This window comes from Streptomyces cucumeris (genome assembly GCF_024295805.1).
GTDB classification, from domain to species: Bacteria; Actinomycetota; Actinomycetes; order Streptomycetales; family Streptomycetaceae; genus Streptomyces; species Streptomyces cucumeris.
Genome location: NZ_JANCLX010000001.1, coordinates 531,983 through 572,471, shown reverse-complemented (window position 1 = coordinate 572,471; position 40,489 = coordinate 531,983). Strand labels below are relative to the sequence as shown.

32 protein-coding genes (1 of these 32 only partly in view) are annotated in these 40,489 nt (G+C 69.9%); 13 read left to right on the top strand and 19 right to left on the bottom strand.

Annotation, left to right across the window (positions count from 1 at the left end; translation table 11 throughout):
* Window positions 1-78: 78 nt before the first annotated feature.
* A complete protein-coding gene (locus NMK44_RS02625; protein ID WP_254737681.1) occupies window positions 79-759 on the top strand; it encodes a snapalysin family zinc-dependent metalloprotease in 681 nt (226 codons plus the stop codon).
* 188 nt (window positions 760-947) lie between these two features.
* Here NMK44_RS02625 and NMK44_RS02620 read toward each other — a convergent pair whose 3' ends face one another.
* Both NMK44_RS02620 and NMK44_RS02615 read right to left on the bottom strand, forming a co-directional pair.
* The gene (locus NMK44_RS02620; protein ID WP_254737679.1) at window positions 948-1,406 is read right to left on the bottom strand and encodes a hypothetical protein; all 459 of its coding nucleotides are present in this window, start codon (window positions 1,404-1,406) and stop codon (window positions 948-950) included.
* A 59-nt stretch (window positions 1,407-1,465) separates the two neighbouring features.
* Window positions 1,466-1,879, bottom strand: a complete 414-nt coding sequence (locus NMK44_RS02615) for an ATP-binding protein (protein WP_254737677.1) — start codon at window positions 1,877-1,879, stop codon at window positions 1,466-1,468.
* A gap of 120 nt (window positions 1,880-1,999) precedes the next feature.
* On the opposite strand from NMK44_RS02615, the gene NMK44_RS02610 reads away from it, so the two are divergent.
* Together NMK44_RS02610 and NMK44_RS02605 are read left to right on the top strand one after the other, a co-directional pair.
* Complete coding sequence (locus tag NMK44_RS02610; protein WP_254737675.1) at window positions 2,000-2,821, top strand: helix-turn-helix domain-containing protein; 822 nt, start codon at window positions 2,000-2,002, stop codon at window positions 2,819-2,821.
* Window positions 2,818-3,057, top strand: a complete 240-nt coding sequence (locus NMK44_RS02605) for a DUF397 domain-containing protein (RefSeq protein ID WP_254737673.1) — start codon at window positions 2,818-2,820, stop codon at window positions 3,055-3,057. Before NMK44_RS02610 ends, NMK44_RS02605 begins: the two co-directional genes overlap by 4 nt.
* Window positions 3,058-3,096: 39 nt before the next feature.
* Here NMK44_RS02605 and NMK44_RS02600 read toward each other — a convergent pair whose 3' ends face one another.
* From NMK44_RS02600 to NMK44_RS02585, 4 genes are all read right to left on the bottom strand, one after another.
* A complete protein-coding gene (locus tag NMK44_RS02600; RefSeq protein ID WP_374215216.1) occupies window positions 3,097-4,383 on the bottom strand; it encodes a sugar ABC transporter permease in 1,287 nt (428 codons plus the stop codon).
* Window positions 4,380-5,162 (bottom strand): ATP-binding cassette domain-containing protein, encoded by a 783-nt coding sequence (locus NMK44_RS02595; protein ID WP_254737672.1) that lies wholly within the window; start codon window positions 5,160-5,162, stop codon window positions 4,380-4,382. The genes NMK44_RS02600 and NMK44_RS02595 overlap by 4 nt, the downstream gene beginning before the upstream one ends.
* A 71-nt stretch (window positions 5,163-5,233) precedes the next feature.
* Window positions 5,234-6,355, bottom strand: a complete 1,122-nt coding sequence (locus tag NMK44_RS02590) for a substrate-binding domain-containing protein (protein WP_254737670.1) — start codon at window positions 6,353-6,355, stop codon at window positions 5,234-5,236.
* A complete protein-coding gene (locus NMK44_RS02585) occupies window positions 6,352-8,895 on the bottom strand; it encodes a SpoIIE family protein phosphatase (RefSeq protein ID WP_254737669.1) in 2,544 nt (847 codons plus the stop codon). Before NMK44_RS02585 ends, NMK44_RS02590 begins: the two co-directional genes overlap by 4 nt.
* A 351-nt stretch (window positions 8,896-9,246) precedes the next feature.
* On the opposite strand from NMK44_RS02585, the gene NMK44_RS02580 reads away from it, so the two are divergent.
* Window positions 9,247-11,718, top strand: a complete 2,472-nt coding sequence (locus NMK44_RS02580) for a SpoIIE family protein phosphatase (RefSeq protein ID WP_254737667.1) — start codon at window positions 9,247-9,249, stop codon at window positions 11,716-11,718.
* 37 nt (window positions 11,719-11,755) lie between these two features.
* Here NMK44_RS02580 and NMK44_RS02575 read toward each other — a convergent pair whose 3' ends face one another.
* Both NMK44_RS02575 and NMK44_RS02570 read right to left on the bottom strand, forming a co-directional pair.
* Window positions 11,756-12,172, bottom strand: a complete 417-nt coding sequence (locus NMK44_RS02575) for a hypothetical protein (protein WP_254737665.1) — start codon at window positions 12,170-12,172, stop codon at window positions 11,756-11,758.
* 395 nt (window positions 12,173-12,567) lie between these two features.
* Window positions 12,568-13,503, bottom strand: coding sequence for a MurR/RpiR family transcriptional regulator (locus NMK44_RS02570; protein WP_254737664.1), 936 nt, complete (start codon window positions 13,501-13,503; stop codon window positions 12,568-12,570).
* Window positions 13,504-13,719: 216 nt separating this feature from the next.
* On the opposite strand from NMK44_RS02570, the gene NMK44_RS02565 reads away from it, so the two are divergent.
* From NMK44_RS02565 to NMK44_RS02555, 3 genes are all read left to right on the top strand, one after another.
* A complete protein-coding gene (locus NMK44_RS02565) occupies window positions 13,720-16,092 on the top strand; it encodes a collagenase (RefSeq protein ID WP_254737663.1) in 2,373 nt (790 codons plus the stop codon).
* A 142-nt stretch (window positions 16,093-16,234) separates the two neighbouring features.
* Window positions 16,235-17,386, top strand: coding sequence for a DUF3103 family protein (locus NMK44_RS02560; RefSeq protein WP_254737661.1), 1,152 nt, complete (start codon window positions 16,235-16,237; stop codon window positions 17,384-17,386).
* A 150-nt stretch (window positions 17,387-17,536) separates the two neighbouring features.
* Window positions 17,537-18,343 carry a thioesterase family protein gene (locus NMK44_RS02555; protein WP_254737858.1) on the top strand — a complete coding sequence of 269 codons (807 nt, stop codon included), beginning with the start codon at window positions 17,537-17,539 and terminating at the stop codon, window positions 18,341-18,343.
* Between the two features lie 36 nt (window positions 18,344-18,379).
* Here the strand turns inward: NMK44_RS02555 and NMK44_RS02550 are convergent, their stop codons facing one another.
* The 11 genes from NMK44_RS02550 to NMK44_RS02505 form a co-directional block, all read right to left on the bottom strand.
* On the bottom strand, window positions 18,380-18,709 hold the full coding sequence (locus NMK44_RS02550) for a hypothetical protein (RefSeq protein ID WP_254737659.1): 330 nt from the start codon (window positions 18,707-18,709) through the stop codon (window positions 18,380-18,382).
* A 188-nt stretch (window positions 18,710-18,897) separates the two neighbouring features.
* The gene (locus tag NMK44_RS02545; RefSeq protein WP_254737658.1) at window positions 18,898-19,644 is read right to left on the bottom strand and encodes a hypothetical protein; all 747 of its coding nucleotides are present in this window, start codon (window positions 19,642-19,644) and stop codon (window positions 18,898-18,900) included.
* 4 nt (window positions 19,645-19,648) lie between these two features.
* Entirely contained in the window at window positions 19,649-19,945 is a 297-nt protein-coding gene (locus NMK44_RS42620; RefSeq protein ID WP_374215215.1) for a toxin C-terminal domain-containing protein, read from the bottom strand.
* A gap of 150 nt (window positions 19,946-20,095) precedes the next feature.
* Complete coding sequence (locus NMK44_RS02540; protein WP_254737656.1) at window positions 20,096-20,371, bottom strand: DUF7848 domain-containing protein; 276 nt, start codon at window positions 20,369-20,371, stop codon at window positions 20,096-20,098.
* A complete protein-coding gene (locus NMK44_RS02535; RefSeq protein WP_254737654.1) occupies window positions 20,364-20,705 on the bottom strand; it encodes a hypothetical protein in 342 nt (113 codons plus the stop codon). The genes NMK44_RS02540 and NMK44_RS02535 overlap by 8 nt, the downstream gene beginning before the upstream one ends.
* 552 nt (window positions 20,706-21,257) lie before the next feature.
* Window positions 21,258-21,926, bottom strand: coding sequence for a hypothetical protein (locus tag NMK44_RS02530; protein ID WP_254737653.1), 669 nt, complete (start codon window positions 21,924-21,926; stop codon window positions 21,258-21,260).
* A gap of 6 nt (window positions 21,927-21,932) precedes the next feature.
* The gene (locus NMK44_RS02525; protein ID WP_254737856.1) at window positions 21,933-28,727 is read right to left on the bottom strand and encodes a polymorphic toxin-type HINT domain-containing protein; all 6,795 of its coding nucleotides are present in this window, start codon (window positions 28,725-28,727) and stop codon (window positions 21,933-21,935) included.
* Window positions 28,728-28,792: 65 nt separating this feature from the next.
* Complete coding sequence (locus tag NMK44_RS02520) at window positions 28,793-32,377, bottom strand: laminin G domain-containing protein (RefSeq protein WP_254737652.1); 3,585 nt, start codon at window positions 32,375-32,377, stop codon at window positions 28,793-28,795.
* 346 nt (window positions 32,378-32,723) lie between these two features.
* Entirely contained in the window at window positions 32,724-33,149 is a 426-nt protein-coding gene (locus NMK44_RS02515; RefSeq protein WP_254737650.1) for an ATP-binding protein, read from the bottom strand.
* Between the two features lie 6 nt (window positions 33,150-33,155).
* Window positions 33,156-34,148, bottom strand: a complete 993-nt coding sequence (locus NMK44_RS02510) for a YihY/virulence factor BrkB family protein (RefSeq protein WP_254737648.1) — start codon at window positions 34,146-34,148, stop codon at window positions 33,156-33,158.
* Between the two features lie 92 nt (window positions 34,149-34,240).
* Complete coding sequence (locus NMK44_RS02505; RefSeq protein ID WP_374215214.1) at window positions 34,241-35,272, bottom strand: dipeptidase; 1,032 nt, start codon at window positions 35,270-35,272, stop codon at window positions 34,241-34,243.
* 245 nt (window positions 35,273-35,517) lie between these two features.
* On the opposite strand from NMK44_RS02505, the gene NMK44_RS02500 reads away from it, so the two are divergent.
* The 6 genes from NMK44_RS02500 to NMK44_RS02475 form a co-directional block, all read left to right on the top strand.
* Window positions 35,518-36,012 (top strand): GNAT family N-acetyltransferase, encoded by a 495-nt coding sequence (locus NMK44_RS02500; protein ID WP_254737644.1) that lies wholly within the window; start codon window positions 35,518-35,520, stop codon window positions 36,010-36,012.
* A gap of 61 nt (window positions 36,013-36,073) precedes the next feature.
* Window positions 36,074-36,856, top strand: a complete 783-nt coding sequence (locus NMK44_RS02495; RefSeq protein WP_254737642.1) for an MBL fold metallo-hydrolase — start codon at window positions 36,074-36,076, stop codon at window positions 36,854-36,856.
* Between the two features lie 29 nt (window positions 36,857-36,885).
* The gene (locus tag NMK44_RS02490) at window positions 36,886-37,521 is read left to right on the top strand and encodes a DedA family protein (RefSeq protein ID WP_254737854.1); all 636 of its coding nucleotides are present in this window, start codon (window positions 36,886-36,888) and stop codon (window positions 37,519-37,521) included.
* 535 nt (window positions 37,522-38,056) lie between these two features.
* Window positions 38,057-39,241, top strand: a complete 1,185-nt coding sequence (locus NMK44_RS02485; RefSeq protein WP_254737640.1) for a SchA/CurD-like domain-containing protein — start codon at window positions 38,057-38,059, stop codon at window positions 39,239-39,241.
* A 71-nt stretch (window positions 39,242-39,312) separates the two neighbouring features.
* Window positions 39,313-39,720, top strand: coding sequence for a cupin domain-containing protein (locus NMK44_RS02480; protein WP_254737638.1), 408 nt, complete (start codon window positions 39,313-39,315; stop codon window positions 39,718-39,720).
* A protein-coding gene (locus tag NMK44_RS02475) for a beta-ketoacyl-[acyl-carrier-protein] synthase family protein (protein WP_308358126.1) crosses the window boundary here: on the top strand, window positions 39,717-40,489 show its 5' portion. It continues 487 nt past the right edge of the window; the window shows 773 of its 1,260 coding nt (coding positions 1-773); the start codon lies at window positions 39,717-39,719; its stop codon lies off the right edge, out of view. Before NMK44_RS02480 ends, NMK44_RS02475 begins: the two co-directional genes overlap by 4 nt.

Sequence of the window (40,489 nt, the reverse complement as noted above, 5' to 3'; positions counted from 1 at the left end):
GGGGTGGTACTTCCATTCCCCCCCACCCCTTCCCGCCATGGTGGGCGGGGGGGCCCCCCCCCCCCCCCCCCCCCGCATATGAAGATCACCAAGCTGGCGCTCACCACCGCTCTGGGCATCGGACTCGCCGCGTCCGGCCTGACCATCGCGTCCGCCTCTCCCGACGCGTCGAGCGCTCCCGCCGGCCAGTCCGACACGCTCTACGCCACGGGCAAGGACGACCGGGTCAACACCGACGAGTTCATCAAGTCGGTGCTGGAGTCGGCCCTGGGAAAGCAGGAGAACCTGGAAAAGAAGGGGAACACGAAGAACGCGGCCGCTGTCACCGTCACCTACAGCGCCAAGTCCGCCCCCCCCCACTTCCGCGCCCAGATCAAGCGCAGCGCCTCCATATGGAACTCGTCGGTGCGCAACGTGAAGCTGAGGGAGGGCAGCAACCCCGACTTCACCTACCGCAAGGGCAATGACGAAAGGGGCTCATGGGCAGACGTCCAGGGCAACGGGCGAGGCATGGTGTTCCTGGACTTCAAGCAGAACAAGGAGTTCGACTCCACCCGGGTCACCGCGCACGAGACCGGCCACATCCTCGGACTGCCGGACAACCGCACGGGCCAGTGCTCGGACCTGATGTCCGGTGGCTCCGCGCCGGCCTCGTGCAAGAACGCGAAGCCCAGTGCGGCGGAGGCCCGGGAGGTCGACCAGCAGTGGGCGAAGGGCCTGGAAGCCGTGAGCGAGGAGCTCGCCGCGGCTGACCGCTGATCCCTGGGCGATCGGTCACCCCGATCGCCCTCATCACTCCCGGTCCTGTCTCGCGGTCTCGCGACGCACCCGGCCGGGACAGGCCACCGCGTGGTCATCGGGTTCCCTGGGGGGGTTAGCCCGAGGACCGCGCGGTGGCCGCCCGCCAGCGGGGGTCCTCACCGGCCGAACGCTCTCCACCGGCCGTTCTAGCCGCCTATGACGTCCTTGAACGTCTCGATCGTCCGCCGCCGCATCGTCAGGAACGCGAGCCAGGAGCCGTCCGCGTAGTGCAGACGGAAGCGGGCCATCAACTGGAGACGCGGGCGGCGTTCCACGCGGGCGGCCCAGGAGCGGGGTGTTTCCCAGACGGGGGTACCGTCCAGGGGGCGTACGAGCCCGATGCGCTGGTCGGTGACGCGCAGCAGCAGCCCGCCCGATGTCTCCGGCATCCCCGACGCGATACTGCCGGCACCGGCGGCCTCGGCTCCGACGGATTGCACCAGGTGGTCGCCGAGCTTCCCACCGAGCTTTCCGTGCCCGTGGTAATTCATCTTCACGCCCTGGGCACTCTTGGCCGGCACCACGAGACCGAAGGTGAGGAGCTGCTCTCCCGGCGCCAACTGGCTGAGCGCGGACCGCTGGTGCGTGGACATCTGTTCGGGCATGAGCGCGACCCTACGACATCAGTGATCGGCCCCTACCGGCGGCCGCCACTCCGCCCCCTCTATAGACGTAGCCGCGCCCACACGGTCTTGCCGACGACGCGCTCCCTGACGCCCCATGCCTCGGCGCACGCGTCCACGATCGCGAGCCCGCGCCCGGATTCGTCGTCGGGCTCGGCAGCCGTGATCACGGGGAAGCCGTCACGCGGATCGGACACCTCAAGCCCGACCAATTTTTCTGCGTCATATGCGATACACACTTCGAAGTACCGCCCTGGTACACGGCCATGCCGTACCGCGTTGGTCGCCAGCTCGGACAGAACGAGCTGCACGGTAGCCGCCTGACCTGCGTCAACGCCCCACGCGAGGAGAGCGGTACCAGCCGCGTGCCGCGCGTGGTGTACAGACGGCGGGACGGGAGTAAACCTCTGGTTCCAGCCAAGGAGCGGGTTGACGTTGTGACTTTCCGCGTTCATGGACCCACTGTCGGTGCAGGCGGCTAGCTTCACCAGTGACAGAGCGTCGACGGCGGCGACCGGCAACCGCCGTCGAACGCCCGTTGATTGCTGTTGAGCCACGTTGAGGGGTGGACCGGGATGTCACAGTCGAAGAAGAAGGACTCCGCACCGCCGACCGTGCAGTATTTCGCCGCTGTGCTGCGGCTTCTGCGCGAACGGGCGTGTCTGACGCAGGACGAGCTGGGTGCGCTGATGAGCTACACCGGATCGGCCGTGAGTGCGGTGGAGACGTGCGCGAAGCCGCCGACGGACGAGTTCATCGACGCGGCCGAGAAGGCACTGGACGCGGGCGGGTTACTGAGGTCGGCGATCAAGTACCTGCGGCTTGAGCGCTACCCGGTGTACTTCCAAGGCTTCGTTCAGTTGGAACAGGAAGCGGTGAGTGTCTCGTCGTACTGCGCGCAGGTCATCGATGGGCTTCTCCAGACTGAGCAGTACGCCCGCGCTCTGCTCAGGAGCAACTACCCCCCGTTCGAAGCAGAGGAAGTCGATCAGCTACTCGAAGGCCGAATGGACCGCAAGCTATTGCTTAATCGCAAGCCGATGGCACTGGTCCATGTAGTCCTCGAAGAGGCCGTCCTACGAAGGAAGATCGGCGGAGCCGAGGTCATGCGCCAGCAGCACGAGCAACTGCTCCGGTACGCAAAAAGCTCGAACGTGACCCTCCAAGTCATGCCCGCCAACCGTGCGGAACACGCTGGGCTGCGCGGTCCCATGAAGCTGATCGAGACCGCCGACGACACCATCCTGGCCTACATGGAGAGCCACGGAGAGAGCAGTCTGGTGTCCAAGCCGGACAAGGTCAGTGTCCTCGTTCGGCGCTATGCCATGATGCGCACGCAGGCCCTGGGGCCGGAGGAATCCGAAAACTTCATCAAGCAGCTGATGGGTGACACATGAGCGACCACTTGGCGTGGTTCAAGAGCAGCTACAGCGACTCCGGCGGCGGCGACTGCATAGAAGTCGCCTACGACTGGCGCAAGTCGAGCTACAGCGACTCCAGCGGTGGCGAGTGCGTCGAGGTCGCCACCGCCCCCGCCGCCGTCCATGTCCGGGACTCCAAGAACCCCGACGGGCCCCAGCTCTGCGTACCCGCCACCGCCTGGGCCGCCTTCCTCGACTACGCCACCCGCTGACGCCGGGCGCCACCGCGTCGTGACTCAGACGGCCCAGGACTACACCCGTCCGTGGGCCTTCTGTGCCTTCCGCGACAGCGAGTCGATCACGACCGCGATCAGCAGCACCCCACCGGTGATCATGAACTGGACCGCGGCCTGGATGCCCATGAGGGCGACGCCGGAGGCGATGGACTGGATGACCAGGACACCCAGCAGGGCGGACCAGGTGCTGCCGCGGCCGCCGAAGAGGCTGGTGCCGCCGATGACGGCGGCGGCGATGGCGTTCATGAGGAGGTTGTTGGAGACGGAGGTCTGGCTGACGGAGCTGATGCGCGAGGCCAGGAAGAGACCGCCGATGGCGGCCATGGTGCCGGACATCATGAAGGCGGAGATGCGCACGAGCTCGACGTTGAGACCGGCGCGGCGGGCCGCTTCGACACCGCCGCCGAGGGCGAAGATCATGCGTCCGTAGGCGGTGCGGCGCAGTACGTAGTCGAGGCCGACCAGGACGATGAGGAAGATCAGCAGGGCCAGCGGCAGCCCCTGGAACTGGTTGAGCAGGGCGGCGGCGACGAAGCCGACGACGACGAGGACACCGGTGCGCAGCCCGGTCTCGCTCAGCGAGCGGAACGGCACTCCGGCGCGGCGGCGGCGCCGGGTGTCCAGCCAGGAGGCGAGGAAGTACCCGGCCGCGCCGAGCGCGGCCAGCCCGTAGGCGGCGGCGACGTCGTTGAAGTAGAAGTTGGTCAGCTTGGCGACCAGGCCCCGGTCATCGATGTTGATCGTGCCGTAGGTGCCCATGATGTAGAGCATCAGGCCGTACCAGCCCAGCAGTCCGGCGAGGGTGACCACGAAGGCGTGCACCCCGACCTTGGCGAAGAAGAACCCCTGCACCGCGCCGACCCCGGTCCCGCAGAGCACGGCGAGGAGGACGGCGGGCAGTTCGGGCATGCCCTGGTTGACGCTGAGCACGGCGAAGGTCGCGGCGGAAAGGCCGCTGACCGAGGCCACCGACAGATCGATCTCGCCGACCAGCAGGACGAAGATCACGCCCACCGCGATCATTCCGGTGCCGACGATGTCCACGCTGAGGTTGGAGAGGTTGCGCGGGGAGAGGAAGTGCGGGTTCACCGTCTGGAAGATGGCCCAGATGAGGAAGAGGCCGAGCACGACGGGGACGGAACCGAGTTCGCCCCGGTGGTAGCGGCGTTTGAACAGGGCGACCGCGCGCCGCACCGGTGTGGTCTGCTCCGCGGCGGCGGCGCGGGTGCGCCGGTCCGGCTCCGCGGGCCCGCCCTTGCGGGACGCGCCGGACTTCCCCGCGGTGGTCCGAGTTCTGTTCACAACTCCCCTTCCCGCGCCGTACGGCGTGTCACGGCGTTGTCGGAGGCACCCGTGATGGACGAGACGATCTGCTCCTGGGAGGTGGTGGTGACGTCGAAGAACCCGTTGTTGCGGCCGAGCCGCAGCACCGCCACCCAGTCCGCGACGGCCTTGACGTCGCCCAGGTTGTGGCTGATCAGCAGGACACCGAGGCCCCGGTCGCGCAGCCGCTCGACGAGGTCGAGGACCTGGGCGGTCTGCTCGATGCCCAGGGCGGCGGTGGGCTCGTCGAGGAGGACCAGCTTCGGTTCGCCGAGCATCGAGCGGGAGATGGCGACGGTCTGGCGCTGGCCGCCGGAGAGCGAGGCGACCGGGCGGCGGACCCCGGGGATGCTGATGGAGAGGGTGTTCAGCAGTTCCAGGGTGCGGCGTTCCATCTCCACCTCGTTGAGCACGCCGAAGCGGCGGATCTCACGGCCGAGGAAGAGGTTGCCGACGACGTCGAGGTTGTCGCAGAGCGCGAGGTCCTGGTAGACGGTGGCGATACCGAGGTGCTGGGCGTCGTGGGGCCGGTGGATCTGCACGGCGTGGCCGTCCCATTCCACGACGCCCTCGTCGGCCGGGTCCACCCCCGCGATCACCTTGATCAGGGTGGACTTCCCGGCGCCGTTGTCGCCGACGAGGGCGATGACCTGGCCCGCGCGGACCTCCAGGTCGACATCGGCGAGCGCCTGGACCGCGCCGAACCGTTTGAAGACGCCGCGCAGCGCCAGCAGGGGCGGGGCCGAGGTGTGGATCATCTGCTCCTCCTCTCGCCACCAGGGGCGTTCGGACCGCCGGGCGATGGACCCGGCGCTCGGGCGACCGGCACTCAGGTGATGAGTCCGGCCTTACGGCAGGCGGCCGCGTACTTCTCCGTGCAGATCTGGTCGGTGGTGTACATCCCGTCGCGGATGAGGATCTTGAGGTTGTGCACGTCGAGCGCGATGGGATGCAGCAGGACGGCCGGGATGGACTGGCTGGAGCCGCTGTTGACCCGCTCCTCGGCGATCCCGGCGAGCGATTTGCCGCGGCCGAGCGCGACGGCCATCTCGGCGGCGGCGTCGGCCTCGGGCTTGAACGGTTTGTAGACGGTCATGAGCTGTTCGCGCGCGACGATGCGCTGGACGGCGCCGAGTTCGGCGTCCTGGCCGGTGACCGGGGGCAGTGGGTGGATCTTGGCGGCCTTGAGGGCGGCGATGACGCCGGAGGCGAGGCCGTCGTTGGCCGACAGCACACCCTGGATGTTCTCCGCGCCGAGGGCCGCGATGGCGCCGGACATGTTGAGGTTGGCGTTCTCCGGCCGCCAGCCGATGGTCTCGTAGGACTTGCCGATGGTGACCCGGCCGCGGAGGACCTCCAGGGAGCCGCGTTTGAACCAGTCCGAGTTGGGGTCGGTCGAGGAACCGTTCATCATGACGATCTGGTCCCGGTGGCCGGGCCGGTGCGGTGCCAGGGCCTTCAGCAGCGCCTTCCCCTGGAGGCGGCCCACCTCGGCGCCGTTGAAGGAGACATAGCCGGAGATGGGTCCCTCGGCGAGCCGGTCGTAGGCGACGACCGGGATATTGGCCTGGCGCGCCTTGATGACCGAGGAGCGGATGGCCCGGCCGTCGACCGCGTCGAGGATCAGCACCTCGACCCCGTTGGCGATCATGGAGTCGACCTGGTGCTGCTGGGTGGCGGCGTCGTGCTGGGCGCTGGCGTAGTCCACCGTGCACCGCGGGCACAGCTCCTTGATCCGCTTCTTGATCAGGGGCTTGTCGAAGCGGTCGAAGCGGGCGATCTCGTTGTCGGGGAGCAGCAGTCCGATGCGCAGGTTCCCGCGGTGAGCCGAACCGCCGGACTGGTCCACCTGGGCCGCCTTGCCGCAGGCGGCGAGGGTGACGGCCAGGGCGAATCCGGCCGTGACGGCGATGGCGGCGCGCACACGGTGCCGGGCCGGGGTGGCGGTCATGGGCCCGGCCCCCCGGTCTCCGCCGGGCCGTCCTCGTGCGCCGGACCGTCCTCGCGCGGGGTGGACAGCGTGATGTCGCTCCAGACCTGCTTGCCCCCGCTGAGCGGCACCGAGCCCCAGGCGTGGGAGACCGCCTCCACCAGCAGCAGTCCACGTCCGCCGGTGGCCTCCCAGTCCACGCTGGTCGGTTTGATGGGGGTCCGGGGCGAGCGGTCGCTGACCGCGATCCGCAGCCGGTCCGCGGTGAGCGTGAGGTTCAGGTGTACCTCGCCCGAGGTGTGCACCATGGCGTTGGTGACCAGCTCGGAGGTGACCAGCAGGGCCACGTCCATCTCATCCGTCAGCCCCCAGGTGCGCAGGGTGCGGGCGGCGAAGCGGCGGGCATGCATCACCGCGTCGGGCAGCCGCCAGATCGTCCAGCGGACGCGGGTGGGACGGACCCGCATCCCGTCGTAGCGCAGCAGCAGCAGCGCCACGTCGTCATCGCGGCGGCCGGCGCTGCCGAGCAGTTCGTCGGCGACCCGGCCGGGGTCGGAGGGGTCGGCGCGGGCCAGCCGTTCGCATACGTGCCGGACGCCGTCGTCCAGGTCGAGCTGGGCGGATTCCACCAGGCCGTCGGTGAACAGGACCAGCAGGGTGCCGGAGGACAGCCCGAGCGCGGTCATCGGGTAGTCGGCGTCGGCGACCACCCCGAGCGGGGGGCCGCCCTCGATGGTCAGTTCCTCGGTGACGCCGTCGGGGCGGCGCAGCAGCGGGTGGAGGTGTCCGGCGCGGACCAGCCACGCCTCGCCCTCCTCCATGTCCAGATCGACGTAGGCACAGGTGGCGAAGAGGTCGGTCTCCATATCGACGAGCAGCCGGTTGGCGTGGCTGACGACCACGTCGGGCGGGTGGCCCTCGAAGGCGTAGGCGCGGATGGCCGTACGCATCTGACCCATGATCGTGGCCGCGGCGGCGGAGTGGCCCTGGACGTCCCCGATGACGAGCGCCACATGGCCGTCGGTCAGCGGGATGACGTCGTACCAGTCGCCGCCCACCTCCAGGCCCATGGTGGCGGGCAGATAGCGGGTGACGGCCACTCCGCCGGGCAGCACGGGCAGTTTGCGGGGCAGCAGACTGCGCTGGAGCATCGTGGCCAGCTCATGTTCGGCGTCCAGCGCGTGGGCGCGCACCAGGGCCTGTCCGACCAGGCCCGCGGTGGCGGTGAGCAGGGAGCGCTCCTCGGGGCCGAACTCATGCGGCTCCTCCCAGCCGATCAGGCAGACGCCGACGATCCGGCCGCTCGCGGGCAGCGGCAGGACGGCGAGGCCGCCGGGTCCGATGCCCGAGAGCCCGGGTTCGAGATCGGCACCGGGGGGCCACAGGCTGACGTGGCCCTCGCGCATCGCGTCGGCCAGGGTGGGCAGCGCGTGGGTCGGCGCGTCGGGGAACTCCGAATGCCACTGGCTGCGCCACACATCGGGCCAGGCGATGGCTTCGGCCGGGGCGAGGAGGCTGACCACGAGCTGGTCGGCCTGGAGCTCGGCGACCGCGACCCGGCGGGCCCGCAGCGGATCGCGCAGCGCGCTGACCACGACCTGGCCGACGTCGCGGATGGTGGTGGCCCCGGCCAGGGCGGCGGACAGCCGCTGCACCATGGCGACCTCGTCGGCGGTGGGCCGCAGGTACGACGCCTCCGCGACGACGCCCAGCATCCGCTCGGGGGTGCCGTCCGGCCCGGCCTGGGCCCGGCAGCGCAGCTCCAGCCAGCGCAGCTCCCCGTTGGGGCGGCGGATGCGGAACGCGAGCTGTGAGGTGCCGGGCGCCAGCCGGCCGGGCTCCACGATGGACATCAGGGCGGGCACGTCATCCGGGACGGCGCTGGCGAGCAGGGTCTCCACCCGTCCGTCGAAATCGTCGGCGGGGATACCGAAGAGCTGGAGCATCTGGGTGTCGGCGGTCATCCGCCCGGTGCTCAGCTCCAGGACGAACGCGCCCACCTGGAGGCGGTCCAGGGTGGCACCCGCGAGCGACCGCTGGTCCGGCCGTCCGGTGCCCGGCTGCGCGGACGCCTCCAGACCGGCGGCGACGTGATGGGAGTAGAGCTCCAGGAAGGCACGGCGGTCGGCGTCGATACCGTCGGGCGCCTCGTCCACCACGACCAGACAGCCCAGCCCCGTGCCGTCGCCGCCCAGGGGCAGGGCGCCCAGCGAGAGGCCGGCGGGGGTCCCGGGGCCGGGCCCGGCGGGGCCGTACTCGGCGAGTTCACGCGGGCCCAGCCACAGCGGACGGCCGGATCGGAAGGCGTCGGCGACGGGTGAGCGCCCGGTGAGGGGATAGCTCGCGGGGAGGGCGTAGGGGCCGCCGGGACTGCGGACGGTCTCGGCCAGCCTCAGCTCGCCGCCGTCCGCGTCGAACGCGTACACGGCGACCAACGCGGTCCCCGTGAACGTCAGGACATGCCCGGTCACAGCCGCCTGCACCGCCTCCGTGCGCGGGCCGCCGGTCGTCTCGTGGGCGTACCCGAGCTCCTTATCCGCCTCCACGCGGTCACCGGTCATGGCTGGCATGGGGGCCTTCAGAGCCGCGCCCCCTTCGAAGGGAAAGCGCTCATACCACGAGCATGACACAGAAGGGATGAACAGGGCATCTCAGCCACCGCCGCCCGGGGCCGCGGCCGGTCGCGGCTCATTTGAACCCGCGCGGCGGGAGGCGCATGCTCGGTACGTAAGCGCTCCGCGGGAGTGCCGCGAGGCGCGGTCGTCGACCGCCCCGGGCCTCTTCGGGACTCGTCGGGGCGCGACCGAACCGCACCGGACTTCGGCGGGGCCGCTCGGCGCGGTCGCGACGCTTTCAGGGCGCACGGGCTCCGGGACGCGCACAGGACGATCCCCTGAACGGATGGGGGCCCGATGAACGCCGACGATGCCCTGCCGCTGGACCGGTCGCGGGGCTCCGGGGGCCCGCGGACCGTCGTGATCATGGTGGATGAGCTGGGCGTCGTCACGGGCTGGAGCGCGGGCGCGGAACGGCTGCTCGGCCGCACCGCCGGGGGGGCCGTGGGCCGCCCCGCCGACGACTTCCTGACCCCGGGGGCCGGGGAGCCGTTCTGGACCGCACGGGCCGAGGGCGACGACTGGCTGGGCGAACTCACCGCGCGGGGCCCGGACGGCCGCCCCCTGATCCTGCGCGGCACCGCCCACCGCTGTATGGAGGGGGACGCACGGGCCCAGTGGATCCTGGTGGCCACGGCGGCACCGCCGGCCGGACAGCAGGTGCTGCCGCAGGAGATCGAGCGGGCCGTGGTGCACTGGCTGTTCACCCGCTCTCCGGTCGCGGTGACCATCTATGACACCGATCTGCGCTGCCGCTGGCAGAACGAGGCGATGACCCGCCTGACCGGGGTGACGGAGGCCGAGCGGCGCGGCAAGCGGCTACCGGACATCCTTTCCGGACCGGACGCCGCGGTCTGGGAGCGGCGGCTACGCCGGGTGATCGAGACCGGTGAGTCCGCCTTCAGCGGGGAGATGCACGGCCGGGTCCCCGCGGAGCCCGAGCGCGACGCCGTCTTCATCGCCTCCGCCTCCGCGCTGCGCGATCACCACGGGCACACCCTCGGACTGTGCACGACCGTCTCGGACGTCACCCAGCAGTACCAGTCGCGGGAGCGGCTGACGCTGCTGAAGGAGGCGGGCACCCGGATCGGCAGCACCCTGGACGTGATGCGCACCGCGCAGGAGCTGGCCGATTCGGCCATCCCCCGGCTCGCCGACTGGGTCACCGTCGATCTGCTGGACACCCTGCTCAGCGGGGATGAACCCGGCCCGTTCACCGGGGTGGTGGCGTTGCGCCGGGCGGCCAACCAGTCGGTGCTGGAGGGCACCCCGGAGGCGGTGTGCCAGCCGGGCGAGGTGGACTTCTATCCGCCGTACTCCCCGGCCGTGCGCTGTATGGCCACCGGCCGGTCGGCCATCCACCGCGTCAGCGACCACGACATCAAGGTCTGGCTGGCCCAGGATCCGGCACGGGCGGCGAAGTTCCGGACCTACGAGTTCCAGTCGATCATGGGAGTGCCGATCCGGGCGCGCGGAACGACGCTCGGCATCACGATGTTCTACCGGCGGTCGGCGCACCCGTTCACCGACGACGACCGGCTGCTCGCCGAGGAGCTGGTGGCCCGTGCCGCCCTCTGCCTGGACAACGCCCGCCGCTTCGACCGCGAACGCACCGCCGCGCTCAGCCTCCAGCAGAGCCTGCTGCCGCAGGGGCTCCCCGTCCAGGCGGCGGTCGAGACCGCGTCCCGCTACCTCCCGGCCGGGGGCAAGACCGGGCTGGCGGGCGACTGGTTCGATGTGATCCCGTTGTCCGGGGCCAGGGTCGCCCTGGTCGTCGGCGATGTGGTCGGCCACGGCATCAACGCCGCCGCCACGATGGGCCGGCTGCGGACGGCGGTGCGCACCCTGGCCGATGTCGATCTGCCCCCGGATGAGCTGCTCACCCACCTCGACGATGTGGTGCTCCGGCTCGCCGCCGAGGGCGAGGGGGGCGCCGGCGGTTCCCCCATGGACCCGTCCGTTCTGGGGGCCACCTGCACCTACGCGGTCTATGACCCGATCTCGCGGACCTGTTCGCTCGCCCGTGCCGGACATCCGCCCCCGGCCACCGTCACCCCGGACGGACGGGCCCGGCTGCTCGATCTGCCCGCGGGGCCACCGCTGGGGCTGGGTGGTCTGCCCTTCGAATCCGTCGAGGTGCGGCTGCCGGAGAACAGCCTGCTCGCCCTCTACACCGACGGGCTGCTGGGGTTCCGGGAGCGGGAACTCGACACCGCGCTGGACCAGTTGTGCCACGTTCTGGCCGAACCGTCGCCGTCCCTGGACAGCCTGTGCGACCGGGTGCTGAACGATCTGCTCCCGGACCACCCGGCCGATGACGCCGCGCTGCTGATCGCCCGCACCCGGGCGCTGAACCGGGACCAGTTCGCCGTACGGGACCTCCCGGCCGATCCGGCGACCGTCTCCACCGCCCGCTCCTGGGCGGCGCGCCAGCTCGCCGCCTGGAGCCTGGAGGACGCGTCCTTCGTCACCGAACTCGTGGTGAGCGAGCTGGTCACCAATGCCATCCGGCACGCCGACGGCCCCATCCAGCTACGGCTGATCCGGGACCGGACGCTGATCTGTGAGGTGTCCGACGCCAGCAACACCGCCCCGCATATGCGCCGCGCCCGGCTCTCCGACGAGGGCGGCCGCGGACTGCTGCTGGTCGCCCAGCTCACCCAGCGGTGGGGCACCCGGCACGCCCGCGAGGGCAAGACCATCTGGTGCGAGCAGCTGCTCTCGAACGGGAACGCGCCGTTGGACGCGACGATGACGCCGGTGCCCTGAGCGCGTCGCCCCCGGGGGTCCGGCGGGGCTCCGGCGGTCAGCGGCGGGCGGCGACCGGGGTGCGGCGGCGGACGGTGACCGGGGCCCGGCGGCTCTCCTTCACCAGCGCGTCGGTGATCAGCCGCACGCCCTGGGCGAGCCGGTTCAGCTGGGCCAGCTCGGTGGCGTACAGCTTGATGGTGGACTCGATCATCGTCTCGGTGAACCCCAGGGAGGGCAGTTCCGTACGGCAGGTCTGGAGGGCGGCGCGCACCGCGCGGATCTCGTTCTGGAGCTGGAGCCGGGCGTGCCGGGCCAGCAGGAGGGGGTGCCGGGTGAGGGTGGAATACCCCGCGTACCGTGCGGGAAGGAGATCCCGGAGCCACCGGGCCGCCGTGCGCTCCCAGTCGGGGGTGCCCGGAGGGGTGACCTGGCAGGGCCAGTCCGCGCTGATCGGGGAGTATGTCTGGGACATCGTCGTCGCCTTCGAGCTGAGGGTCCTGATCGCCGGGGATCAGTGGGTATCCGGCGGCCCTGGGCCCAGGGGTTGGCCCGGGGCCGCCGGGGGTGCCCGAGGGGAGCGGACTACCCGAACGGAACACGGTGGGGGCCGACGAGGAGGCTGCCGTCCCTTTGGGTGTTCGCCCACATGACTCCCGGGGCTCGCGGCAGCGAGCGCTGGTTCCGGCTCAGCCCCTTCGGGGCCCGGGTGCCAAGTGCAGTAAATATATTTACTGCGAAGTAATCAAGGGCATGAAAAGTTTCATGCATGTGAGCTTATACGGACGCCCGTCTCCGGAAGCCGGACGAATGGGGTGGGGTACGGGAGTGCGGCCCGGGGCGTCGGGACCGCGGCGGCTCAGCGGCCACTCACTGATCGAGGAAGAACTCGTGCTGTTCCGCGGCCTGTTCGTACTTCTCCAGGCGGAACTGGGTGCGCTCGGGCTCGGCGTCGGCCATGGCCTGGAGGATGCCCGCGGAGAGCATCATGGGCGCCGCGTAGGAGTCGAAGACCAGACGTGATCCGGTGCCCGCGGTGAGCGCCACATCGGCCTCCTCCACCAGCGGTCCGTAGGTCAGGTCGGTGATCAGCGCCACCCGCAGCCCCGAGCGGTGTGCCGCCCGCAGCGCGGCCAGCGTCTCCTTGGCGTGCCGGGGCATCGCGAACGCCAGCACCCAGGTGCCGCCCGCCTCCCGGGACTGGAGCAGCGCGTCGTAGGCCACGCTGCCGCCACGGGACACCAGCCGCACATCGGGGTGGATCCGCCGGGCCGCGTAGGCGACGTACTCGGCGAGGGAGACGGAGATCCGCAGCCCCAGGATGGTCAGCGGCACCGAGCGGGCCAGCTCACGGCCGATCTCCAGCACCCGGTCGGTGTCCACGAACACCCGGCGCAGGTTCTCCAGGTTGGCGATCTCGTTGTCCACCGCCGTCTGGAGCTCGTTGCGGCGGTTCTCCTCCCGGGTGCGCGGTGAGGCGGCGACCGCGCTCAGCGCGATGGGCTGCAACGCCTCGCGCAGCGCGGGATAGCCGCTGAAGCCGAGGGAGGTGGCGAAGCGGGTCACCGACGGCTGGCTGACCCCCACCCGGTCGGCGAGGTCCGTGATCGACAGGAAGGCGGCCTCGGTGAGGTGATCGGTGATGTACTGCACGATGCGCCGCTGCGCGGGGGACAGCCGCTGGCCTCCGAACAGGGCACGGACTTGGGCCGCGGGAGGCTGCTCCCCGACATCGGGGGCCTCGGGGGCGCGCCCTCCCGGTGTGATCGCGGACGCCTGTGCGCGTGCCTGCTGCCCAGATGGCACCGGTGTGCTCCTTCTCGTCCCATCCCCCCGCTCAACATAGCGGGGAACGGGGCGTGACGGGAAACGTGGGAGGGCGCGCGGAAGGCCCCGCGCCGCCCGGAGACCGGGGTCGACCAACTCGTTCCTGACACCTTGTCAGTACTATTTCACATTACTATGTTATAGGTCACACGGCAGAACCACCTGCTTCCACCCCCCAACTCATCGGGAGACCAGGTGATCCACAGACCTTCCCCGCGGGCGACCCTGCTCGCCGCCGCCACCGCGGCCGCACTGACCCTGCCCCTCGCGCCGGGCTCACCGGCCTCGGCGGCTCCCCACTCCTCCGCCGCCTCCTCCTCCACCTCCGCCGCGCGGCCCGCCGCCGCGCCCGGCCCCCGTGCCACCACCGACCGCGCCACCGACCACGGCTCCCGGGTCGAGCGGCTGGGCCGGGCACCCCGGACGACCGACGGCCCCGGACGGGCCACCCGCGCCCGTATCCCCGGCGACAAGGCCACCGGGAAGGCCGTCCGCCACTCCACGGTCCGCGCCCTGGACGGCGCCGTGCCCTGCACCCTGGACGCGGCCACCGGACTGGACCCGGAGCGCTGGACCGACTTCCTCGCCGATCCGGCGGTGACCGCCGACGACTGTCTGCGCGGTCTCATCTGGACCTGGGACACCCGGCTGGCCCGGGTCTTCTCCCCCGCCCACGTCCAGGCGGTCTCCCGGCGGATCGCCTCGCTCGCGCCGTCCCACGACGGCACCAACGGCAGCCATCTGTATGAGATGTTCACCTATCTCCACGCCGCCGCGTACCACGACTTCTCGCACGACGAGATCGACCTCACCGACCCGGCGACCGTGGACGCCATGCGGCGCGGTATCGACGCGTTCGCCACCGCCGCCCGTACCTTCGACGTCACCCGTACCAACGCCGACTCGCTGCGCGAGGCGCTGTACGCGGGCAGCGCGCCGGGGCTGCGGCAGCACCAACTCCGGGTCATACCCAAGGTCCTGGCCACCATGGACCGGGACCACCCCGCCACCTCGGGCGACCGCTCCTGGGGCGGCGCCGCGCTGGCCGCGCTGTCGGTCAACTACCTCGGCGTCTACCCGGGCAACAAGGACACCGCCTTCCACCAGGCGGTCACCGCCGACGCGGGGTACCGCGGCGCGTTCAAGGCGTTCGCCGGGTACGTCCACCTCAAGGGCGGCGAGAACGCCTGGGTGGTGCGGGACGCGCTCGGCGAATACGGCCGCTTCGGCCAGGTCGACGCCCTGAAGCAGGCGGTGGTGGCGGACCTCGGCCCGCTGCTGGACACCGCGAAGCGAAACTTCGGCGACGGCAGCCAGCCCTGGGCGAAGATCGTCGGCTGGCTCAACTTCTACGAGGCGTGCGCCCCGTACCAGGTGTGCAAGGCCGACATCGAACGGCGGCTCTTCCCGCGCACCTACGTCTACGACAACGGCGGCATCACCGTGCGCACCGCACTCGACGACGCCACCGTCGACCAGCTCTACTACGCGAGCAAGCAGGTCAAGACGCAGTTCCACCGGGTGCTGGGCACCGAGGAGCCACTGTCGGGCGACACCAACACCACCCTCACCACCGTGCTGTACGCCTCCCGTGCGGACTACGAGACCTATCAGCCCATCCTCACCGGGCTGAGCACCGACAACGGCGGTATGTACATCGAGCGCGGCGCCACCTTCTACACCTATCAGCGCCGGGTCCCGCAGGACTCCTCCCTCTCGCTCGAGGAGCTGTTCCGGCACGAGTACACCCACTACCTCAACGGCCGCTTCGCCGTGCCCGGTTACTTCGGTGAGGGCCCCTGGTACACCGGCGACCGCACCACCGCCATGGACGAGGGCACCGCCGAGTTCTTCGACGGCGCCACCCGGGACGACGGGATCCTCGTCCGCAAGTCGCTGGTGCGCGGCATCATCGCGGACACCGCGAACGGCGGCCCCCGGATGACCGTCGCCCAGTTGCTGCACGCCACCTACGACGGGGACGGCTTCCGCTTCTACAACTACGCGGGCACTTTCTTCGAGTTCCTGTGGCGGGAGCGCCCCGCGCTGCTGCGCGAGATGTACGGCCGGCTGCGCGCCGACGACCCCCAGGGCTTCGACGCGTGGCGCAACCGCATGGGCGCGGACACCGGGCTCCAGCGGGCGTACGACACCTTCCTCGACGAGCAGATCGCCAAGGTCGACGATCTGTTCGTGCCCAACACCCGCTATCAGCCCATCGGTTCACTGCGGTTCGCCACCGCCACGGAGGTGCGGGACGCCTTCACCTCCGCCACCCAGAACACCCCGCGCTGCGAGAAGAGGCGGGGCACGGGCACCAAGGGGTGGGCCGGGCGGCCGCGCTTCGTGTGCACCGGCCGGATCACCGCGCGGCTGGCCGACTCCCGCGATCCCGACCGGGTGTTCCGGGACATGTCCGAGACGGTGGACTACTTCATCCTGGAGCGCAGCCGGAACGGCGGGAACAACTTCGCCGATATGAACTGCTCCTTCGGCACGGTGGAGATCTGGTCCGACGGTACGGCCGGAACCTCGCCCTTCACCTGCGAGGGACCGCTGCGCGGTTGAGGGTTTTCCCTCGTGCTGGGGGGAGTTGGGGGTCCGAGCCTTGTGCGGGCGATGACGTGCGCTGCATTCTCTACCAGCGAGTAGTGACTCGCGTAGATCTACCCCGCATTCTCACCCCCCAACTCCCCCACAGGAGCATGCCGTGAGCGGTAGACAGCATCCACGAAACCGGCGTATCCGGCGCACCGTGCTGGCAGGCGCGGCGCTGGTCGCCACCTGCGCCACCGTCGCACCGGCGGCGGTGGCGGCACCGGACCGGCCGTCCTCCTCCGGCACCGCCGCCACCTCGGCGGTGGGCCGGATCGAGGACCGTACGGCCCGCGCACTCGCCGCCTCGCTCGACGACGCCACCTGGCGCACCCACCTGCGCAAGGCGGTGCTGGGCTCGGACGAGGTGGATCTGCGCAAGGCCGCCGGAGCGACCGTGGCACCGACGGGCAAGCGGCTGACCTCCGCGCTGACCGATGCCGACCGGCGGATCGCCGCCGCCAAGGGCCTCGGTGCCGACACCGGGTCCCTGCTGCGGCTGCGGCTGGGCGACGACTCCATGCGCGCGGACCTCAAGGCCGGGCAGGCCCCGCTGATCGCCGTGGCCTCGAACGACGACCGGGCCGGGAAGGTGACCGCGTACGACAGCAAGGGTGTGGCGCACACCCTGGACGCCCGTACCGCGCCCGATCGTCCCGTCTACGTCCTGGACATCGACGAGTCCAAGGCGATGGCGGCCGGAATGCGCGTCCTGCGCGAGGAGTTCGCAGCCCGTGGCCTCTCGACCCCCCGCGCGGACACCTCTGCGGCGGACGGGGGCTTCGACTCCACCCGGATCACCGGTGTGGAGCTCTCGGAGGACGAGGAACCCTGGGTCAAGGGCGACGCCGAGATCTACACGCTGGTGACCGGCTTCGGCCAGGACGGCAAGGTCCGGGTCGACCCGGTGGACATGCCGTACCTGGACGAGGACGGCACGGTCTACCACCCGAACCAGATCCTGGTGAACTGGTCCAACTACAAGTACGACCTCGCCGACGCGGTGATGATGGAGGAGGACGGCAGCACCAACTACCGGGACCTCGCCAAGGCCATCGCCGGAGTGCTGCTCACCGTCACCGACGCGGGCGCCTACATCCCGCTGGTGAACGCGGTCCTGGACGCCATCCCGGACGAGTGGTGGACGGACGACCCGGACTACGTCGAGTCCTGGTACACCCTGGCCAAGGACGCCACGGGCCGCCGTGACGGCGCCCGGGGCAACGGCTGGATGTCCCTGGAGCCGTACCGGGTCCAGGGGGCCTGACCTCCCTGACCTCCATGAGCACCCATGGCCCGGGACGCCTCCGCGTCCCGGGCCGTGGGGTGTGGCGCGTGGGGTGTGAAGGGGGTGACAGCCAAACTACCGGTCGGTAACGTGGGGGTCCCCGGGCGAGACAGGAGCCGAGACGTGGCCATGCCGGACAGCGACACCGAGGCGTTCTTCGAACAGGTCGCCGAGGAACGCTTCACCCCCACGCCCTTCACCCGGGGCCCCTGGAACCCCGACAGCCAGCACGCGGGCCCGCCGGCCGCCCTGCTGGGCCGCGCGGTCCAACTCCGCCCCGGCTCCCGCGAGGACATGCGGCTCAGCCGTATCACCTTCGAGATCCTGCGCCCCGTCCCGCTGCGCCCGCTGACCGTGGCCACCCGTGTTCTCAAGGAGGGCCGCAGCCTGGAACTGGTCGAGGCGTCCCTCACCCCGGACGGCGGCGACGCCGTGATGCGCGCCCGCGCGGTGCGCATCCGCACCGCACCGGGGGTGGCCCCGGAGGTGTCCCCGCCCGCCACCGTCGCAAGCCCGGAGACCGCCCGCACCGAGCCCTTCCTCCCGGTCCCCTGGGACACCGGCTACCACACGGCCATGGAGTTCCGCTTCACCGCGGGCTCCTATCTCAGCCGGGGCCCGGCGACCTGCTGGATGCGGATGCGGGTGCCGCTGGTCGCGGGCGAGAAGATCACCCCCCTCGACCGCGTCCTCACTGCCGCCGACTCCGTCAACGGCGTCAGCAACGTCCTGGACTTCGGGTCCCACGTCTTCATCAACCCCGACCTGACGGTCCACCTCCACCGCCACCCGACCGGCGAATGGGTCTGCCTCGATGCCCAGACCACCATCGCCCCCGACGGCCTGGGCATCGCCGACGCCACCCTCCACGACACGACGGGCCCGATCGGCCGGAGCATGCAGAGCCTCTTCGTGGACGCCCGCCCGGGCGGCTGACCGCGCGCCGCACGTGCCCGACGCAGACCGGGCGGCTCAGTCACCTTCAAGGTGCAGTTCCAGCGACGCATCATCCGCGCAGCGTCGGGCGAAGGATTCAATTCGCTCGAGTTGCGGCCCATGAGCGGCGTTTCGCTCCTTCTTCCGAAGGGCTGCGACGTCGGTCAAGAACTGGTCCATCTGCTGCGCCGTGAGGATCAGCGACCCATAGGGATCCACCCGCTGCAGTGTGGGCATGCCACTGCTGTCGCACATTTTGGCAAATGAGTCCGAGTTGTCTGAAACGACGCCAAGAATGCTGAGCTGCCTCCCCTTGGGGCTTGACCCCTTTTGGCGAACCTGCACAAGGATCACATCGACACCCATGTTTCGATCATAGGACACTGGTGTCGAGGCGCCTCACGTACATCACAGAGCACCTCGCTGGAAACCCCGCTCTTCACCTCTCGCCGGAGATCTCCCATGCTGCCCTCACTACGCCGTCCGATCCGGCACCACGGCGCACCGCTCCCCCAAGACCGCGTCTTCCAACATGAACGACAATCCCCTGTCGGTCACTTCGGAAAGACTGTCGGCCCCTCCCGGGTAAGCGCGGTGAATAAGCCGGCCAGGCGCGAGCGGAGCTTCGAACGCGGTGAAATCCTCCTCCAATTTGCTCGCGTCAAGCCGCAGGTCCGGGTCTGCGACAACACATAGGAGTGAGCGAGGCCATACACCCTGTGCCACCCTCGCCACATTCCCTCTGTCACCCGGAACCATCGGCAGCCGTGGGCCCCATGCGCCCAGCGCTCGCACAAGAGCACCAGCCCGTCGGCCGCTACCCGCACTGAATTCCAGAACTCGTCATCCACGACATCATCGACACGGCCTAGCTCCTCCTCAGGATCCGGTTCCGAGGCGCGCCACTCAAGAAACAGGCTGTCGCCGGCGAGTCCGGTAAGCGAATTGGCTGCCGCTGGATCCATGGAGAGATGGATCGCCCCATCCCATCCCGACTCGACACGCAGCCGCCCCGGCGCGACCAGTCGGCAGTACGGACCGAACCCGGCGGCCATCCGTTCGGCAAGATTGATCGCCTCCACCGGGTTGACCTGAACCCCGTTGCGGAGCCCCCCGTACCGGACAGGGAGTGGTTGGCTGACCAGCAACTCGGTGACCTCAAGACGGTCAACTCCGCACTGCTCGACCACCACGCCGAGCAGCCTCCTCAAGTCCGCCGCGTACGCGCTCCAGGCCAGTGCCTCCGCCAAGGAGACTCGCACATGCTGGTCACTCGGGCTGACGACAAGTTCGGCTGTCATTTGGCTAGCCACTTGAGGCCCAACACCTTTCCTGTCGAAGATATGTCCAGCCCATATGTTCCGTCCCGAGCCGAATTCTTGGTCGACTGGAAGCCTGCTTGTTATGCCCAGTCCTGTCGTAGGTGATGTACCGAGGCTGCCCGCCGCCAGCCTTCTTGTTCTCCCAAAACGAGGCTCCGCCCGCGGACTTCATCTTAGTTCTTGTGTACCCCAAGAACTGCGCAACATCATCAGCATGTGCACGTGTGAGAGAGTTGCAATTGCTGTTGTGGACGAGGACCGGCGCATCCCCGGCCAGCACATAGTACGTGTGCTACGCGGTACCCCTCTACCTGCTTCAACGCTGGTCAGCGCTGGTTTTGCGTTCCGCTGTTGTCCGTGGGTGTGCGGGGAGATCCGTGGTTGTTGCCGTCGCTACTGCCGTCAGGACGTACGGGCGGCGGAAGGGCCGCTACTGCCAGGCGCCGGGTTCAGCCCGGAGGGTGGCGCGGGTGGTGCGGTGGTAGAAGTCGTGGCCGGTCTCGGCGCAGTGCTCGGCGATCCAGCGGGTCAGGTCCTCCTCGGCGTGGAGTTCGCCGGAGGTGGCGCCGCAGTCGTGGTCTTCGCCGGTGACGCAGACGGCCTCGAAGGTGGGCAGGGCCATAGGGTCCACGGCGGCGGTCACGTGGTACTCGCAGAAGCGGTAGCGCTTACGGGCAGGCGTGCCGGTGGTTGCCGGGTCAGGCATGCTCGGCCGTCTCTTCCTGCGGGTCCGGGATGCACTGTCCGCGCGATTCGGCCACCCGGAGCGCGTCGGTGAGGGCTTCGGCCAGTCGGGAGGCGGTCCAGCGGTACTCGGTGGCCGACAGGGCTCGTGCGCCGGGCGCCAGGACTTCGCGGGCGTGTTCCAGCAGTTCTTCGCTCATGCCGAGTTGGACGGCTTCGATGCTGTCGGCGAGTGTGGACAGGTAGCCCCTGCCGTCGGTGCTGAGGTAGCAGGGGCGCCCGTCCGGGGTGGTCCACGGCAGTAAGCGGGGACCGGCCAAGCCTGTTGCCGCGTCGTACAGTTCCCGGCGCCGCATGCGTCCGCGTCGCTCCTGGGTTTGGTCACCGTGCACCCCCGGCTGGGTCGCTGATAGGGACACGGTGACCGTAGGAGCTGACTGCCCGTCACTCCATGTATGAGCCAGGGCAGTTTGCTACACGGAGCGTGCGAAGTGCTGCGCTGCGTGGTAGCTATCCGACGACGCCCAGGTAGGAGGCCATGTCGCGCACCTCGGCGGTGAGGGTGCGCTTGCGCTTCTTCAGGATCTCCTGCATGGTCTCGGCGGCCACGTGCTGATGCTGAAGCCACCGGGGGATGCTCGGCGGACCCCGGTCAGCTCGTCCATGGCTGCGGTCAGGTCGCCGGTGCGGGTGTGGGCGCGTGCTACGTCCATGCGGTGGCGGTTCCAGTTGTCGTCACTCGGCCGCCCGGTGCTCTTCCATGCCTTGGGCGACTGGGCGTCCTCGTCGGCCTTCCGGACGACGGTACGCGCGTCGCCCACGACCATGGCGTGCCGTTAGAAGCCACTGGAGCCCCATCAGCGACAGCTGATGGGGCTCCAGTTTCGCTACCGCGAACGCACACGATGTCAGGAACTGCCCGGCTGTGCGCCGCACAGCTCACGTTCAGCGCGTGAGACCAACTCGCCGAAAGGCAGCCGCCGTCCCGCTACATCGGAAATCAGCCGCTCACGCTGCGCAGTGTTCATGCGGCGACCCACAGCTCGCTCCGCTTGGCGAAAAGCGGATGACTGCCTCTCGCCAACGCGTTCCTCCCACGGGATATCGGTCAGCAAGGAGTCGACCGGATCATGCAGAAGCTTCTTCCAACTACGTTCGATCAGGGCCCGCTCTGCGGGAAAGTGAGCTGAGAGCTCGCTAAAGAAATCCGAGCCGCGCGAACGCAGAGCCTGAAGAAACTCGGACTCATTAGCGATGGCCTTTCTAGTCTGTCCATCCCCAGAGACAGTTATCTGTAGCACCCCCTTAGATACTCGATCAAATTCAACCTGGATGGGCTGGTCCGGGAACCTGAAGGAGCCTGCCCCCGTCACCCGTAGCGTCGAAACAGAATCTGCCAGGTAGGCCCACAAGGGGTACAGGTAGTCCCAGAGTCGAGTATCGACCAGAACACAGTCGCCAATAGTAATCTCGACTGCGCCTTCAATCAGGTCAATCTCTGTCGAGGTATCCTGCACCGACTCGAATCGAATGAACTCGTGGGGGCGGATCATCGCGTAGCTCTCGACAACGATCATCGGTCATCAGTGCGGGTAGAACTGGCCAATTCTGCCATTGCTAATTCCCATCGTGTAGGTCACCCCTCCGTAAACGCCTTCCACCTGATAGCTGTCGCTGACTCCTCGACTCGAAATGAGTCCACGATTCTGTTGAGTAACGCTGCTAATCGCGCCCTCGACGTCTTGGATCGACATGTTCTTCCTGAAATTTGTCTGCGTCGCCTTGTCCGGCCCCCTGCGGTACGAAGGGTGGTGACGCTCCAGTATGTGCTGCATCCGCTCTTTGGTCAGGCGCAGATGCTGGTCACCCATCTGGAAGTATCGCGTTTGCCAGCCCTTTAGGGCGTCACCCACACCGCAGTTGCTGTTGTGAACGAGTACCGGCGTGGCCCCCGCCAGCACATAGTACGTGTGGACGCGATCAACGGTCAGATCGTACGTGCGCTGCTGCTTACGGAAGTGCCGTACGGCCACGACCTCGACGGACGCACCCTTGTTCGTCCGCAGTTTCGCGCCCGCTTCGAGGTCACCGGCATCGACCCAATGTCCCGGGTCGGTGACCCAGAACGGATGGGTGTCGGTGGCGATGATGGAGGCTTTGCCTTCAGGGGTGCTGACCGTCAGGTCGGTGAAGGACTTGTCGTGGTCGGTGATGATCGTGTCGACCACGGGGCGCGCCTCGGTCTTGCCGGTTTCCGGGTCCGTGGCGAGTACTTCGTCACCGACATCGACATCCTCGATGGCCTTGTGCTCACCACCTGCGAGCTCGACATCCGTACCGGCGGTGAAGCTATGGAGACAGCTGCCGAGAGCCTTCTTTCCGGCGTCGGCCGACTCCTCGGCCCGTTTCTCACCCTTCCTCAGCTTATTCGCGTACTTGAAGGCTTTCAGAGGCTTGAACGCAGGAAGGTCCAGCGCAGCCGAGCCGCACGAGGAGAGCTCGAAGTCACTGCAGCCCTTCCACGCGCCCACATTCGGGCCCAAGACCTTGACGACCGTGACGAAGAATCCGAAGAGTCCCGTACCCGCCTTGGTGTCCTTGTAGGGACCGGGCCTGGGCGGCGGTCCCGGGCTGGGGGCGGGGGTGGGATACGAGGAGGAGGTGGAGGCCGTACCGCTTCGATTGCGCCACCCCGGGTCGCCACCCCCCGACCATGGCTTCCCGTTCCGGTCCGGCTTCCAGCCGTCGGAGTAGCGGTTGTGGTCACCGTGGCTGTCGTCCTGGCGGGGCAGGGAGTGGCCGGTGCCGTCGTCGATCCACAGGCCCGTGGGGTCGGCGTCGGTGGCGGGGTGCTGGTTGGCGTAGCTGTAGCCGTTCAGCGACTGGGGCTGGTCGGGGGCGAGGACGGGGTCGACGCTGATGAACTGCCCGATGGAGGGGTCGTATGCACGCGCGCCGATATGGGTGAGCCCCGTGGTGGTGTCGGCCGGCTTCCCGAGGAAGCCCTTGTCGTCCGGCCACGCGCCGGATTTCGGGGTCTCGCCCCGCGGAGCGCCGAAGGGCGTCGTGTAGCGCTTGGTGACGGAGAAGTCCGCCGCGTCGACGGCGATGCTGGACGTCTCGTGGTGGTCCCCCGCCAAGAAGCACAGCTTGCTGCCGGAGACCCCCTTCGTGGCGGTGCGCACCGCGACGGTCTGATCGGCTGCCGTGTAGTAGCGGCTCGCCGAGAGTGTCCTGGCCGATCCCTTCACCGACAGACGGACTTCGGTGGCACCCAGGTAGAGCACCGTGTCACCGTCAGCGGTCGTGGCGCGTCGGATCAGGAGTTCGCCGTCGGCATCGTAGAGATAGCCGGTGCCCGTGGCGGGCTTGGCGCCCGCCTTGGGTTCTGTCGCGGCGGAGAGGTCTCCCTCCGCGTTCCAGGCGAGGCTCTGGGTGGCCTGGGTACCGGGCCGGGTCGTGGTGTTGCCGGACTTGTCGTAGCCGTAGGAGGCGGTGGTCGCGGCCGTGCCTCCGGGTTTGGTGGTCTCCGTCCTGGTCAGCGGATGCGGCTGGCCGGCCCCCGTTCCGTAGGTGTAAGAGGTGGAGGTGTCACCCCCCGATGCGTGCTGGGTCTCGGTCTTCCGCTGACCGGCCGCGTTGTAGGTGTACGAGGTCCAGTACGGGGCCGCACCACCGAGGTCGGCGGCAACACGGCCGGCGGTGGCACAGTCCGCGGATTTGGGTGTCCAGGCGTGCGTCAGCCGCTGGTAACCGTCGTAGGTGAAGCACTGGTTGTCGGACTTTCCGGTGCCGCCGAGCGTCGAACCATCGTGGATGGACGTCACATTGCCCGCGTCGTCCTGACCGAAGCGCAGGTCCTGGAGCATGTAGCCGTGGACGTCGTCCGTGACGTAGCTGCGAGTGAGGCGCGCCGTGCCGTCCTCGTAGTCCTGGTTGAGGTACAGCTTCTTGGCGTCCGAGGCGGGTGAGCGTCCCAGGGAGAGCTGACGGAGTTCACCGGTCGGCGCGTAGGCGGCGCCCAGGAGGTACCCGGTCGCGCCCTTGAGGGTGAGCTGCTGACCGGTGGCGTTGTAGGTGTAGCTGACCGTTTCCTCGGGAAGCGCGCCGACCGCCGGTTCCGAGCTCTGCCTGATGGTGCCGTCCAGCCGGTAGCCGGTGGAGAAGGCCAGCTCGGCAGGGACTCCAGCGGTGACGAGGGGGTCGTCGCCCGGGAGGACCAAGCGGCTGTTCGTGGGGCGGTACAGGCTGTCGTACCGGGTGACTTCCCGGGTGTACGCCTTGCCCTTCGCACCGCCCTCGTAGCGGACCGAGGTGTCGGCCTGGCCCTTGGCCAGCTTGTCGAAGGTCCATGCGGCGAGCTTGTTGGAGTCGGTCTTCGTGTTCTGCCACAGCCCCGTCCTGCGGTCCAGCTCGTCGTACGCGTAGAGCAGGGTCCGGTTCTCGGCGTCCTTGGTGGCGGTGACCCGGTCCAATGCGTCGTACGTCGTGGTGGTGGTGCCCTTGTCGGGGTCGTCCGCCTCGGTCTGGCGGCCGAGCAGGTCGTAGGAGTAGCGCCAGGTGGCGTCGTCCGGTCCTCGGAGGGTCTTCAGCTCCCCGCCCGGGGTGTAGGTGTACGTGCCAGCGGCGAAGTCGTGGCCACTCGGGGCGGGGCCCGCGTAGGTGCGCCGCTCGACCGTCTGGCCCAGGGCATTGGTCACCTCCGCGGTCCCGGAGCCGCCCGTCGGCGCGGTGACCAGCACGGTGTCACCGGTGTAGGCCGTGGTCGTGCGCCACCGCTCGGCTCCGCGCACCTTGGTGACGGTCTTGGTGGGCCGGGCGGCGGCGTCGTAGCCGGTGTCGGTCTGGAGGGGGGCCTGACCGCCGTCGGTCTGGACGAGGGTGCCCGCGGGTGCGGCCTTGTCGTCCCAGATATCGGTCTGGGCGGATACGGCGAGACTTCGGTCGTCGTACAGCGTCTGAGAGATGAGCCGCCCGCCCGTGGGCGAGGGCTCCTGCACCTGCCGGGAGCGCAGCAGACTGTCGAAGATCTCGTAGGTGGTGTTGTACCCGCCGCCCTCACCGTTCAGCTCGCCGGTGGAGACCCATGAGGGAGCCGAACTGGTGACGCTGTAGTGGTAGACGTGGTTCGGTTTGTCACCGGCGACCTTCGACCGGTTCGGCAGCCAGACCTTGCTCACCCGTCCGAGAGCGTCGTAGGCGGACTCGGTGACCTTCCCGTTGGGGTCGCTCACCTTCAGCGGGGCCCCGGAAGCGGGATCCACGCTCGTCGAGGTCTTGTAGCCCTTGGCGTCGGCCTCCGTCGTGCTGGTCAGGGGTCCTTCCGTGGCCGGGGAGTAGGTGATGGTGGCTGCCGTCCGGTCCAGCGCGTCGGTGACGGTTCTGGGCCGGCCGAGCGAGTCGTAGTCGGTCGTCTCCACCCCCTGCCAGCTCGGCTGGTGGGAGTCGCCGTACCCCTTGGCCCTGCCGGTCCACCGCACCTCGCCCTTGGTGGGCTTCTGGTCCGCCGTCCACGTGGTGGTGTCGTATGCCGTGGCCGTGTCACTCACGACGTCTCCGGAGGAGCCGGAGTCGCGAGGGAGGTCCAGCTCCGCGGTGGCGACAGAACACCGCTTCGCCACCATCTGAGCCCGGCTGACCAAGGAATTGATACCGGACCCGGCATTGCGCGCGTACCAGGTACGGGCGCAGGTCTCGTCTCCCTTGACCGCATCGTCACCGCTGTCCTCGACGCTGGTGGCCATGCCGTAGTCGTCGTAGGTGGTGGCGGTGGTACGGACCCGGTCGACCGGGCTCACGCCGCTGGTGATCCTGGTGCGCTCATGGGTGGCTGCCGTACGGACGTAGTACGCCTCGGTGTCCGCGTAGGACTTGTGCTGGGTTGCGGTGCGCTTGGACCACGGGTCGTTGATGACGCCGGAGACCTCGGTGTCGCCGTTGTAGGTCACGGACTCGCGTAAGAACCCCGCGTACTGGTCACGATCCTCGATGGCCGGCGCCGTCACGCCGGACGCCTTCACCGATCGGCTGGTGCCGTCCTCCTTGCGGTCGCCGTCCATACCGCGCAGATAGGCGGAGACGGTCTTGGAGCGCAGACCGTCGGAGGTTCCGGTGAGGTCGGTGACCTTGCGGTATCCGCGCCAGACCGACCAGGTGCGCTCCTTGGCCGGAGTCATCGGGTCGTCGTTGTAGTGCCAGGCGCCACCACCGTCGTAGAGATAGGTGTGCGCCACGGCTTCCGAGCCACCGTGCGGGTCGGTGGTGCGCACCCCGGACACCGGGTACTTGTGGAACCAGTCGAGCTGGGGGTCCTTGGCCCCGTTGGGCGACCAGTACACCGGGAAGCACCGCATGGTGTTGGTGTCGGGCGAAGCGGGCAGCTTGGTCTTCGCCACACACTCCTGGGGCAGGTAGTCGACGACCGTCTGGGCACCCGTTTCGGAGGTGATGGCCTTCACCCGGGGCTTCTCCAGCGACAGGATGTCGTCCCGCGCCCCGTCGACCCGGTTTGTGAGCCAGGTGTGGGAGAACTTCACCGGGTCCAGGGCGATATCGCTGCCGCCCTTACCGGTGTGCTTGATCTCGTCGAGCCACAGGGACTGGTCGGAGGAGTCTCCGGTGTCACCGGGGTCCAGGTAGCGCTGTGTGAGGGACCACGACTCGACGGCCTGGTACGCCGGGGGCGAGGCCGCGGCATTCCAGAAGTGCGTGGTGATCCCGGTGAGACGCTTACGGGTGAAGAACGACGGGCCCACGTTGCCGGTGCACTTGTCCCCGTCCTTGCAGACGGCGTCGAACGGCACGTCCGGCCAGTTGTCCCGGTGGTCCTTGTCCAGGGTGTCGCAGCCGTCTCCGGAGGCGGTGCAGCGCTCCGCGACGGTGAAGGTGACTTTGTCCGAGGCGGCGGGAGAGGCGGCGAACAGGGCGTTCGCGCGCTGCCCGTAGCGGATCTCCTTCAGGTAGCCGCCGCGGATGTAGTCGGTCCCCGGGTCGTCCTTGCCGTTCTTGGCGTAGTTGTTGTGCTCGGCCGCGTACCAGTAGGTCATGGCATTGCCGTGGGTGTCCTCGACGTAGTCGAGGTTCCATCGCCATGCCTGCTTCTTGTCCCGCCCGGCGAACGAGTCACCGGAGGAATAGCCGAGCTCGCCCTCGTCGTCCCCGAAGACGGGGACGGTCCACACCGAGTCGGTACGGTCGTCCGCTCCCGCTCCGTCGAGCTTGTCGAGGCCGAAGACGTACTTCGTACCGTCGCCGGTGATGACCGTCCAGTACTCGCCGTCGTCGTCGCCGTTCTTCGCCCCGGTCGTGTGTCTCACCGTTGACGCGTCATCGCCCTTGAGCCGCCAGGTACCGGTGGTGTCGTCCTTGACCAGTTCCGTGGCCTTGCCGTTCAGCACGAGGGAGGCGTTGTCGTACTTCCAGCAGAGGTCGAACTTGTCGTCATGGCCGTCGTCAGCACAGCTGCCGTACTTGCGCTCCACGAAGGAGGAGGTGAGATCGAAGCCCTCACCGATCCAGGAGCCCTGGTTGTTGGTGTTCGCGGTGCGGCCGTCCACGCTCCCGGAGTCATAGGCGATGCTCAGATCCGGTGCGGGACCGGCAGCCGCAGGAGGGGTGCGGAGCGGATACGACCAGGTGAAGGAGCCGGACGAGCCGCCTGCTTCCCAGGTGGAGGACGCCGACAGCGGAGTGGCCTTGTAATCACCGCCACCGGATTTCGTCCCGGCGGCCAGCGCCAGCACCTTGGTCTCGCCACCCGGCGTCGCGGCGAAGGAGAGCTTGCCGCGGAGTTGCTCCGTGCCACGCGCGTTGGTGCTGCGCACGGGTGTCTGCGTCCGGCAGCGGGCCTTGCGGGGCGTGGACAGCGCACAGGACGGAAGCTGCACGATACGCAGGCGTCCGGCCCAGTCCCCACCGTAGGCCGAGGCGAATTCCCGGTAGAAGAGGTCGAGTTGGGCGCGACCGCCGTCCGGCCGGGCAGTGGCGGTGAGCACGACACCCCTCACCCCCGCCGCGCGCGCCGCCTGCTGGCCGAGCACCTGGATGTCCAGCGACGAGGCGGCACCCGACGTCGTACCGGGGGATCTCAGGGTGACGGGCAGATCGCCGGGGGACGCCGAGTCCGTGCCGCCGCGGGAGGCGGTGAGCCGGGCCTTGTCGGCCGTGGGCCAGGTGACCTTACGCTCCTGTTCCCGCCGGGCCCGCTGGGCAGCCGAGCGGTCCGACTGCTCCGCCTTCCGGATCACCGCCGCCGTGCTGCGGTCGGTCTTCGGCGAGAAGGGGACGACCCGATCGGGGTGAGGAGCGGCCAGTTCAGGACGCCCCAAGGGGCTTTCGGTGGCCTCCGAGACCACCGGGGAGAGTAACCCGGGCAGCATGGCCAGTCCGACCACGGTGCCCACACGTCTTCTCCATCGACTGCTTCTGCGCACCATGACGGACACTAGGAGGTCTCCAGCGGGTCGGAATCCAGAACGTGCCGACGGATCTGCGCGGAGGTCAGCGCACCCGTCCAGAGCCTGATCTCCTCGAGGGAACCAGGCAGGTGATGCTGAGTGACACCACCTGATGTACCGCGCCCCACCGCGAGTTCACCCGAACCCTGCTGCGCGGACGAGAAGCCCGAGTCGTCCTCGGCGGCCTGGTCGAACTCATTCACATACAGATGCACACGCCCGTGCCGTGTCTCCGTCGTGACCGGATCCGCCGGATCGGTCCACTCCCATGCTTCCTGGGCGTCGAACGTCCCGGAGAGCTGCACCCAGGTGTCCGTCTCAGGTGCTTCCTCCGCCTGTACTTCAGCCGTGTCCGTGAGCTTGCCGCTTCCGTCGACCGCGCTGCGGGTGAAGCGCCACCGGTAGGTGTCATCCCCGAGCTTGACCAGCCACAGGGCCCACGAGGACTCACGGCCGATCCGCTGACCGGCCACCTGGGCGGCGTACCCGACGGGCTTCGCGGCCAGCTTCGCGCCATCCACCCGCACCCGTGTGGACACCGTGAAGGAGCCGGTCTCGTCCACCACCGGCCCGGCCGCGGCGGCGTATCCGCTGGTGCCGTCCAGCACGAGTGCGTTGTCGTCCTCGCTCAGGGACGCACCCGCACCGGAGAGCTTCATCGCGGGCACGGGGTATGCCGTGGTGTCGGCGATCTCCGAACCCTTGGCAGTCGAGGCGTCCCACATCGCCACCAGCTCATGGGCGGGCTCGCCGTCTTCGAGGAGTTGTGTCTCCTGGCGCAGCTCATCGGCGCTGAGAGCTCGCTGCCACACCGCGGTCTCGTCGATGCGGCCCTTGAAGTACTCGCCGGACACACCGTCGACCTTCGCTCGGCCGAACTGCAGACCACGCGTGGCGGTCCACGGCTCGTAACCCGGGGCCGCCTGGGAGAGAACCACCGGACTCCCCTGCGCCCGGCCGTTGACGAACAGCTGAATGGTGTCGTTCTTGCGGTCCGTGTCGCCCTGGGTGTCGAAGACTCCGGCCAGATGGGTCCAGACGTGCAGGGGTGGATTCGGTGTGTCGGCGAGGGATCTGATGTAAATGGGATCCGACCGGTCTTTGTCGGTGCGGTTGAACACCCATCGCTTGTGAGCGGCGGAGTAGTAGAGCGTGAAAGCCGAACCCTTCTCCCCCTCCTGGGAGAGGATCACTCGGTTGTCCGAGGCATCCGACAGGTAGGCCCAGGCGGAGACGGTGAACGCATCCTTCGTATTCACCGCGGCCGAGGAGGTGGCCGCGTAACCGGCGCTCCCGGAAGCGTCGTTGAGCCAGAGCGAGTAGTCGGCGTCTCCCCGGCGGGACAGCGTGGACCAGCCGGTCCCAGCCGTGTCGTGCAGGGTCGCGTCATGCCGGGTGCCGGCCGTCGCGCTGTCGGCTGCCGTGGTCACTCCGGAACCAGGAGCGCCATCGGCGAAGTGCCAGCGCCCTACGGCTCCCTCTGCGGGCGCGACCTTGAAGATGAACTCGGCGGGAGTCCCCCACCGGTTACGGACGTCCTTCGCCTGGACCGACAGCACCTGGGTCCCGGAGAGCGAGGGTGTCACTTTGACGGTCGCCGAGGCCCCGCTGGTCACCTTGGTGTTCGCTGCTGTGGTGGTCAGCAGGCGCCACCGATAGCCCGTGATATCCCGGTCGGCCGTGTTCGGCTTGAACGAGAACGTACCCGCCACGCCCGGACCACCCGCGCCCTCGCACTGGTCCGTGGTGCACGAGGAATAGGGCGAACCCCCGCTGATACGAGGTGCTTTGGGCGCGGTCGAGTCGATCTTCAAATAACACCATGAGGAGTACGGTGAGAAGAGGTCACCCGACCCGCCGCCGTAGGACCAGTGCGACTGTGTCCGCGCCCGGTAGCGGTACAGTCCTCCGTCGGCGCGCTCCGTGGTCCGCTGCTTCTCCAGCGTGCCGTCCGGATCCCAGCCCCGGTCGGGACGGTAGTCGCTCCACACCTTGTCCCAGGACCCGTCGTCCTGTTTGCGCTCCATCCAGAACTCGGCCTGCAGCGAACCCTTGTCCTCGCCCTTCCTGGGCTGGGTCCTCGTCTGGACCCGCGCCTGGACCATCGGGTCCTTCCGGGTGGCGATCAGCGGATCCGATGCCTTGCTCCTGCAGTACGCGGTGGTGCCGTCGCCGGGTATGACACCCACGGAAGTCGGCGCGCCGGGGCGGGGTACGTAGGTGACCTTCAGCACCGCGTTGTCCTCGAACCGCTTCCACGCGGTCGGATCGGATTCGTCCTTCGCGCGGAGCATCAGAGTGAGCCGCGAGATCCTCCCGTCGGCGAACGACCGCACGGTGCTCTTCAGGTTCTCGTCCGGCTCATCCGGATCGTCGTTGAACTCGATCCAGGAGTCCGGCTGTTCGGGGTCACAGTGCGTGCCCCGGCCCGCGGACACATACCGGTCCCCCATCTGGTCCAGCTGCCGGGGACCGGGCCAGCGGGTGCCCTCGGAGATGTTGTCCGTTCGCTCCAGGTCGACCCAGTGGGGCCGGCAGTCGAACGACCACGTCTCATGCGCACGGAAGGTCGCGTCCAGCACGTGTTTGCCGACCAGCTTGGAGGGGGCGAACTCGAAGTACATGCGGTCCACGTAGCCCGCGCCGCAGTAGTAGCCGTTCGCACTACCGCATTTGCCGACCCCGAGACTTCCGTTGAACTGCCAGAAGCGATCACCGTCGGACGACAGCTTCGTCCGCTCCGAAGCACCGAGACCCACCGGGGGATCGATGTAGACGGGATAGGTCGTCCGGTCGCCACGCAGAAGCGCGAGGTCCGGCTTCACACTCACGGCGCCGTCCTCGACGGTGACGGGCAGCGGAGCGCTTGCGTCGCCGTCCCCCGGCACGGCGTCCCCGGCGGAGCCGGGACGTTTGGTGGCGGCCCGGCCCGGACGCCCGGTTCCGGGCGTCGGCGAGGCCGAGTCCCACATCTGCCCGGCGGGCCCCTTGAACACGGCGTTGCCGTCCTCGTCCACCGCCCGCAGGCCGCTGCCGGCTCCGGGGACGAGAGTGAGTCCATCGCTGGACGCCGTCAGCCTGATCCGCTCGAGTTCGGGATGCGCGGCCGCTTCGGCGGACTTCACCACCAGCACCTGACGGTAGCCCTCGGCGGTGGCCGTCAGCCGGAGATCCACCCCCTTCAGCACATCGGCGTAGGTGGCGGTGTCACCGTCCAACTGCGGTCGCGGGAGGGGCGTCGGCCACCCGAAGGTGATCGACCTGCCCTTGCTCCCAAGGCGCAGGAGGCCGGCGCCGTCCCCGCCACCGGAGAAGGACAGTTCGACGACGGCGCTCTTGGGGCCAACGGTGCCGTCGGAACGGCGTTCCAGGGTGGCGTCCGTCTTCTGCCATGCGCCGTCCCCGGCCTTGGCCCGCTGTGGCGTCGAGGACTGTTCGAGTGTGAACGTCCCGTCAGGATTGGCGAAGGTCTGCGAGTATTCGGCTCGCTCTCCGAGGACTTCCACCCGTTCGCCGGAGGAAGCGGCCCGCTGCGACGCGCTCGCCGCCGTTGTCGCGGCGGTCGCGGACAAGGCCCCCGCCTGCGCGGGGGCCACCGCTAAGTGTGCTGGTAGCCCGGCGAGCACCGCGGCCACGACTCCTCCGGCCACGGCGCGCCGCGCCGTTCTCCCCCGTCTGCCGGAGCCACAACGCCTCCACGCCAACCCCGCAGTCCCCACCCCAGAGTCACGTAATTTTCACATGTGGGCGGAGTACATCGAACGTGTACACGCAGAGTCAAGATCACCGAACATGGCGAACGTCACAGAATTGCACGGACTCACACGTTTTCGGACAGGGTGTTACATAGGGAAACCGTCGTCCGTATCCGCCCGGCTCGGCATGGCGCCGAGCAGCCCATGGGGACCGGGCCGTGGGTTACGCGGGCATCAGGTCCGGGGTCATCAGGGCGTGGACCGTTTTGCCGGTGGGGTGGGTGGAGACGCGGACCGAGGAGGCCAGCCGGTGGACCAGGGGCCAGCCGAAGCCGCCGCCGCCGGAGAGGTCGGGGGAACGCCACCGTGGGGGGCGTGGGTCGCTGTCGGTGACGGCGACCTCCAGGCCGCCGCCGATATCCGTGAGTTCCACGCGGCACACCGGGTCGTCCGTGTGGCGGACGACGTTGGTCACCAGCTCGGAGACCACCAGCTCCACGGCGTCACACATCTCGGACGCCCCGCTCAGGGCCGCCTTTCCGAGGAAGCCGCGGGCCACGCGCCGGGCGCGGACGGCGGCATCGGGGCCGGTCGTCAGATCGGCACTGACGGTGGTGACGGCTTCGGTCAGCTCATACGCAGCCGACATCGGTTCCTACCTCCCAACTCCGGTTCCGTCCGCCTCCGGGTGTGATGCGGAGGCGGGTTCCCCCGAGGTGCGGGGGAGCCACCGGGTGGCTTCTTCGGCTTCTTCCCGACGATCGGCCGGACATGTGTCCGGCGCCGGATTCCTGATGAGCTCGGCGTTGAACTGGGCTCCGAGCAGCAGGGCCAGATTGGACAGCCACAGCCACATCAGGAACACCACCATGCCCGCCAGCGGCCCGTAGAGCCGGTGGTAGGTGGGGACGTGGGAGGCATAGGCGCTGAAGCCGAGGGAGACGGCCAGCAGCAGGACGACGGCGAGCGCGCCGCCGGGGGCCATCCGGCGGACGGGGCGGGAGCGGGCCGGGCCGGAGCGGTAGAGGACCAGGATCAAGGTGATGGCCATGGCCACCAGCACCGGCCAGCGCAGGGCCGCCCAGGCGGTCAGGGGCGCGGCGCCCAGCCCCCACACCTCGCCCAGCCGGCGGGCCAGACCGCCGGTGAGCATCAGGGTGGCGGTGCTGACCAGCAGCAGGACGATGACCGCCACGGCGGTGAGGACGATGCGGGGGGCGGTGCGCCAGACCGGGCGGTGGGCACTCTCCCGGTGCATCGCGTGCAGGGCACGCCGGAAGACGGCCAGATAGCTGGAGCCGGACCACAGCCCGCCGAGGCCGCCGACGACCACCAGCAGCCAGGCGGCGGACGGCTGGTGCGCGGTCTCGCGCAGCGCGGTGCGCAGCAGGTCGCGGGATTCGGGCGGGGCGGCCTGGGTGAGGCGGTCGATGACGTCCGGGGTGGAGGTGGGCATCGAAAGACCCAGCACCGAGAGCATCATCAGCATCACCGGGAAGAGGGCCAGCACCGCGTAGTAGGTCAGGGCCGCCGCCCAGTCGGTGAGGTCCTCGTTCCACGCCGTGACGGGGGTCCGGCGCAGCGCCGCCCACCCTCCGGCCCGGTCCCGGCCGCCGCCGTCCCGGTGCGTGCTGTCGATGTCTGCCATGAGCCGTGTGCCCCCGTCCGTGCCGTGCGCAGCGCGGGCCGAGCAGGAAGGCCGGCGCTGCCAGCCATCTGCCCCGGTGGGCGCGGGCCATGTCAGGCGGGGCGGCCCAGCTCCTTGCGGAACAGCTCCAGGACGTTTCCGCCGAGCACCTTGGCCACCGCCGCCTCCGGGAACCCCCGCCTCAGCAGCGCCTCGGTCACCAGCGGCAGTCCGCGCGGCCCTTCCAGACCGGGCACCAGCATCTCGGTGTAGTCGCGGTCCTCGCAGCACGGCGGCATGGTGTCGGCGGCGACCTCCTGGATGAAGTCCGGGCCGAGGCCCACGTGGTCGAGGCCGATGAGATCGGCGATGTACGCGATGTGCCCGGCCACCCGGTCCACCGTACGGTCGGCCTGGTCGGCGGCGATGAACTCGCCGAGGACGTTGACGCACACCGTGCCGCCGGTCGCGGCGATCCCGCGTAGCTGTGCGTCGGTGAGGTTGCGGTGGTGGTCCAGCAGCGCGCGTGCGGAGGAGTGGGTGGCCATGACCGGCCGCGTGGCCAGCTCCAGTACGTGGGCCACCCCGGAGGCGCCGAGGTGGGAGACGTCGAAGAGGATGCCCAGCCGTTCCATCTCGGCCAGCGCCTCGACCCCGGCCCCGGTGAGCCTGCTGCCGGTGGCGTCCTCACCGCTGCCGTCGGCCAGGGCGGTGCGGCCCCAGTGGGCGAGGGAGGCAATCCGCACCCCGAGCCGGTGCAGCGTCGGGATCAGCTCCACGCTGGCGTCCAGTCCCGGCGCACTCTCCAGGGCCAGCACCAGGGCGATCCGGCCGCTGCCGAGCGCGGCGTCGATGTCGTCGCCGTCCAGGCACAGCGCCACCTCGTCGGCGTTGCCCTCGGCCAGGGTGTGGGCGCACTCGATCATCCGCAGCGTCTCGCGCAGCGCCCCTTCGGGGCGGAACCGGTCGTCGATGAAGACCGGCAGCACCTGGAGGTCCACCCCGCCGTCGCGCAGCTGGGGCAGCCAGCGCTCGCGGAAGTATCCGGCCCAGCGGCGGGGCGGCCGGGCGGTCACGGCTATCAGCAGGTCGTTGTGGGCGTCGGCGACGACGGCGCGGCGGTGGAGTTCCTCGGTGACGGTCACGGCGGCCATGGTGGCGCAGGGCGGGGTGGCGGTCCACGGATTAGGGCGTGTCCGCAAAGTCGCGTCGGATCAGCCCGCGGCGTCTGGTGCGTGCGATCGCAAGGCGGAGGGTCGTCCTCGTAGTGGGCCTACTCGGATGATCCCGACAACGCAGCGAGCGTGCGTGCCAGGTGTCGCGGGCCCGGCGGGACTTTACGGACACGCCCTAGCCCCGGACCACCGCCGTACGGTGCACACTGGGCGGCATGACCGGAGCGACGGTGCGTGCGGGTGCGGTGCGGCTGCGCGAGGTGACACGGGAGGACCTGCCCGTCCTCTTCGACTTCCACCGGGATCCCGAGGCGATCCGGATGGCGGCGTTCACCGCCGAGGACCCGGGTGACCGGGAGGCGTTCGACGCCCGGTGGGAGCGGATCCTCGACGACGACGCCGTGCTCAAGCGGACGGTGCTGTACGGCGGGCGGGTCGTCGGGAACGTCATGAGCTTCGAGCAGTTCGGCGATCCGTCGGTCGGCTACTGGATCGGGCGGGAGCACTGGGGCAGGGGCGTGGCCACGCGGGCGCTGGCCGCGTTCCTGGAGCTGGTCCCGGACCGCCCGCTGTACGCGCGGGCGGCCAAGGACAACACGGGTTCGCTGCGGGTGCTGGAGAAGTGCGGGTTCACCGTCTTTGGGGAGGAGCGGGGGTACGCCTCCGCGCGCGGTACGGAGATCGACGAACTGGTGCTGGTCCTGCGCTGACCCGAGGCCGCCCGCGGGGGTGAGAGGATCGGAGCGGCGTCCAGCGGCGACGGGAGGCGGCGTGTCGGTCGAGATCACCTGGTGGGGCCATGCCACCGCGACCGTGCGGGATTCGGGCGTCCGCGTGCTCACCGACCCCCTCTTCGTACGGCGGCTGGCCCATCTGCGGCGCCGCCGGGGCCCCGTACCGCCGCCGGACGCCGCGGTCGCGGACGTGGCGCTGGTGTCGCATCTGCACGCCGACCATCTGCACCTCGGATCGCTCGCCCGGCTGCTGCCCGGCACCCGGCTGGTGGTCCCGCACGGCGCCGGACGGGCGGTGCCGGGGCTGCGGCGGGTGGTCGCGGCGCGCGGGCTGCGGGTGACCGAGCTGCGGCCGGGCGAGGAGTGCGCGGTGGGCGCGGTGCGTGTCCGCGCGGTGCCCGCCGCCCACGACGGACGGCGGCTGCCGTACGGGCGCAGCCGGGTGCCCGCGCTGGGCTATGTGCTGCGCGGTGAGGCCACGACGTACTTCGCGGGCGACACCGGGCTGTTCGACCGGATGGCCGAGGCGGTGGGCCCGTGTGATGTGGCGCTGCTGCCGGTGGGCGGCTGGGGCCCGTACCTCGGCCACGGCCATCTGGACGCGCACCGCGCGGCCCAGGCGCTCGCCCGGCTGGGGGCGCGCAGCGCGGTGCCGGTGCACTACGGCACGTACTGGCCGATCGGCATGGACGCGGTCCGGCCGCATGAGTTCCACGCGCCGGGCGACGACTTCGTACGCCACGCCGGACGGCTGGCACCCGGTGCGGCGGTGCACCGGCTGGCGCACGGCGAGCGCGTCCGGCTGGAGCCCGCCAGGTGACCGCGGTGTTCCACCAGGTGCTCGACGAGATGGGTGAGCTGGCACGGAGCGTACCGCCGGAGTCCACGCAGCAGGCGGTGGGCTATCCCTCGCTGTTCCTGCTGGTGGTGTTCGGGGCGCTGGTGCCGGTGGTGCCGACAGGGGCGGTGGTGAGTTCGGCGGCGGTGGTGGCCGTGCACCAGAGCTCCCCGTTCTCGCTGCTGTTCGTCTTCCTGGTGGCGGCGCTCGCGGCCTTCCTCGGGGACATCTGTCTGTACTGGCTGGGGCGGCGCGGGGTGCGGTCGCGGGGCGGTTCCCGCTGGCTGGCCCGGATCCACGACAACGCGGCCCCGGAGCGGCTCGCCCAGGCGGAGACGAGGCTGGACCAGCACGGGGTGGCGGTGCTGGTGCTGTCCCGGCTGATCCCGGCGGGGCGGATACCGGTGATGCTGGCGTGTCTGCTCGCAGGCATGCCGGTGCGGAGGTTCGCGCGGGGCGCCGGGCCCGCGGCGCTGGCGTGGGCCGCCACGTACCAGGTGATCGGCATCCTGGGCGGATCGCTGTTCGAGAAGCCGTGGCAGGGGGTGGCGGCGGCGGTCCTGCTGACCGTGGTCGTCAGCGCCGCCCCCGCGCTCTGGCGCCGCGCCCGAAGCCGCCACCACGCGGAACACGAACCGGCGGGCTGACCGCCGGCGCCACGCGGGCCCGGGGCGGGCATCGCGCACACCGCGGTGCGGCCCGGCCGTGGCGATGGCGCACGGACGTCCTCGGCACCGCCACGCGGGCGACACCACGCGCCGCACCGCCGCCACGGCGGGACGCACGGCGCTCCGTACGGCCGCCCGTGGGGCTACCGGCACCGGTTCCGCTGACCGTGGTCGTCAGCGCCGCCCCGCCCACTGCGCCGCGCATGGGACCACCCATGCCACGCATCATCAGCGCGCCACGGTGCGCCGCGGCGTCGCCGGGCCGCGACCGTGTCGCGTGCGTGAGGTCGCGATCCTCATCTTCCCCAGCCCGCAACGCCGTTGGACTCCGGCCCGCGCCCCGCGGGCGGCGCGTCGCGGGGCGGCGGGGTGAGCGGTGGCCGCGCCACGCGGGCTGACCTGGCCTTCCCTCAGATGGCTCACAAATCTCGCGCCATACGTGGCAGCGCTCCACGATCGTCCTTGCGGGCGGCGCATCCAAGGAGGGTCGCAGGCCCCCAAGGAGGAGTGGAACATGAGCACCCTGCCCGAGGCTCCACAGACCACCACCACACCGTCCATGACCACGCAGTCGGCGCTGACCGACTCCCGGCTGCGCGTGGTGCTGCTGCTGGATGTGCGCAGTGGTGCCGAGGAGCGCTTCCTGCGCGCGTACGACGAGCTGTGCCAGCAGGTGGCCTCCGTTCCCGGCCATCTGAGCGACCAGCTGTGCCAGTCGATCGAGGACCCCTCCAAGTGGCTGATCACCAGTGAGTGGGAGAGCGCCCCGCCGTTCCTCGCCTGGGTGGACAGCGCGGCCCACCGCGAGATGGTCAAGCCGATGCACGGCTGCGTCAAGGACACCCGGTCGCTGCGGTTCGGCATCCTGCGCGAGACCGACCACGGCACGGGCGGTGCGGCGACGGGCCGGGGGCGGCTCCAGGCGGCCCCGCGGGTCGGCGACGGGGTGATCCGGCACGCCCTGACCTTCACCGTCAAGCCCGGCAGCGAGAAGGACGTCGCGGCGATCCTGGCGAACTACGCCTCGCCCGAGTCGCGGGTGGACGACACCACCCGGCTGTGCCGGACCTCGCTGTTCATGAGCGGCAATCGGGTGGTGCGTGCCGTCGAGGTCCAGGGCGACCTGATGGCGGCGCTGCGCCATGTGTCGCGGCAGCCCGAGATCCGTGCGGTCGAGGAGGCCATCAACCCGTATCTGGAGGAGACGCGCGACCTGGACGACCCGGAGTCGGCGCGGGAGTTCTTCATGCGGGCGGCGCTGACGGCCGTGCACCACCTGTCGGTGAAGGGCACCGGACACACCTCCGCCGACGTCCGGCGTCATGCGCTGCTCTACCCGGTCAAGGAGGGCTGCGGGATGGCGGTCGCCAGGCTGCTGGCCCGCCAGGACGAGCTGGCCATCGGCGGCGAGGGGAAGGCCGGCCGCGACGGCGGCCGCGCGAAGGGCGGCCCGGCCCTGCTGACCAGCACGATCTACCACCATGTGGACACCGTCGTCCGGCTGGTGGATGTCGTCGGCCGGCTGGACCAGGACCCCGCGCTCTTCGCCGGTGTCGGCGGCAAGCGCGCCGCCGCCATGCTCAGCCGGCTGGTCGAGGTCGGCCCGGGCCGGGAGCTGTCGGACGAGGAGGGGCTGCGGCGTTTCCTGGCCGACTGCGCAATGGATCCGGTCACCGACCGCCGGGCGGCGGACTACTGAGGTCCCGCCACGCCCCGGCGCCCCCGCGTCTCCGCATCCCCCACGTCCCCACGTCCGGAAGGCAACCGATCATGACCTCGCACTCCCCCCACATCGTCGACCTCGCCGACGTCGCGCACAACCGTCGGCGCGGCGGTGATCTGCGCGCCATGCTCACCCCGAGCACGGTCGGCGCCACGAGCGGTTTCATGGGCCTGGCCCTGATGCAGCCCGGTGAACGCATCGGTGAGCACTACCACCCGTACTCCGAGGAGTTCGTGTTCGTCGTGTGCGGCGATCTGGAGGTGGATCTGGACGGGACCACCCACGCCCTCCGGCCCGACCAGGGGCTGCTGATCCCCCGCGATATGCGTCACCGCTTCCGCAACGTGGGGCACACCGAGGCCCGGATGGTCTTCCACCTCGGCCCGCTGGCCCCGCGCCCCGAGCTCGGCCACGTGGACACGGAGGCCACCGAACCGGCAGAGGCCTCGTCGTGACGCGACGGGTGGCGGTCACCGGGCTCGGCGTGGTCGCACCGGGGGGCATGGGCGTCCCGGCCTTCTGGGACATGCTCACCGCCGGGCGCACGGCGACGCGCGGGATCACGCTCTTCGACGCGGCGGGGTTCCGTTCGCGGATCGCCGCGGAGTGCGACTTCGATCCGGTGGCGGCCGGGCTGTCCCCGGAGCAGATCGAACGCTCCGACCGGTACGTACAGTTCGCGCTCGCGGCGTCGATGGAGGCCACCCGGGACGCGGGGCTGTCCCCGCAGCCGGAGAGCTGGCGCACGGCGGTGTCGCTGGGCACCGCGGTCGGCGGCACCACCCGGCTGGAACACGACTACGTCAAGGTCAGCAGCGGGGGCGAGCACTGGGACGTGGACCACCGCCGGGCCGGTCCGCATCTGCACCGGGCGTTCGCCCCCAGTGCGCTGGCCTCCGGCGTCGCGGAACTCATCGGCGCCCAGGGCCCGGTGCAGACCGTCTCCACGGGCTGCACCTCGGGTCTCGACGCCATCGGCTACGGCTTCCAGGCGATCGAGGAGAACCGGGCCGATGTGTGCATCGCGGGCGCGGCGGACTCGCCGATCTCTCCGATCACCGTGGCCTGCTTCGACGCCATCAAGGCCACCTCGGCCAACAACGAGGACCCGGAGCACGCCTCGCGGCCGTTCGACGCCCGCCGCGACGGCTTCGTCCTGGGCGAGGGCGCCGCCGTCCTGGTCCTGGAGGAGGTGGAGCACGCACGCGCCCGGGGGGCCCGGAT

Coding starts and splice junctions, on each gene's coding strand:
- NMK44_RS02580 (WP_254737667.1), top strand. CDS start 9,247: ATGAACGCCGACGATGCCCTGCCGCTGGACCGGTCGCGGGGCTCCGGG.
- NMK44_RS02515 (WP_254737650.1), bottom strand. CDS start 33,149: ATGTCGGCTGCGTATGAGCTGACCGAAGCCGTCACCACCGTCAGTGCC.
- NMK44_RS02615 (WP_254737677.1), bottom strand. CDS start 1,879: ATGAACGCGGAAAGTCACAACGTCAACCCGCTCCTTGGCTGGAACCAG.
- NMK44_RS02480 (WP_254737638.1), top strand. CDS start 39,313: ATGACCTCGCACTCCCCCCACATCGTCGACCTCGCCGACGTCGCGCAC.
- NMK44_RS02550 (WP_254737659.1), bottom strand. CDS start 18,709: ATGGGTGTCGATGTGATCCTTGTGCAGGTTCGCCAAAAGGGGTCAAGC.
- NMK44_RS02555 (WP_254737858.1), top strand. CDS start 17,537: ATGCCGGACAGCGACACCGAGGCGTTCTTCGAACAGGTCGCCGAGGAA.
- NMK44_RS02485 (WP_254737640.1), top strand. CDS start 38,057: ATGAGCACCCTGCCCGAGGCTCCACAGACCACCACCACACCGTCCATG.
- NMK44_RS02545 (WP_254737658.1), bottom strand. CDS start 19,644: ATGACAGCCGAACTTGTCGTCAGCCCGAGTGACCAGCATGTGCGAGTC.
- NMK44_RS02510 (WP_254737648.1), bottom strand. CDS start 34,148: ATGGCAGACATCGACAGCACGCACCGGGACGGCGGCGGCCGGGACCGG.
- NMK44_RS02610 (WP_254737675.1), top strand. CDS start 2,000: ATGTCACAGTCGAAGAAGAAGGACTCCGCACCGCCGACCGTGCAGTAT.
- NMK44_RS02535 (WP_254737654.1), bottom strand. CDS start 20,705: ATGCGGCGCCGGGAACTGTACGACGCGGCAACAGGCTTGGCCGGTCCC.
- NMK44_RS02540 (WP_254737656.1), bottom strand. CDS start 20,371: ATGCCTGACCCGGCAACCACCGGCACGCCTGCCCGTAAGCGCTACCGC.
- NMK44_RS02595 (WP_254737672.1), bottom strand. CDS start 5,162: ATGATCCACACCTCGGCCCCGCCCCTGCTGGCGCTGCGCGGCGTCTTC.
- NMK44_RS02500 (WP_254737644.1), top strand. CDS start 35,518: ATGACCGGAGCGACGGTGCGTGCGGGTGCGGTGCGGCTGCGCGAGGTG.
- NMK44_RS02530 (WP_254737653.1), bottom strand. CDS start 21,926: ATGATCGTTGTCGAGAGCTACGCGATGATCCGCCCCCACGAGTTCATT.
- NMK44_RS02490 (WP_254737854.1), top strand. CDS start 36,886: ATGGGTGAGCTGGCACGGAGCGTACCGCCGGAGTCCACGCAGCAGGCG.
- NMK44_RS02525 (WP_254737856.1), bottom strand. CDS start 28,727: ATGCTGCCCGGGTTACTCTCCCCGGTGGTCTCGGAGGCCACCGAAAGC.
- NMK44_RS02575 (WP_254737665.1), bottom strand. CDS start 12,172: ATGTCCCAGACATACTCCCCGATCAGCGCGGACTGGCCCTGCCAGGTC.
- NMK44_RS02590 (WP_254737670.1), bottom strand. CDS start 6,355: ATGACCGCCACCCCGGCCCGGCACCGTGTGCGCGCCGCCATCGCCGTC.
- NMK44_RS02625 (WP_254737681.1), top strand. CDS start 79: ATGAAGATCACCAAGCTGGCGCTCACCACCGCTCTGGGCATCGGACTC.
- NMK44_RS02620 (WP_254737679.1), bottom strand. CDS start 1,406: ATGCCCGAACAGATGTCCACGCACCAGCGGTCCGCGCTCAGCCAGTTG.
- NMK44_RS02605 (WP_254737673.1), top strand. CDS start 2,818: ATGAGCGACCACTTGGCGTGGTTCAAGAGCAGCTACAGCGACTCCGGC.
- NMK44_RS02585 (WP_254737669.1), bottom strand. CDS start 8,895: ATGACCGGTGACCGCGTGGAGGCGGATAAGGAGCTCGGGTACGCCCAC.